Here is a 56,998-nt window from a genome sequence, read left to right on the forward strand (position 1 = left end):
ACTTGCAAGGTCAGCGCGCCGTTGGCGGCGATCACCGCACAGCGTTTGTCAGGATGGCGCTGGTGGAACGCGCGCAGCTGTTTTTCCAGCGCGTCGGGCTGATGCAGCGCCACTTCGGCATTCTCTGCCGCAATCTGTGGCGCGCTGTTCACCGTGTCGTAGAAGGCGCGCAGACGTTCACGGCGGGTGTTGACGCTGCCAAGTGGCTCGCTCAGGAAGAGCAGGGCTTGATAGCCGTTATCCAGCAAATGTTGAGTCGCAATTGTGGAGGCTTCAACGTTGTTGAGCCCCACCATATCGCAGGCGAAATCGGGAATTTTACGGTCGATCAACACCATTGGCAGCATCGACTGTTGCAGGCGATTAAGGACTTCTTCATGCATGCCCACGGCATTCACCACAATGCCTTCCACCTGATAACTGCTGAGCAGTTGCAGGTAATGCTGTTCGAGATCGACTTCGTTGTTGGTGTTACACATCAGCAGAGTAAAGCCCTGCGCACGGCACGCCGCTTCGATGCCGCTCAACACGTCAACCGAGTAAGGATTGGTGATGTCGGCAATGATCAGACCAATCAAACGCGTGCGGCCGCGTTTCAGTCCACGCGCCATCTGGCTGGGACGATAGTTGAGTTCGGCGATGGCCTGTTCGATACGGGCTTTGAGATCGGGCGAGAGCAGATTCACTTCGCCATTCAGATAGCGGGAAACGCTGGTTTTACCGGTTTTTGCCGTACGGGCAACGTCACTGATTGTGGCTCGTGGCGGCCTGGTTTTCATTGCTTACACCTGCTGAAAAGAAACAGGCGAAGACTAACACAGCTCAGGCCAGTCGCAATCATTGCGTGTCTGAAGTGAGTCGCAGCACCGGTTGCCAGAGCGTTTGCAGCTCGCTCAGCGGCGCATCATCCAGCAGTTGCAGCACCATTTCGGCGATGCGCTCGCCAATGTGCTGCTGGGATGATTGCAGAATGGCGTTTACCGGCTGATCGACAATCGAATCGGGCGGCAATCCATCATACACATACAGCGGAATCGCCTGCGCGCCCTTCAGGCGGGCCGCTTGCTGCAGCGCAATCGCGGCTCCTTCACCCAGCGTGCTGCAATCGGTAATGATCGCTTGCGGCGCATCGCCTTGGGCCAGCCAGGCATTGGTTTGTTGATAGCCGGAGCGGCGCGTGGCGGGCAATGTAGCCATCAGAGATTGATCGACCGGCGCCTGATGCTGAATCAACGCATCAATAAATCCCTGGCGGCGATCGAGGATATACGTCGCCGATTCGTTACTGCCGAGATAAGCCAGACGCGGCCATCCTTGTTGCAGGCAGTGTTGTGCCGCGAGAAAAGTACCGGCGTGATTATCGTAATCAATCCACGCGTAAGGCTGCGGCAGCTCGCTGCGACCCAGCGTCAGGAAGCGGAAACCTTTCTGTTGCAGGCGTTGCAAACGCGCATCCTGCGGCATGGTGTGGGTTAAAATCAGGGCATCGATGGCGCCGCTGCGCAGCATGCGAATCAGCTTGCGTTGCAGCTCCTGCGGCTTATCGGGTAGCAACAGCAGATCAATATCGTGCTGCGCGAGACGTTGATCCAGCGTCAGCAGCATTTGGCTGTAGTAGCTGTCATTGAGCGAGGCGTGGCTGATGGGAAAGAGCAGTCCAACCGCATTGGCGCGCCCGGTTTTCAGGCGACGGGCCGCATCGTTGGGACGATAACCGCGCGCTTGCGCTTCATCTTCAATGCGTTTGCGCGTGACGGCCGCTACATCGTCATAGCCATTTAGCGCCCTGCTCACGGTAGTAACAGAGAGGCCAAGGGTAGCGGCGATGGCTTTCAGTGACATGATAGCGTCCCATTGATCAATTTTTGATCACGCTAGCATAAAGGAAAAGGCGGCTCTATCAGTTACGAATTTTTTAGCTTTTTCTGACAAAGGTGGCGTCAAAAGTGGCGAAAAAGAGTGATAAAAGCCGACCTGCTGGCGCAGATCGGCTTTACTTTTAGCTCAGCGGGCTGAGGGTGATCTCAACGCGACGGTTCTGTGCTTTACCGTCTTCGGTGCTGTTGCTGGCGACCGGATTATCCGGGCCTAAACCCTGAGTACGCAGGCGGTTCTGCGCCACGCCCTGCAGAATCAGACCGCTGGCGACGCTGTCAGCACGCTGCTGTGACAGGCGCATATTCAGCGCGCGCGTGCCGGTGCTGTCGGTGTAGCCCACCACATTCACGGCGGTTTTTGGATACTCTTTTAGTACCATCGCGACGCCGGTCAGGGTGTTAGCGCCCGCCGGTTTCAGGTTGCTGCTGTTGGAATCAAAGGTGACGTTATTTGGCATGTTGAGCACGATGTTGTCGCCCTGACGCGTCACGCTGACGCCGGTGCCGCGCATTTTGTCGCGCAGTTTCGCTTCCTGCACATCCATGTAATAACCCGCGCCGCCGCCCAGTGCCGCACCGGATGCCGCGCCAATCAGCGCGCCTTTACCGCGATCTTTCTTCGACGACGACAGCACGCCCACGCCCGCGCCTAACACCGCGCCTAAGCCGGCACCGATGCCCGATTTGCCCGCCTGCGATTCGCCGGTATATGGATTGGTGGTACAACCCGACAGCGCCAGGCTGCCGCTCAATAACAAGGTCAGCGCCAAAATACGCTTATTCATGAAAAATCCCTCACAGATTTAAACGGGGAAAAGCCCCAAAACGGCACTATTATGCCGTTCAATTATGGGGAAATGCGTGAGGGTCAGTCTTAATTTGTAAACTTTTGCTTTAAAGATTATCAGGATGGCAGAAACAGCTGGTTTGATGATCGTTAATTAAGCCGCAAGCCTGTAGAAATGAGTGGCAGGTTGTGGGACCGACGAATTTAAAACCACGCTTCTTAAGTGCTTTAGAGAGCGCAATGGCGGGCTCGGAGGTGGTTGGCGCGTCTTTATAATTCGCGTAACGGTGCAAAATCGGCGTATGGTCGACAAAAGACCAGATAAAGCGCGAAAAGTCCTCTCCGGTGGCTTCCAGCGCCAGCAATGCGCGCGCATTGTTGATTATTGCCTCCAGCTTGCCGCGATGGCGAATCAGTCCCGCATTTTGCATCAGACGTTCCATGTCGCTTTCATCCATCAACGCCACGGCATCAGGATCGAATTCATGGAAGGCGCGGCGGTAATTTTCGCGTTTTTTCAGCACGGTAATCCATGAAAGCCCCGCCTGCTGACCTTCAAGACAGACCATTTCAAATAAGACTCGCTTATCGGTTTGCGGCACGCCCCACTCTTGATCGTGGTACGCCAGATACAGTGGATCCTCAGTTACCCAGCCACAACGCTGCATTGCATCACTCCCTTAGCATATGAAATAGCGATAGATCCCTTGACGTATAGCAAATTCGATTAATAGTTATACAACGGGCGCCGATATAGATCTTATAAAACCTAAACGCCCCTCTCTTCCCGGCTCGTCAGGAGTCCTTCATGTTGCAGAAAAGTCAGCGGACAGGCCAGCACAAAATTGCGCTGGTTTTTAGCGGTTGGTGGCTATTATTTCTGGCCGGGAATGCCTATGCCTTTGATCAGTCGAGCCAGAATAGCGCGCCCGATTACAACGCAATACTTGCTGAAAAAATTTCCAGTAATCATCTGATGTTGACAGAAAATCCCGATGCCAACCTGTTTGACGCTGCGCTCAATTCGCCGAACGACTTCGCGATGGTGATGCACAATGAAACCGCCAGCGTCGGTGCCGCGCCCTTTGTGAATCGCTATTCGGCCGGTTGGTCGATGCCGATGAGTGAAGCGGTGAGCACCGGGCCGGTGGCGCAGTTTGCGGTAGATGATTCGACGTTGAGCTGCCCGAAGTGTGAACGCGTGGACAGCAATAATGCCGAGCATATTGCCTCGCTCGGCTGGCGCGTGGATTCCAGCTTTGGCTGGATATCGCCGTGGGCACAGGTGAGCTACAGCCATCTGGTGAATGAAGAGCTGCCTTCACCCACCCGTGAACACGCTGACGACATGAACGGCCGGGAAAACAATTGGGTGGATGTCAGCGTCGGTGCCAATATGCCGTTGGGGCAAAATATGGCTGCCTTTGCTTCCTTCGCGCAAACCGGTGCGGTGAGCAGCGGTGAGCAGTTCATCTACAGCCTTGGCGTCAGCGCCAGCTTCTAAATCGCGCGCGATCCGCCGCGCTAAAACAGTTACACTGAGCGTATTACGTCGGGCTGAATTAACCGTCCGGCGCACCATGCTGGTTAACGTCAGGTTTCTTCATGTCAGTCAAAATCTTATCTTCAACGTTGGTGGGGCTGGATGGCTTCTGCCATGACCCGCTCGCCGTGCTGCAGCAGGCCGATAACGGCACGCTGGCGGTGCTGCATAACAATACGCCGGCATTTTATGCGCTTACGCCGCAGCGTCTGGCGCAGCTGCTGGCGCTGGAAGCCGCCACGCAGCAGCCCAATGATGTCACGCTGGATGAGAGTCTGTTTCAGACCGATAGCGCGCCTATCGCTACACCGGTTGGCAAGTTCGCGATGTATGAAGGCTGGCAGCCGGACAGCGATTTTCAACGTCAGGCCGCCATCTGGGGCGTGGCGTTGAGTGAAGCCGTTACTGCCGCCGAGCTGGCCACGTTTGTGGCGTACTGGCAGGCGGAAGGCCGTTTGTTTCACCATGTGCAGTGGCAGCAGAAGTTAGCGCGCAGCGTGCAGATGAATCGCGCCGCCAATGGCGGGCAGCCAAAGCGCGATCTCACGCAAATCAGCAATACTGATTACGATATTCCCGATGGATTCCGAGGTGAGTAATGAAAACGCCGAACGATCTTTTTAGCCGCCTGAAAAAGATGATGCCTTCCGAAGTGCAGCCGAAATTCAAAAACGGCGCGGAGCTGCTGGCCTGGAATCAGGAGCAGGGCCGTTTGCGCTCGGAAGCGATTGTGCGGGAAAACCGCGCGATGAAAATGCAGCGCATCATGGGGCGCTCGGGCATCCGCGAGCTGCACATGAACTGCTCGTTCGACAACTATCGCGTGGAAAATGATGGGCAGCGTAAAGCGCTGGCGATGGCGCGCGAATACGCCGCCGGATTTGAAAATAGCATCTCCAGTTTTGTTTTCTCTGGCCGTCCCGGCACCGGTAAAAACCACCTTGCTGCGGCGATTGGTAACGATCTGATTATCCGCGGTAAAAGCGTGCTGATTGTCACCGTCGCCGACTTAATGTCGAGCATGAAGGGCACTTTCAGCGGCGGCAGCGATTTAACCGAAGAGCGCCTGCTGCACGATCTCAGCCATGTGGACTTGTTGGTGATCGATGAGATCGGCATGCAGAGCGAATCGCGCTATGAAAAAGTGATCATCAATCAGATTGTCGATCGCCGCTCATCGTCGAAACGCCCAACCGGCATGTTATCGAACCTCGATCCGGCGGGCATGAATTCGCTGTTGGGTGAACGCGTGATGGATCGTATGCGCCTCGGCAACAGCTTGTGGGTGCGCTTTGACTGGGAAAGTTATCGCAGCCGTGTGCGCGGTGATGAGTATTGAGGAGTGCTATGAAAGCAGCCGGTAAAGGTCCAGCACTACTTCGTCTGAACAACCTGAAGCGGGTGATGACGCAACTGCGCACCACCCGCATCACCTCCCGCCAGGATCTGGCATTAGCGCTCGAGCTGAGCAAAAACACCGTTTCACTGATTGTCGATGATTTGCTGGAAGCCGGGCTGATCAATGAGCTCGGCCCGGTTAGCGTGGCTTCTGCGGGCCGCCCTAAAATCGAAATCTCGCTGCGCGCGGAAAAGCTGAAAAGCGCCGGCATCATGGTGGAGCGCCAGGCGATTCACTGGCGCGTGTGCGACTACTACTCGCAGGTGATTGCCGAGCAAACCTGGCGCACCGAAACCAGCGATCCTGAGCATCTGCTGCATGAGCTGGTGGAAGTGTGTCAGACCTTGCACGCGGCGCATCCCGAGCTGCTCGGCGTGGCGATTGGCTTCCCCGGCATCATCGATCCCCATCGCGGCTGGGTGCATTTTTCCGCCCATCTTGGCTGGCAGAATGTGGATGTGATGACCATCCTCAGCCACGAGATGCCGCTGCCGCTGCGCATCATGAATAACGTCAAAGCCGCCGCGCTGCTCTCGGTGCAGCAACTCGAACTGAATAAGTCGCAAAGCCATTTCTATCTGCGTATCTCAGAAGGCTTGGGCGGCGCGCTGGTCGAGCAGGGCGAAGTGTTTACCGGCAGCAGCTGGACGGCGGGTGAGATCGGCCATCTTACGGTGCAACCCAACGGCGAACGTTGTAGCTGCGGACGCTTAGGTTGTCTGGAAACGCTGGTGAGCAAACCGGCCATTCAGCAGCAGTTGGCAAAACGCAAGCCGGGCCTGCGTTGGCAGAATGGTGATAGCGAGCCGGAAATGCTGAAAGAGGTGATGACGCAGGCGGGCACCCATTTGGGCAACGCGTTGAGTCAGGTGATGCAGCTGGTGAATCCGGCCAGCATCATTATTGATGGGCCGTGGAATGCGCAGCCGGCGTTTGTGCAGGCGGTACAACAGGCGGCGCAGGCCGGTACACTGGCCTTTACCTTTGCCCACACCGCGCTGCATTTCCTGCCGCTGCGTATTGATCCGGCCAACGGTTTAGCGCTGGCGGTGATTGAGCAGTATGAGCGCCTGAATTAAACAGGCGCCATCAATGATCCCGTAGGGTCGCCATTGATGGCGACCAAATGCTTTAATGCCTCGGAATATCAAACGACTCACTCGCTTTCGTAGTGGACGTCGTCTTCGGCAGATCTGCTTCAACGTTAAATTTACGCAGTACCAGCGCATGAATCTTCTCAAGCGACACGCCGGCGGTTTCTGGCAGATAGCGGAAGGTGAAGAAGTACATCCCCAGCGAGAAAATCGCGAACAGCAACAGTGGGAAGCCACCGTGGAATATATCCAGCAGCATCGGGCTGCTGTTCATGATCGGGAAGGTGCTGCTGATAACAAAGTTGGCCATCGACATCGCGCAGATGGAAATCCCCACGCAAATCGAACGAATCTCAGTTGGGAACACTTCGCCCAGCACCGTCCAGACGATCTGGCCCCACGTCATACCGAAGAAAATCATGTACGCGAACAGGCCAATCACCGCCAGCATGCCCGGCAGGTGGTAATAGAAGGCGATGAAGGAGTAGGTCAGGCACACGCAGGAGGTGATGGCCCCCAGCAGCAGCAGCTTACGACGACCAACTTTATCGATTAGCATCATCCCCGCCAGCACGCCAATGAACTGACAAATCGACAGCCAGAAGGTTTGCAGCAGCGCTGAGTCCGTGCTGCCCGCGACGTTTTTCAGCAAGGTTGGCCCAAAGTACTGAATCACGTTGATGCCGCTGATCTGGTTACCCACCGCCAAACCGATACCGACGATCAGCAGTGGAATGGTGGTTTTATCCAGACGCAGACGCGATTTGTGCTGATGCGCGGTTTTATCAGAAAACGAATGTTTGATTTCATTGAACACGCTCTCGGCATGCTCGCGGTTTGAGATTTTGGTCAGCGTATCCAGCGCTTCATCGTACTTGCCTTTCAGCACGTTCCAGCGCGGCGATTCCGGGATAAAGGCGATGAACAGGATAAACAGCGCGCACGGCACCAGCGCCGTGGCGAGGATGTAGCGCCAGCCCATATTGATCATCACGTCAGGCAAGGTGGATTTGGTGATGAAGTAGTTAGTCAGTAACACCACCGATTGTCCGCCGACGCAGCACACCGCATACAGCGCGGTAGTACGGCCACGAAACCTGGAAGGCGACAGCTCCGCCAGATAGATAGGCGAAATCACCGACGCCAGACCAATCGCCAATCCACCAATCATGCGGAAAATGACGAATACGGTGAAGTTATGCGCCAGCGCCGTCCCGATCACCGAAACGGTAAACAGCAGGGCGGTGATGGCGAGGGATTTTTTGCGTCCCAGTTTGTCGCTGAGGCGCGGTGCCATAAAGCAGCCGATCAAACTGCCGAGCAGGATATTGGAAACGGCCCAGCCGGTTTCAGCGGGCGATAACTGGAAATATTCACTTAAGGGTTCGATTGCACCGGAGATAATTGAAGAGTCATATCCCATCAGCAGACCGCCGAATGCCGCGACAGTACAGCAGAGAATGACATACTTCATGTTGTAGCGTTTTTGCCTGGTATCCATTGTTATAGCCCCTTGTCTCTACGGCCTGAACGTTACTTGTTCAGAAAGAGGGTGGTGTAGGTTTAGATGTTCAACTTTTATTCACGCGAGGTCTTCGTGTTGGAATATATGTTCTAAATGATGGTTTTTGGATCATTTTTTCCGAAAAGTGTGAAGAGGGTTGCGAAAATTGCTGAATAAGTCGTCAGGGGCATGTTTATAGCCTAATGAAATGATAGGTTTTTCATCAATTCACTTTGTAAGGACATTGCAAAGTTTGCTTTTTATTGGAATTTTCATTCTGTTATGCACGGCGCTTTGCCGATTATATTTCATCCGGCTGAGCGCACGGGCGCGTTTCATTTTTTAACAGGCAACGGGCATAATACGTTGATTCTCAGCCCCTCTTTGCGGACGCCGTAATGAAAACGCAGCGCATCACTCTGGACGATATTGCTACCCTGGCGGGCGTCACCAAAATGACGGTAAGTCGCTATCTCCGCACGCCGGAAAAGGTCAAAACGGAAACGGCGGAGAAGATCGCCAGCGTGATTGCCGAAATTGGCTACGTGGCGGATACCGATAATTTCGCGGCGACCAAACAGAACCCACCGCGCATCGGCGTGTTGATTCCTTCCTTTAATAATCAAATCTTTGCCGACCTGCTGGCGGGCATTGAATCGGTGACCAGCGCGCACGGCTATCAAACGCTGGTGGTCAATTACGACTACAACGCGCAACGTGAAGAGGAGCAGATCGCCACGGTTTTAGCCTTTAACATCAAAGGGCTGATCCTGACCGAATCGGTACACACCGTACGCGCGGAAAAATACCTTAACGCCGCCAACATTCCGGTGGCGGAAGTGATGGGATTGACCGAAGCGCGTGGACGCATCAATGTTGGCTTCGACAACTATCGCGCCGGCTACGATATGACGGCGATGCTGCTGGCCAGCGGCAAACAGCGTGTTATCTACTTTGGTTCGATGTCCGATCGTCGTGATGAGCAACGATACGCCGGTTATCGCGATGCGGTTGAAGCGGCCGGTTTGCCCGCAGGGCGGATTGTGCCGAACAAGGTCTCATCGGTATCGATTGGCACCGGCATGATGACGCTGGCGCGCCAGCTCTATCCCGAGATGGATGCGATTCTTTGTACCAATGATGATCTGGCGGTCGGCGTGCTGCAGGAGTGTCAGGCGGCGCGCATTGCCGTGCCGCAAGCGATGGCGATTGCCGGTTTTCACGGACTGGAAATCGGCCAGGCAACCACGCCACGCTTAGCCAGCGTCATCACGCCGCGCTTTGAGATGGGAAAAGTGGCGACGGAGATCATCCTGAAAAAGATCAACCAGCAGCCCACCATCGAGCAGGTCGACCTGCATTATCGCCTCTCAATGGGTGCGACGATTTAATTCACTGCCCGTATCGCAGATGAAGCAGCGGAAAAGGATTTCCCTGACCATCCAGTGGCGAGCGGCCGGTGATAACAAATCCCTGATGCTGATAGAAACTTAGCGCCTGCGGATTCTGCTCGTTCACATCCAGTTCGCTGACATTCATTTGTTCGATGGCGAAGCGCAGTAGCTGTTTGCCTATGCCAAGACCAAACACTTGCGGCGCGACAAACAACATCTCCAGCCGATTTTCCGCCACGCCGAGAAAACCGACAATGCTCTGCTCTTCATCGCGATAAATACGCAGCTCAACCATCGGCAAATATTGCTCGCGCACCAGCGGGCGCAAAGCGCGGATATCCGCATCTTGCAGGAAATGATGCGTCGCCCGCACCGACGCTTCCCACACCGTGGTTATCGCCTCGAAATCGCTCTCCTGCGCGGGGTAAATTCCTTTCATGGTGTTCTCCCTTTCAACTTCGACCTACGGCTAATCTTGTAAATCATGACCTCATATAATACTAAATTTGCAAAAAAATGGTTTGAGTAAATTAGCAGCTTAAATTGAGCCAATAGCTAGCGTAAGAAGGTAAAATTTAACGAAAATTATTTTTATATGATAATCATATTTAGAATTAAGGGAGGGGGCGCTCAGCATTTATATCATCAGAGAACATAAAGATATCTAACTTTAATGCTTCAGAAGCATGAAATAATAGGTGGTATACATAAATAACCGCATGTTATAAAATATATCAATGATTGACTCAGCTATGCATTTTTTGTTGATGGTTTTTTCATAGAAGATCTATTAATACTAGAGAGTTAGATGAACTCTTATATATTAATTTGGTGACAAGATAAAAATACTAAGCTATCATGTACGTGTATGGTTTTAATCACTCGCAAGAATGTTAATTTGAAGCGAAGTATAATTAGATATGTGAGGATCGGTGTGATGCATCCTACGCAAATTGCAGTTTTATCAAAGATGTTTTCAACATCTATCGTTTCCGAAATGTCTAAAAAAGGACATTCTCGTCTTTTTGGTCGCTTACTAATTGACTCAAATTTGCTAAATTACACAGATAGCTCCAACACGACAGTTGGAGATGCTTTCGATATTGCATTTTCCTTATTGAAACAATCTGGTTTAAGGACCGAGTACATTTATCGTTCAGCTTTAATACAAAATATTCTTCTCGGGCGTCATTCCCTGCGCACAGCAAGTGCTCTCACTGAGTTTAGAATCGGTTCTTGTAAAGCTGATTTGATTATTTTAAATGGTTCTGCAACTGTTTATGAGATAAAATCGGATCGTGATTCTCTTTTACGTTTAAATAATCAAATCACTAATTATTTAAAAGTTTTTAGTAAGGTTTATATTATAGCTGGTGTGGCTCATATTGATTCGATACTTGAAATGACATCTGAGAATATCGGAATCATGAGTCTTTCTCGTTGGAATAGAATTACTACTATCAGGGAGGTGAAAGAAGATACTACGCATCTATCTGCAGAAGTTATGTTTGATTCGCTAAGATTAAGTGAAGCAACTCACATTTTAGATATGATGAATATTGATTATCCTAATTTACCAAATACGCTTATCAGGACAGAATTGAGACGGATTTATTCTTATCTTGATCCCAAGGATGTTCAAGAAAAAATGATTGGAACCCTCAAGAAGACTCGTAATCTTGCTCCTATGGGGAGTCTATTGTCAAGTATGCCTTTGGCCTTACAAACAATGGCTTTAATGGTGCAGTTACGAAATAAGGATCATTCTCGCCTAATCGAAACGTTGAATAAACCAATCGACGAGGCATTAAATTGGAATTAATAATATGTATCATCCCTATTTTAGAGGTAAGCAGTTTGAATTATTAGCTATCAGAGACTCAGCAGATATACTTGCTAAGTCGGGTTTCATACCAATAATAGAACCTGTAAAAGAAAACTTTAACGGTTTAGAAAAAACGTTAAATTCGATATGCGATGCCAATGGTAGTGCCATTGTAGTGATTAATCCATCATATGGAGATCACTCCATTACGGGAGAAAACATTTCAACCTTTTTAAAGAGTGGGTTTAAAGGTAATGATCGTATCAATGCTGGGATTCTAATCAGTGAAAAAACAAACGAGAGTGAAGTTTTAAAACTATTAGATGAGCATAGTGATCATCATCCATGCTTAATTCATTCTGGTTACGGTGAACCTGCTGTATTGTCAGAAAAAGTAAAAGGAAGAGTATCCAAGCATATATTTATCGAGAAGTTTTGTGGGAAATTATATCGTAGACATTTTAAAGGTGCGGAAAGAGTATTAATTTCAGATGGCTTTGTTAAAAGGAAGAATTCTGAATATCCTCCTTTGGAATATTTCTCAGATCTTCATATAACATATCCAGATGAAGGTATGGATGGTTTTGGTGATTTTCTAATTGTTGGTGATGATTATTCAGAAGGTGGGGGGCCAGCTTATGCTGTTGCTATTCACCTAACTTACATCGATAATAATAAAGATGAAGTAATGAATATCTATCACTTTATTTCAACAAGCAATAATACCCCTACTGATCCTGCAGGAAAATTTGGACAAGCACTAGATAAACTAATACATTTAATAAACTCATCTAATTGCATGATAATAAATACTAAAGCGATATCACAATTCAAAATATTGCATGCAAAAGGCCATTTTCCTGGGTTGGGAACAGTCAAAAAAATTTCCATGAATCATCATATTGAGGTTATGGCACATTTTTTGAGGGGCGCATATGATGAATAGATGTTGCCCTTTATGTTTTGGCGATACCGGACTAGAAAACAATATTATTCCCAGCCTGGAACCAATAATAGGAAATTGTTCCTTTTGTAATTCAAAGGGCGTCTTCATTATTGAACCGGGTAAATTATATGATTACTTTGAACTGCTTATAAATGTTTATGAGGAGGATCCTCATGGCAAAACGTTAATTGAATGGTTAAAAGACGATTGGGCATTATTTTCACATCCAGTAATGGATAATGCTCATGCAAAAGAGTTGTTGAGTGAAGTTCTTGATAATGGCGATGTAACACGAAAAAAATTCATTCCATCATCGCAGTATATTAGTAATGGATTAGCCCAATGGGATACATTACGAGATGAGTTATTAAATAGGAATAGATATTTTTTAAATGAAAAAATAGATAATGATAGACTCAGCGAGTTATTAAGCCATCTTAAAGCACATAATTTCCCTGAGTTATGGTTTAGGTCGAGAATAAACCAAACAGATATTCCTTATAAACCTGAGGAAATGGGAGCGCCCCCGGGAAGATTGGCCAGTTATGGGCGAGCTAATCCAATAGGGATACCCTATCTCTATTTGGGATCAACGGCTGAAACTGCAATATCAGAAACCAGACCTCATACAGGTGAAGTAGCAACAGTTGCAAGTTTTCAATTGGCTAATTCACTAAGCATTGTTGATTTGCGCCATCCCAAAAAGCATGTCTCGCCATTTTTGCTTACTGATTCTGAAGAAATAGGAAAAATGAGGGCCGATATCCCTTTTTTAGAAAAGCTTGGTGAGGAGTTAACCAGACCCGTACTTCCAAGAAGTGCGGCAATAGATTATATACCAAGCCAATATTTATGCGAATTTATTAAGCGGATTGGTTTTCATGGTGTCATCTATCGTAGTTCCGTTAGCGATGGGATGAATCTAGCTTTATTTGATCCAGGTCTTGCAGAAGTGATGTCGTGCTCGCAATACGTTGTTGATCAAGTCTCCGTTAATGTTCTTGAGTTAAAATGAATAATTTTTTTTGTAATTTGCCGGCAATGGATAATTGCTGGCATTCTTCCATTCTATTATTAGTATCTTTTTTTAAGAAATATTTTATCTGATTTGAATTTTTATGATTTTCAGTGAAAAAATTAATTAGTATCAAATCTTTAAATTATAAAATTGGCGAGTTATCGTTATTTATTGGCTTTTGACCATCACATAGCCAGCGAGCGGCTTTCTATAATGCTTGCCACTTGCCGGATTTACGTCCGGTTTTCATTTCGACATCAGGAGGAAAGATGGATATGCACGCCGCCTTCATGCAGCAACTGATGCTCTGGATTGAGGACAATATTGAGCAGAAACTCATTCTGGAAACCGTGGCGCGACGCGCCGGGTATTCGCAGTGGCATCTGCAGCGACTGTTTCGCAGTTACACCGGCGTTGCGCTTGGCACCTACATTCGCGAGCGCAAGTTAACGGCTTCGGTGATCGCGCTGTTGAACAGCAATACGCCGCTGATGGATATCGCCATTAAATATGGCTTCGACTCGCAGCAAACTTATTGCCGCACTTTCCGCCGCATGTTCGATCTGCCGCCCGGCGCATTCCGGCGTAAATATCAGCACACTTTGCCGGACATTGATGGACCTGCTAGCTTGCTGTTTTTGCATCCGCAGAGTCGGCTGGCGGCGTAAAGTATTTGCCTGGCGTTGAACCAAACGCGCTGCGAAAAGCGCTGATATAGCTGCTAACGCTGTCGAATCCGACCTGCCACGCTACTTGCTGCACACTTTTGCCCGCCGCCAAACCTTCCAGTGATTTAAGTAAACGTGAAACCTGGCGATAGCGCGTTAAACTCATGCCCACCGCGCTGGCCCAATGTCGGCTCAAACTGCGCGGGCTGAGTCCCGCCCAGCGCGCCAGTTCTGGCCCGGTGCGGGTATCGGAGGGATCGTCCATCAACAGGCGTGCAATCTGCAGCAAGCGCGGTTCCGTCGGCAGCGGTAACGTCAGCGGATGTTCGGTCGATTCATATAACTCATCCAGAAACACCTCGCTCAGGCGATTGTAGCGCGCGCTGCCCCAGTGATCGGGCGACAAGGTTGCCAGCCTTTCTGCCAGCGGCTCCAGCACCGACGGGCAGGAGAGCAGGACCGGATGATCTGGCAACGGCGCGGCCAGCGCGTCGTCAACCAATACCGTCCAGCCAAGCACCGGGCCCGGCCCGATGATCGCATGTTCAAAGTAGGGCGGAATCCAGCCCACCAGTCGCGGCGGATTGGCGAAAATACCGGACGGCGTTTTCACCGTCATTAATCCCTGTTTCAAACAGAAAAGCTGCCCAGCTGCATGGCGATGCGTGAAGGTTTCACGGTCCAGCTGTTTCGCTAACGCAGCGGCAATCACTTTCGGCGCATCCGGCTCCAGCAGGCGCTGACGCAGCTCAGCCTGACGCGGATTGCCCGAGAAAGTCAGAGTATCAGTTGGATGGATTAACATGCCAGGCTCCACAATGCGATGAAGGAGCAAAGTGGCGGAGATTGGTGGGGAAGTAAAGCGTGGGTGTGTATGAGTTAAGGTGCGAAAGCGGGAGGAGGCTCAGCGGCGATCATTTCGATTTCTTAGAGTCTGGTTGCCACTGCAGCAAACTGGCAATATTCTTTTCACCTTCTGCCTCTTTTAAACGACGCTGTTGCTCGGCGAATTCACCGTATTCAGCCTGCGCTTTTTCATCGGCCATTTTCTTACTGATTGAACCTGCACCTTGCAGCACATCGCGATCGTTAAATTGCAGAAATTGATCGAGTTTGCTCTGCCAATCGCGAAGAAAAACCTGCTGGCGACGGCGCGCCTGGTCTTCGGCAAAATCCAGCCACATTGTGACCACGCGATTGAGCTCGCTCACTTCGTCCTGAACCAGATAATTTTTAGCCACCGTGACATCGCTTCTGCGCACCTCTTCACCTTTGAAACTCGTCAGCCCCATATGAGGTTGGCTGGCGTCAGCGCGCAGATGAATCAACTCGGCAGCGGTATAACCGGTACAGGCAAAGTGCAATTTATTCTGGATGGTTTGAAAAAACTGCGTGGTCTCTTTGAGGGAAGGTTGATAGTCAGCCGCTAAGGCAAAAATCTCGCGAACGCGTAAATACATCCGACGCTCACTGGCGCGAATGTCGCGAATACGCTCCAGCATCTCATCGAAATAGTCAGGTACAGCGGATGAACCCACCGGCGGATTTTTCAGCCGCTCGTCATCCATCACGAAGCCCTTGATCAAATATTCTTGCAGAGTTTGCGTTGCCCATTGGCGGAACTGAGTACCGCGTGGAGAGCGGACGCGATAACCGATGGCGAGGATCATTGGCAAGCTAAAGTATTGAACCTGATAATTTTTTCCATCACTGGCAGTTGTTCGGTAAAACCGAACAACTGAATTTTCCAGCAGTTCACCCTCTTCGAAGATGTTTTTGATATGGCCACTGATGGTCGCTTTCGCTTTATCAAATAGCTCACATATCATTGCCTGAGAAAGCCACAACGTTTCGTTTTCGAAGCGACATTCAACCCGCACTTTCCCATCGCCGCTCGCAAACATGACAAATTCGCCTGCTGGTGATGGTGTGGATTGCTCCTCTGACATGTCGCCTCCGCTCTAATAGGATCTGCTGCACAGTATGCCAGAGAGACGCAATGAAGCTCATTAGTCGATTGGCGATTATTTTATCAACTGCAATGGAGCCGAACCGATAAATGGTTAAGGTGTTCCACAATTACAACCTCATTAACAGCGTCTACAGTTAACCTATCCACCTTCCTTCACTAAGCCTCTGACACCATGAGCCTTTCCATGATGCATTACCTTCGCGCACGCCTGCGTTTGCTGGTTTCGATTGTGGCTGGCGTGGCCTGTTATTTTTTCCTGCCTGCACATCTGGGCATGTTGCAGCGTCTGCTGATTGGCTGGAACGTGCTGGCATGGCTCTATCTCGCTTTTCTGTGGCTGCGCATGTTAGGTACGGAGGCCAAAGACATTCCGCATATTGCGAAAATCGAAGATGAAAGTGCGACGTTGGTGCTGAGCATGGTAACGCTCACCTGTATGGTCAGCATTCTGGCGATTCTGATGGAGCTCACCACGCTGAAGAGCCTGACGGGAACGCCACGCATTCTGCATTTGCTGCTGACAGCGGCAACCTTGGTGGTCTCATGGGCGCTGCTTCCCACTTCATTCGCCATGCATTACGCGCATCATCACTATCTGCGGCGCAGCAAGGATGTCACGCCGATGATCTTTCCTGAAAAGCCCGAGCAGCCGGGATACTGGGATTTTCTCTACTTCTCTTTCACCATCGCGGTGGCGTCGCAAACCGCCGATGTAGCAACTGGCACCACAGATATGCGGCAAATCGCTCTGTTGCAGTCGGTGATTTCGTTCGTGTTCAATCTGGCGATTTTGGGATTGTCGGTGAATGTGGGGGCGGGATTGTTGAGTTAGCGGGAGGGGAAAAGTAAGTGGCGGAAGATCACAGGAGTCGAACCTGCCCAGGACCGCTGGCGGCCCCAACCGGATTTGAAATCCGGCCGCCTCACCGGAGACGACGATCTTCCTTTGAAGATGCCGCAGGAGTATAGCGACAATCGCGGCGGAATTCTTGATCTTAGCCGTGCGTCACAGCACGTTTTCACCGTGAAGCTGCCGATACTCCTTCGGCGTGTTGGCATAACTCTTCTTAAACACTGAATAGAAATATTGCAGCGACGGGTAGCCACACATTTGTGAGATCTCATTGATGCTCAATGAAGAACACGCCAGCAGCTCGCGCGCTTTCTCCAGTTTTTCGCGGTGAATCATGGCGTGAATGGTGTCGCCGGTTTCATCGCGAAAGCGTTTTTCCAGATTCGATCGCGAGATGCCGATGGCATCCAGCACCTGTTCAACCTTAATGCCTTTGCAGGCGTTGAAGCGGATATAATGCATCGCCTGAATCACCGCCGGGTCGTGCAAGGAGCGGAAATCAGTGGAGCGGCGCGCAATCACTTTTACCGGCGGCACCAGAATGCGTTGCAGTTGCAGACGCTGATTATCCAGCAGGCGATGCAGCAGTTTTGCCGCCTGATAACCCATCTGGCGCGAACCCTGTGCCACGGACGAGAGCGCCACGCGCGACAGATAACGCGTCAGTTCCTCGTTATCGATACCGATCACCGTGAGCTTTTCCGGCACCGGGATTTTGAGGTATTCGCAGGCCTGCAGCAGATGGCGAGCACGGGCATCGGTAACGGCGATGATGCCAGTTTGCTGCGGCAGCGTTTGCAGCCAGTCAGCCAGGCGGTTTTGAGCGTGCTGCCAGTTTTCCGGCGCTGTTTCCATGCCCTGATAGACCACGCCTTGATAACGCTCGCGTGCCACCAGTTGGCGAAACGCATGCTCACGCTCTTGTGCCCAGCGTTTGCCGCTGGCTGCGGGCAAACCATAGAAAGCAAAGCGGTTCACGCCTTTCTCTTTCAAATGCAAAAAGGCGCTCTCGACCAGCGCGGCGTTGTCGGTGGCGATGTAATGCACGGGCGGATAATCCTGCGGCTGATGGTACGATCCACCAACACCGACAATCGGCACCGACACGTTGGCCAGCAGTTTTTCAATTGAGGGATCGTCGTAATCCGCGATAACTCCATCGCCCAGCCATTCCCGGATGTTGTCGATGCGACAGCGAAAATCCTCTTCAATGAAAATGTCCCAATCCGTTTGAGATGCCTGTAAATACTCACCGACGCCCTCAACCACCTGGCGGTCATAAACCTTATTGGCGTTGAACAGCAACGTAATGCGAAAGCGTTTCTCATGCATCGTGGCGCACTCTCCTAAATCGACAGCACCTTGCATAGCATGGCACGATGGACAGCAGAAAGAATTTGCGCCACATTGTGATCCCCCACGCGATTACACCCGACGGCGCGTCGCGGTATCCATCCACACTGCCAGCAGCAGGATGGCGCCCTTGACGATGTACTGCCAGAAAGTCGGGACATCCATCATGCTCATGCCGTTATCCAGCGAAGCCATGATAAATGCGCCGATCACTGCGCCCGCCACCGAGCCAACGCCGCCCGCCAGGCTGGTACCGCCAATCACACAGGCGGCGATGGCATCCAGTTCGGCGATGTTGCCTGCCGAAGGCGAACCTGCGCCAAGGCGTGAGCTAAGAATCAGGCCTGCAATCGCCACCATCACGCCATTGATGGCGAAGACCGCCAGCTTGGTGCGGGCCACATTTATGCCGGAAAGGCGTGCGGCATCCAGGTTGCCACCGATGGCATAGATCCGGCGACCAAAAGCCGTGCGGGTCGCCATAAACATGCCGCCGAGCAGCAGCAGCGCCAGCAGCAACACCGGCGTTGGCACGCCGCGATAATCGTTGAGCAGCCAGATCGCGCCTAACACCAGAACAGCGGTGATGACCTGTCGCACCAGCGCACCGCTGACGGAGGGTTGCGTCAGACCCAGCTGTTGGCGGCGCAAGCGCAAACGCCATTGCCAGAGGATAAACAGCGCCAGACCGGCAAAGCCGAAGCCAAAACCTATCCCGCCAGGCAGATAGCTTTGCCCAATCTGCGACATTGCTGGGCTGGTAGGCGCTACGGTTGTGCCGTCGGTGATGCCGACCAGAATGCCGCGAAACGCCAGCATCCCCGCCAACGTGACAATAAACGACGGAACTTTGCGATAGGCCACCCACCAGCCGTTCCAGGTGCCGAGCAGCAGGCCCATCACCAAAGTTACGACGATGGTGAGCGGCAGCGGCCAACCGAGCCAGACGTCAAAGATGGCCGCTGCACCGCCGAGCAATCCCATCATCGAACCGACTGAGAGATCGATCTCCGCTGAGATAATGACGAACACCATGCCGACCGCCAGAATGCCGGTGATCGCGGTCTGGCGCAGCAGGTTGGAAACGTTACGGGCGCTGAGCCACGCACCGTCGGTGGTCCAGGTGAAGAACAGGGCGATCAGCACAATCGCCCCCAGCATCACCAGCACCTGCAGATTTGGCAGCGAGACTTTACCTGGCGCACCTTTACCCGGCGTAGTGAGGCCGCGTTGCGTACTTTCGGTCTTAAACATAGTGTTCACTCCGCAGGGCGGCTTCCATCACCTGCTCCTGAGTCAGGTTATCGTTAATCAGATCGGCTTTGATTTTGCCTTCATGCATCACCAAAACCCGATCGCTCAGGCCCAGTACTTCGGGCAGCTCAGACGAAATGACAATCACGGCAATCCCTTGCTGCACTAACGAATTAATCAGCAGATAAATTTCCTGGCGCGCGCCCACATCAATGCCGCGCGTCGGCTCATCAAGAATGAGGATTTTTGGATTGAGCAGCAGGCATTTAGCGAGGATGGCTTTCTGTTGATTCCCGCCGCTCAGGCGACCAATCGGCAGGTCTGCCGACGAGTTTTTTACCCGCAGGCGTGCAATGGCCTGGTTAATTGCCTGCTGCTCCTGCGCTTCATCCAGCAGCGAAAGTCGGTGACTAAATTGGTCCAGCGCGGCCAGCGTGATGTTTTTGCCCACGCCCATCAGCGGTACGATGCCATCCTTTTTACGATCTTCCGGCACCATTGCGATGCCGTGAGCGATGGCGGCGCGGCAGTCATTGATACGGACTTTCTTACCGTTGATATGAATAGCGCCCTGCCAGCGTCCCGGCCAAACGCCAAACAGACACTGCACGGTTTCGGTTCGCCCGGCACCGACCAGCCCGGCAATGCCAAGGATTTCGCCGCGCTTCAGGCTGAAAGAGACGTTATCCACCCGGCGAATATGGCGGTTAACAGGATGCCACGCCGTGAGGTTCTCCACCTGCAGCAGGGTTTCGCCAATCTCGTGTGGGCTATGCGGATAGAGCGCCGTCAGTTCGCGCCCGACCATCATAGTGATGATGTCATCCTCACTCAGCCCGGCGGCCGCGCGGGTCGCGATGTGCTGGCCGTCGCGGATCACGCAGATGGTGTCCGAAATCGCCTTTACCTCATTGAGTTTGTGCGAGATGTAGATGCAGGCGATGCCGTGTTCGCGCAGGTTTTTGATGATGCTCAGCAGCACCTCGGTTTCCTGTTCGGTGAGCGAAGAGGTCGGCTCGTCGAGGATTAGCAGGCGCACCTGTTTATTCAGGGCGCGTGCAATCTCCACCAGCTGTTGCTGGCCTAATCCCAGCTCGCCGACGCGCGTATCCGGCGAGACATGCAGCTTGACCCGCTCCAGCAGCTGCTGGCAGCGCAGCGTCATGGTTTCGTCATCCACCATGCCGAAACGCCCCAGCTCAGCGCCGAGGAAAATGTTCTCCATCACCGTCAGCTGCCGCACCAGCGCCAGCTCTTGATGGATGATCACGATCCCTTTGCGTTCAGTATCGCGAATGGTCTGCGCCTGAATCTCGTCGCCCGCAAAATGGATAGTTCCTTCGAAGTCACCGTGCGGAAAAAGCCCGCACAGGATCTTCATCAGCGTCGATTTTCCCGAGCCGTTTTCGCCGCACAGCGACATCACTTCACCCGCTTCCAGCTGCAGGCTCACGTCATCCAGTGCTTTCACCGCGCCGAAACGTTTGGTGATATGGTTCATTTCCAGCAACATCGACATATCTCCTTCGCGGGCTCGCGCCTCAGAGTTCGCTCTGCTTGTGGAAGCCGTCTTTAACTACCGTGCTTTCAATGTTGTCTTTGTTGACCGGAATAGGATTCAGCAGGCGCGATGGCACATCTTTCAGGCCGTTGTTGAGCTTGCTGTTGCTGGCGGGTTGTTTGTCGTCACCGAGTTCCACCGCGATTTTGGCCGCTTCGGTCGCCAGTTCAGTGATAGGTTTGTAAACCGTCATGGTTTGCGTGCCGTTCATAATGCGTTTGATGGCGGCGAGATCGGCATCCTGACCGGAGATCGCGACTTTGCCGGAAAGTCCCTGCGCGCTTAATGCCTGAATGGCACCGCCTGCGGTGGCATCATTCGACGCTACAACCGCATCAATGTGGTTGCTGTTCGCGGTTAAGGCGTTTTCCATTATTTTCAGCGCATTTTCCGGCAGCCAGGCATCAACCCACTGATCGCCGACCACTTTAATGCTGCCATTATCAATATAAGGTTTTAACACTTTCATCTGACCGGCACGGAACAGGCGCGCATTATTATCCACCGGCGATCCGCCCATCAGGAAGTAATTACCTTTAGGCACTTGCTTTACAATACTTTCGGCCTGTAATTCGCCCACTTTTTCATTATCGAATGAGATATAAAAATCAATATCGGCGTTATTTATCATGCGGTCATACGCCAGCACTTTAATGCCTTCACGTTTCGCTTCCGCCACCACGTTACTTAAAACCTGGCCGTTATAAGGAATGATGACCAATACATCGACGCCGCGATTGATCATATTTTCAATTTGCGACATCTGCGTTTCTTCGTTGCCGTTGGCCGATTGCACAAACACTTTGGCGCCCAGTGATTCGGCTTGTTTAACAAAGATATCGCGATCTTTTTGCCAGCGTTCCAGACGTAAATCATCAATAGCCATACCGATTTTGACTTCTTTAGCGCTACCCGCGTGACTAAACAGGGCCAGAGCCGCGCAGGCGGCCAACAGTGATTGTTTCATGTTCATGGTATTAATCCTGTAGGTTGAGGCTGTTGTCGTTGTAAGGCTTATAACCAGGCCGATGAATTGTTGCCCTGAGTTTCAGATGACATCAATTACTGATTTTTATCCGGCTATTACGTTTTTTGGTTTATTTACGATTTTATGAGCGCGATCGATATTTCAACGCTTTCAGAAAAAACGAAGTCGAGAAGACTGAATGAAAATAATGACATTATTTTGCGAGCTGGCGCACAAATAATAATTATCTTACGTTGAGTGTTAAATATCGTAATTGAGCAGCAGTAAATTACATCATCACAATAACCGCTCAAAGCTGACCATTCGGGTCCTCATGCTAAGGAGCTAACTATGCACGCCTATTTCGACCAGCTTGATCGCGTTCGTTATGAAGGGAGTAATACCCGCAATCCTCTGGCGTTTCGTCATTACAACCCGGACGAAGTGATTCTCGGTAAAACCATGGCGGAGCATCTGCGCTTTGCGGCCTGTTACTGGCATACCTTCTGCTGGAACGGCGCGGATATGTTTGGCGTTGGGGCGTTTGATCGTCCGTGGCAGAAGCCGGGAGATGCGCTTGAGTTGGCGAAACAAAAGGCCGATGTTGCCTTTGAGTTCTTTCATAAACTGAATGTGCCTTATTACTGCTTCCACGATGTGGATGTCTCGCCGGAAGGCGATTCGCTGAAAAGCTATCGCGAAAACTTTGCCGTGATGACCGATAAATTGCAGGAAAAACAGCAGGAAACCGGCGTGAAACTGCTGTGGGGAACCGCCAACTGCTTTACACATCCGCGTTACGGTGCGGGTGCGGCAACCAATCCGGATCCAGAAATTTTTGCCTGGGCCGCCAGTCAGGTGTGCAGCGCCATGCAGGCCACACAAACCCTTGGCGGCGAGAACTATGTGCTGTGGGGCGGGCGCGAAGGGTATGAAACCTTACTGAATACCGACCTGCGCCAGGAGCGCGAGCAGATTGGCCGGTTTATGCAGATGGTGGTAGAGCACAAACATAAGATCGGCTTCCATGGCATGTTGCTGATTGAGCCCAAGCCGCAGGAGCCGACAAAACATCAGTATGACTATGATGTGGCAACGGTTTATGGCTTCCTGAAGCAGTTCGGGTTAGAGAAAGAGATCAAAGTGAATGTGGAGGCTAACCACGCAACGCTGGCGGGCCACTCATTCCATCATGAAATCGCAACGGCCATCGCGCTGGGCATTTTTGGCTCGGTGGATGCTAACCGTGGCGACATGCAGTGTGGCTGGGATACCGACCAGTTCCCGGTCAGCGTGGAAGAGAATGCGCTGGTGCTGTACGAAATTATCAAAGCGGGCGGATTCACCACCGGCGGCTTAAACTTTGATGCCAAAGTCCGCCGCCAGAGCACCGACAAATATGACCTGTTCTACGGCCATATCGGCGCAATGGATACCATGGCGCTGGCGTTAAAAGTCGCGGCCCGCATGGTGGCGGACGGCGAGCTGGATAAGCGTGTGGCACAGCGCTACAGCGGCTGGAACGGTGAGTTCGGACAGCAGATTCTGAAGGGTGAATTTTCCCTCGCCGCACTGGCGGAACAGGCGCAGCAACAGCAATTCAATCCACAGCATCGTAGTGGACGCCAGGAACAGCTGGAAAATCTGGTGAATCACTACTTGTTTGATTTTTAATTTTTCAGGAGCGCAGCATGGTTATCGGCATCGATTTAGGCACCTCCGGCGTGAAAGTGGCATTGCTGGATGCGCACGGCAAAGTGATGGCAGTGGAGAGTACGCCGCTGGAGGTATCGCGGCCGCAGCCATTATGGAGCGAGCAAGATGCCGAAAGCTGGTGGCAGGCAACCGATCGTGCCATGCAGGCACTGGCGCAGCAGCACGATCTCAGCGGCGTGAAAGCGATTGGCCTGAGCGGGCAGATGCACGGTGCTACCTTGCTGGATAGCGTGAATCGGGTGCTGCGTCCGGCGATTTTATGGAATGACGGGCGCAGCGGCGAGCAGTGTCAGGAACTGGAAAAGCGCGTGCCGGATTCGCGTCGCATTACCGGCAATCTGATGATGCCCGGCTTCACCGCGCCTAAGTTGCTGTGGGTGAAACAGCATGAGCCGCAGGTGTTTGCCCAGGTGGCGAAAGTGCTGCTGCCAAAAGATTATCTGCGCTTCCGCATGAGCGGCGACTTCGCCAGCGATATGTCGGACGCGGCGGGAACGATGTGGCTGGATGTGGCGCAGCGCGACTGGAGCGATGAGATGCTTAGCGCCTGCGAGTTGCAGCGCAGCCAGATGCCGCAACTGTTTGAAGGTAATCAGATCACCGGCACGTTATTGCCAGATGTCGCCGCGCGCTGGGGCATGCAAAGGGTGCCGCTGGTGGCGGGCGGCGGCGATAACGCGGCGGGCGCGGTGGGTGTCGGCATGGTCGAGCCGGGACAAGGCATGCTGTCGCTCGGCACGTCGGGCGTCTATTTCCTGGTAAGCGACGGTTATCTTAGTAATTCTCAGCGCGCGGTGCACAGCTTCTGCCACGCGCTGCCGCAGCGCTGGCATTTGATGTCGGTGATTTTGAGCGCGGCTTCCTGTCTCGATTGGGCGGCGGCGTTAACCGGTTGTGAGGACGTGCCGCAACTGCTGAGTGAGGCGGAGAAAGCGCGCAGCGATGTGCCGCCGGTATGGTTCCTGCCTTATCTCTCTGGCGAACGCACGCCGCACAATAATCCGCAGGCGCAGGGCGCGTTCTTTGGTTTAACGCATCAGCATGGCCGATCTGAACTGGCGCGCGCGGTGCTGGAAGGCGTGGGCTTCGCGCTGGCCGAAGGCATGGATGCGGTGCATGAGTGCGGCGTGCAGCCGAAAACCGTGATGCTAATTGGCGGCGGCGCGCGCAGTGCGTATTGGCGTCAGATGCTGGCGGATATCAGCGGGCAAACGCTGGATTATTGTCACGGCGGCGAAGTCGGCCCGGCGCTGGGTGCAGCGCGACTGGCGCAGCTGGCGATAGATCCGGCGAGCGAATGGCCGTCGCTGGACCTTGCGCAGCGGCATCAACCGGATGCGGCGCGGCATCAGGCGTATCAGCCGCAGCGCGCGGTGTTTGCGCGCTTGTATCAACAGCTGCAGCCGTTGATGTCTTAATGTGGGAGGGTGATGGCTGGATTTGGCAGGGTGTCGGGGTTTTTATCGGGTATTATTGGGGTTTCGTGTTAAATGTAGTGGCCTGATTTGCCCTCACCCCAACCCTCTCCCGTAAACGGGAGAGGGAGTCGTTAGCTCGATCGGTTCCCTCTCCCGCTTGCGGGAGAGGGCTAGGGTGAGGGAAAAAACACACCAAACCCAACCGGAGCCCACCATGCCGCAGTCCGTCTTCTTCCTCGTGCTTCCCGGCGTGATGGCGCTGGACCTCACCGGCCCCGCTGAAACCCTGCAGCTGGCCGACGGCCACTTTGCGCTGCATTACATTGGCCCGCAGCCGAGCGTGCTGTGCTCCACCGGCATGACCATCGCTGACATCGCGCCGTTGCCTGCGCAACTGCCGGAAAACAGCCTGCTGGTGGTGCCCGGCGTATACAATTCGCGCGTCTGTTTCGATACCGAACCGGCAGCCATAGCGCGTGACTGGCTACGCCAGCAGCAAGCAGCGATTACCGATCAGCGCATCACACTGGTGTGTATCTGTTCCGGCGCACTACTCTCGGCGCAGGCGGGATTGCTGGATGGCATTCAGTGCACCACGCATCACGATGTGTTACCGCGCCTGAAAGCTGCAGCGCCAGCGGCGTTAGTGAAAGATAACCGGGTTTTCGTCGAAGATGGCGGCATCTGGACCAGCGCGGGCATTACTGCGGGTATCGATCTGGCGCTGCATTTAATCAATAGATTGTGCGGTGCGCCGCAGGCATTGAAAGTGGCGCGCGAAATGGTGGTGTGGTTCCGCCGCTCCGGCGACGATCCACAGCTGTCGCCGTGGCTGCGCTATCGCAATCATATGCATCCGGCGATTCATCGCGCGCAGGATGTGATGATTGCCCATCCCGAACACGATTGGTCGCTTACTGCCCTGGCCGAGCGGGCGCACGTCAGCGAACGTCATCTTACGCGGCTGTTCCGCCAGCATCTTGGCATCAGCGTGCGCGAGTACCACGAACAGTTGCGCTTAGTGATTGCGCGGCAACGTCAGCAGCAGGGCGAAGCGGCGGAGAAAGCGGCGCTGGCCGCCGGATTCTCCTCGGCCCGCCAGCTGCGCCGTGCTCATCAGCGCTGGGACGATCAGCTCACCAGATGACGCTTATCCACGCGCTGTAAGCCCATCGCCAGCAGCAGGCTGCCGATCAGCGTCACGCCCATCACCCACGGCAAATCGAGCCACGGACGCGACATATCGTCGTAGTGATTGGTGCGCAGAAAGTGGATAAACAGCGCGTGAAAGCCGTAGATCGGCAGTGAATAGCGCGAGATAGTGGCTAGTACCGGCAGCGCGCGCTGATTCAGGGTATTTTTGAACAAAATCAACAAGCTGATGGCGGCAATAAATACCAGCGGCCCGCAGTAGAGATACCAGGTATCGTTGAACGCGCCGTTGATTTTCAGCATCTGTTTGGTGCCGAGCGCAATGCCAACCACGCAGGCAACAAAGCCCAATCCCGCCAGCCAGCTGATGCTGCGCTTGTCGGTCTCCATGCAGCCAATCGCGCGTCCGAGCAGCGCATACAGCAGGTAATAGATGCTGTCGCCGCTGACATACAGATTCACCGGCAGCCAGTGGAACGGCCCTAGCGATTGGCTCACGGTATTCGGATTCGCCAGCACCGCCAGCACGATCACCAGCATGGCGACATAGCGCGGCGCCACGCTTTTCACCTGAATCAGCGGGGATAACAGATAGATGCCGATAATGGCGAAGAAGAACCACAGGTGATAGAACACCGGTTTTTGCAGCAGCTTAAGCAGCGATCGCCCTTCATTGATCGGCGTTAGCCAGGTGATATAGACCAGTGCTACCGCGCTGTAGAACAGCAGGCACAGCACGATGCGCAGCAGATGCCGCCCTTGCGCGCTGCGTTCGCCGAAAAACAGATAGCCTGAGATCATAAAGAACAGCGGCACACAGACGCGTGACGCCGAATTAAGCAGGTTCGCCACATCCCAGCTCATGCCTGTCACCGCCATTGGACCGGTGATGTACCAGGTTGTAGTGTGAATGACGATTACCATCAGGCAGGCAACCGCGCGTAAGTTGTCGATCCAGTAAATTTTTTGCTGCATGGCGTCCTCTTGCATTAGCTGCGAAGAAGGGTAGCCAGTGAGCCGAGCGGCAACAACCTTTTGCGGTGTAATTCAGATCACTCTGTTACCAGGTCGCCATAAATGGCGTAATGCTCGTCAGTTAAGACTTAATCATGCCGGAACGCATAGCGTTTCGGCTTCTTTTTCACCGCTCGCGGATAATGTCTCGTCCGCCGGGTTGGCAGCACGAAGCTTCCCGCCATCGCCATTATTTCATCTATTATTCTCGGAATTTTTCCCGGCGCTACCGCAGGCAGGAGTCTCAGTTGACCTGTCAGGTACAGTGCCGCCTGCTTAAACCCCAGCTGATAAGGCTCCACGTTTTTCAGGCTATAGGCCATCTGCGCCATCATAAAACGCAGCAGGTTATACGCCAGCGCAACGCCCCATAACTCCTGCTTCACCAGTTCCGGTGTTTTGCTTCTCAGCGTGAGCTCGTTGTTCAACAGATGCTGCTTCATCTCCCGGAAGCCATGTTCTATTTCCCAGCGATGTCCATAAAGATCAACGATATCCCCTCCCGGATATCGCAATGGATCGCACATTGACGTCAGGATTTTCACCACTCTCCCGTTAACCTTTTTGCTTATCAGTCGCGCCGTCAGCGTTTCCGGCACATCTTTCCATTTTTTACGCGCCTGCCACGACAGGTCCAGTTCTATCAGCTCGCTGCCTGAGCCCTGTTTTTGCAGAACACGGTATTTTGCATCGTTGCGCAGAGGTAGCATCCAGTGTCTTTCCACCCCCGAGGTCTGCCAGTAATGCAGGAAGCCGGGCGCATAGAAGCCTTTATCCAGGATCGTTAGCGAGTGATCCGGCGTCTGTCCCACCAGTTGTGCCGCAAGATCAACCTCGCTGGTTTCGGTCACGCTGCCAAAGCTCACGCCCGATAAGAGATGGCTTGTCAGCTCCATCTGGCAGACCATGCGCAGCTGAGGCCAGTCAGACTGACTGTGTGCATTTGCCGTCCGCCCAAAGGCCTTATCGTTTTCCGGCGTATCGGGGGCCCGCCACAGCGTGCCGTCGACCGCCAGCAGTGTCAGGCCGTTCCAGTGTGACAGCGGTGTTTTATCAAACCAGAGCTGGCGTGACTTTTCAAAGACCCGGCGGACCACGTCTTCTCCGAGCCGCTGACGCGCCTGCACAACCGCGCTGGTCGCGACGAATGGGCGCTTGCCCGGCAAAACGATATCCAGATGAGAAACAATCTGGTTCATGGAAAGCGAGCGGAACAGGGCCATGCCGGTAACGGCCCAGACCATCATCTCCATTGGAAGACGGCGTTTTCGCACGGTCACGATACCAGTATCAGCCAGGCATTCGTCGATGAGTTCAGGCGAGAGCAGATCGGAGAGCGCGGAGAACTCTTTGGGCGTAAAGTTAAGAACGGCATCGAGAGCCTGACTGAGTAACATAAAAAAATCCGTAATTCCTGTGAGATTACGGATTTTTGCAGAACTGGAGGATCGTTCAACCGATCATTTCGGGCTTAACTGATCGGCATTACGCCATAAATGGCGACCCTACAAAAACAATGCCGATCCGTCGTAGGGTCGCCATTCATGGCGGCCTTGCTAATCACGCACCAAAAACTTCTCGATCACCGCTTCGTCGGGTTCAACGCCGAGGCCCGGCTCGCTCGGCAGCCACGCGTAACCGTCGGCGATGCGCACCGGATTCTTCGCCAGCGAGCGGCTGATCTCGCCCGGCTCGACGCAATACTCCATCACCAGCGCATTCTCAATCGCGCAGAGGAAATGCAATGATGCGGCGGTATTAATGTCGGTAGTGAAGTTGTGGTTGCACACTTTGCGTCCGCGGCTGTGCGCGTAGCTGGCGATCTCCATCGCCTGGGTGAAGCCGGTGCGCGTCAGGTCGATCTGCACGATATCGATGCCGCCTTCATCTATCAGGCGCTGGAAACCCGTTACCGAACACTCTTGCTCACCGGCGGCGATATGTTGCTGGCACGCCGCCGAAACCTGGCCGTAACCGGCGTAGTTATCCGGATGCAGCGGCTCTTCAATCCAGAACAGATTGAGATGTTCATAGCGCTGGCTGCGGCGGATGGTGGTTTTGGCATCCCACACGTGGCCGACATCCAGCATCAGATCCACGTTATCGCCCATCGCTTTGCGCAGCGCCTCGAGATAGCGCAGATCCTGCGCTTCGTCAGTGCCAAACGGCTCCCAGCCAAACTTCACACCGCTATGGCCGGTATCAATCGCGTGTTGGGCGCGCGCGACCGTCTCTTCGACGCTGAACTGGAACATGTTGGAGGAATAAACGCGCATCTTGTCGCGCATCGCGCCGCCCAGCAGTTCAACAATCGGCTTGCCGAGCGCTTTGCCTTTGATATCCCATAACGCGATATCGATGCCCGCCATCGCCTGCAACACCGCGCCGCTGCGGCCGTAGTAGATGGTGGCTTTGTGCATCTTCTTCCACAAACGACCGGTTTCCAGCGGGTTTTCGCCAATCAACAGCGATTTCAGGCCGGTGACCATGGTGTGCGAATAGGGTGCTTCGATGATGGCTTTGGTGACATACGGACTGCCATCCACTTCGCCCCAGCCGGTGATGCCGGCATCGGTGGTGATTTTGATCAGCAGCGCATCCTGAGAGCTGTCGGTGCGCCGCTCAATCACTGGCAGGCGCAGGTAAAACGCCTCAACGTTAATGATTTTCATGGTGTTTTCCCTGGTGTAAAGGCAATGCGAAATTAGCCGAGAGCGGAACGGTGCTGGCGGCGTTGGGTAATCAGGGTTTCGTAATCCACGTCCAGCGCCTGAATGCGGATGTGGTTCTCAACCTCGTCGGTCATTTTGGCGATGTCGCCATCGGCAAAGACATTAATTAGCCGCTGGTGCTCCTCGATGATGTCGCTCATCGATTTGCCCATGGTGGAGAGGCCGAAAATCACCGTCAGCTGACGGGCAATCGACTCCCACAAATTGCTCAGCACCGGGTTGTGCGCGAAGCTGCACAGCGTGCGGTGGAAATCGGTATCGGCGGAGGCAAAGCCGTAAACGTCATCGTTTTGCATCATCGCCTGCATCTGCGCCACACCTTGATAGAGCTGATTAAGCTGCTCGGCGCTGTTGCGTCCGGCCTCAATCGCGCGGCGACAGGCCAGCGTCTCCAGCGGAATGCGCACATCGATAATCTGCTCCAGCCGCTGATGCGAAATCTCCATCAGGCGAATGCCTTTGTACGGCTCGCTGGTGACGATGCCCTGGCTCTCCAGAATGCGCAGCGCCTCACGAATCGGTACGCGGCTCATGCCGAGTTTGGCCACCAACTCCGGTTCCGCGATGCGATCGCCGGGCAAGATCAGGCCGCGCGAGGCGGCGCTGAGAATGGCATCCACAGCGTGATCGACCAGCGTGCGCGGACGCGCGGTATTCCAGTTGTTATCGGTGGCCGCGTCCTGCGCCAGCGGGGCGCTGTTTTTACGACGAGCGGTAGAGGATTTTCCTGCCATGTTATTTGTCCTGTTTAAACCTGTCGGGTCACGAACTGACCGAAGCCAGGCTCAACCTGCATCTGGTCATCCTGGAATACCGTGACGCCACGAATCAATGTGCGCACCACTTTACCCTGACAGCGCATCCCTTCAAATGCGCTCCACTTGCCGAGTCCCTGAAAATTCACGCCGCTTACTGTCCAGCTTTGGCTGGCGTCGTAGAACACCAAATCGGCGTCGAAGCCGGGCGCAATCGCCCCTTTTTTGCCCCACAGCTGGAAGGCTTTGGCCGGGCCGCTGGCGGTCATGCGCGCAAACTCGCTGAGCGCTAAGCCACGTTCACTATGGGCCGCACTGAAGAACATCGGGCTGAGGGTTTCCACGCCGGTTAATCCCATGCCTGCATCCCAGATACTGGCTTCACCTGCCTGCTTTTGTGCGGGCGTGTACGGACAATGGTCGGAGGCGATCATGTCGATATCGCCGCGCAGCAGCACCTGCCACAGCGCATCCACCACCGGACGCGGGCGGATCGGCGGGCCGCAGCGCGCGTTAGGGCCGATGCGCACCAGATCGTCTTCATCGAGCAGTAAATAGTGCGGACAGGTTTCGAAGCTGGCACGGACGCGGCCTTTGGCGGCGACAATGGTTTCCGCCGCGCGCGCCGAGCTGACGTGCACGATATGGCAGCGCGCGCCGGTCTCTTCGGCAATCGCTAACACGCGTCCCACCGCTTCGATCTCGGCGATTTCCGGCCCCGCCAGCGCATGCGCGCGTGCATCATTGCGTCCGGCACGACGCTGTTCGCTGCCAGCACCGATCAGAATTTCGTGGTTTTCCGCGTGCACACCAATCAGCCCGTCGAACGTGGCCAGCTCGCGCATGGCACGCAGCAAAACGTCATCGTCGAGACGCGGCAAACCTTTCTCGTCGGTGGCTTCACCGTTGGGCGCGCCGCTGCACAGGAAAGCTTTGAAGGCCAGCGCACCGGCCTGATCCAGCGCCGCCAGTTCATGTACGTTGCGGCCATCCAGTCCGGCCCATAGGGCGTAATCCACCGAGCAGTTGTCTGCCAGCCAGCGTTTCTTGGCGCTGAAGTTAGCCAGCGATGTCGCCGGTGGCAGCGAATGCGGCATTTCGACGATGGTGGTGACGCCGTGCGCCGCCGCACCGCGCGTACCTTCGCGCAGTTCCTGCTCGGGGAAATCGTGCGAGCCGGTGAAATGGGTATGCACATCAATCGCGCCAGGCACGATGATCAAGCCTTGCGCATCGATCACCTCGTCAACGCCGTGTGTAATGGCGCCAGGCGATAACACGCCGCTAATCTTGCCGTTTTCGATCAGCAGATCCGCCAGTTCAGCGCGGGTTTCTGTCACCACCAAACCATTAATAATCAGCTGTTTCATCACTCTGCTCCTGCCTGCGTCACCAGCGCCGCATACGGCACCGGCTGTGAAGAGTCGAGCCAGCCGATAGCCGTTAACAGCTGGCTGAAATGCACAAATTCGGCGCGTGGAATCACGCAATCAGGCGCAAACACGCCGGCCTGTTGATAGGCGGCAAGGCCGCGCACCAGCGCATCGCGCGGATAATCGGGGTAAAAAGCCTGCACCTGTTGCGCCAGTTCAGTGGCGTCATGGTTGGAGATCCACGCCAGCGCCTGCGCAATGGCGCGGGAGAAGGCGGCAAAGGCGGCGGCTTTCTCCTGCAGCACATCAGCGCGGGCGATGTAGGCGCTCCAGGGTACGTGGCCGCACAAACTGGCGAGGCTGCTAATGCTGTGGAGTTGTCCGGCGGCGATGGCGGGCGCCAGCATATGCATGGCGTGCAGCGCATAATCGGCTGCGCCATGGGCGACGGCTGCGAAATCTCGCGCCTGGTCGCCGCTGCCGGCGATCAGCTCGACATCATCCTGCAAACCGTGACGCGCCAGTAACCAGCGGAACGTGAGCGTGGCGGTACCGACATTGCCGACATCCAGCACGCGTTTACCGCGTAAATCGCTGAGCTGAAAATCCGGCTGCGCCTGCACCGCCGCAAAAAACCACGGATTGGCTGCCACCGAGGCGCAGAAACACTGCAGCTCCGCGCCGTGCTGCTGAAAATGCTTCATCACCACCATCGGGCCGCCGAGCGTGAGATCGGCGTCGCGATTCAGCACTGCGGGAACCTGGCCGCCTTGTACCGTGTGTCCGCCCGATTCGCTAGTGGTGAAGATCACATCAACTTGTTCGGCGGCAAACAGGCCAAGGCTCTGCGCCAGATAGTGCGCGCAGTAATAGATGCGCGATTCGCTGGCATCGCCTTGATTGAAAATCAGTGTCTGCATTAGCCGCGCACCTCCGTGATGAAACTGCCGTTAAGGCTGGCCATATCGCTGACGCCGCACCAATGGCTGATCGCGGTGATTTCATTGATCCAGCCGGACAGCAGATCGAACACCGCGCTTTCGCCACCCGCCACTAACGCACTGATGATCGGTCGCACGCTGAGCGACAGCGACGCGCCAAGACAGCGCGCCACCACCGCATCGCTGCCGCAACGTACGCCGCCATCCAGCAGCAGCGGCAGCCGCGTCACCGCCTGCAAATCGGGCAGCTGATCGACCGGCGTGGCCCAGCGCGCGCTCTGACGCAGGCCAATGTTCGAGGCGATCAGTCCACTGACGCCGTGCTGCGCGGCCTGCGCCGCATCGTCATGATGCAAAATACCTTTCAGCCACAGCGGAATGTGATGATCGGCGCAGTGCGCCGCCACCTCGTCAATGTTCTGCCAGCGCCACACCGGAAAAGCCGGCAGCGGTGTAACGCCCGGCTGTGTGCCGCCGATGGTGTGCCAGCCGCGCTGTTTTAACGCATCGCCAATCGAGAAGCCGCCGGGCTGTAATCCCGCCACCGGATGTACCGGTGCCAGCACCGTTAGCACGATATTTTTAAATCCGGCCTGTGCAGCCTGATCGATTAACCCTTTAATGCGGCCGACATCGCCCGCCGCACGCAGTTGCAGCCAGCAGCGATCGTACTCCGCACCAATCTGCTCCAGTGGCGTGACGGTTTCTTCCGAGATCACCAGCGGCAGTTGCAGACGTTTACAGGCGCGCGCAATCGGCAACACACCTTCTTCGTGGAAAATACGGTCACCGGCAAAGGCGCCGACGCCAAGCGGTGCGGACCAGTTTTGCTGCTGCAGTGAAATCTGCGTGTCGATGCTTTCATTGCCCTGCAGTACGCGCGGTAACAGACGAAAGCGGCGCAGCGCCTGCTGATTGGCATCGGGTTCGTTACCCAGCGCATCGGCCGGTTGGCCCTGCATATAGCGGAACAACGCATCGCCGAGGCGCTCGCGTGCCGTGAGTTCAAAGCGCATGGGCATGTTGCGCCTCCACAGCATTTTCATGTTCAAGGAAGGTGGCAAACGCTGGCGTTTGCGGATTTTGCAGAATCGTCGGCGGACCTTCTTCAATCAACGCGCCGTTCTGCAGGAACACCACGCGATCGGCAACGCCCGCCGCAAACGCGATGTCGTGGGTGCTGATGATCATGGTGATGCCGGTTTGCGCCAGGCTGCGCATGGTTTGGTTCACTTCGCGCACCAGTTCGGGATCGAGCGCGGAAGTCGGCTCATCAAACAGCAGGATTTGCGGTTCAGCCGCCAGCGCACGCGCAATGCCGACGCGCTGCTTCTGTCCGCCGGAAAGTTCATGCGGCAGCGAGGCGGCGAAATCACCGAGTCCTACCATTTTCAACGCGCGCATCGCTTTGCCACGCGCGATTTCCGGCTGTGCGCCCTGCACGTGCAGCAGAATGCTCATCACGTTTTCCAGCGCGGTGAGGTGATCAAACAGCGCGAAGTGCTGGAACACGATGCTAATGCCTGATTTGGCGCGGTTCAGCGGCAGATGACGCTGCGCCAGCGCGCGACCGTTTTCGTCGCTGCCCATAAAGTGGCCTTCAGTTTGAATGGTGCCGCTGCTGCGCGGCGTCAGCGCCAGAATCGATTTCAGCAGCGTACTTTTGCCCGAACCAGAGCGACCGAGCAGCACCACCACTTCGCCGCGACGTACGGTTAACGACAGCGATTTCAGCACCGCTTTCCCGGCGTATTCGACGCACAGCTGATGCACTTCCAGCACCGGCGCGGCGGTTTGCGTATCCCAGCGTCGTTTCGGTAGCTGCATCGGCATCACTTCCGCTTCTGGCGGCAGTTTCGCCAGCCGCGCGCGTGCCCGACGTGCGCGTTCATCAAGGTTGTAGAACTTCTCCAGCCACCACTGACCGCCCGCCAGCAGCGTGGAAAGAATCAGGTAGATGCCGCCCGACGCGACCAGCACCGGAATAAACAGGAAATTTTGCGACACAATCGCCTGGCCGCGCATCGTCAACTCATTGACGCCCACCACCGAAGCCAGCGAAGTGGATTTCAGCAAGCCCACGGTTTCGTTGCCCATGGTGGGCAGAATGGCGCGCAGCGCCTGCGGGATCACCACGTGAATCATCTCTTTGCTGCGCGAGTAACCGAACGCCTGCGCTGCCATGCTTTGGTCGCGATCGGTCGCCATAATGCCGCCGCGAATGATTTCGGCGCAGAAGGCGGTTTCGTTGATCATCAGCGCGACAAGGGCGCTGGTGAACGGGCTCAAACGCAGACCAAATTCCGGCAGCACGTTGTACAGCAGAATCAGCTGCAGCAGCACCGGCGTGCCGCGCAGCGTATAGATGTAGATTTTCACCGGCACGCGAATAAACCCGTGCTTTGAGCTGCTGGCTAACGCCAGGAAAAAGCCAATCAAAATGCCGCCCGCCAGCGCGCCAACCAACAGCTGCACGGCGATGACAGCGCCTTCCCACAAGTAGGGGAAAGTCAGGTACTTAAGAAAATCATCCAAGGCGTTATCCTCCTCAACGCCTCGGTTTCGTCACCGAGGCGGCTGAGTTTATGCATTAACCACGCGCAACCACCGGACGTTCGGCAGCACTGCCCTGGCCCCAGTAATCCAGCAGTTTTTTCTGTGCGCCGCTCGCCTGAATCACTTTCATCGCGTCCAGCACCGCTGCGCGCAGCGTGGCGTTGTCTTTGGCGATCGGGAAGCCAACCATGATCGGCAGATCCACGGTGAAGCCGCTTTGCAGCGATTTGTCCGCTTTGGCGATGGCAATGGCTGAACCGGCTTCGGTCAGATAAACGTCCGCGCGACCGCTTTTCACCGCCTGAATGCTGTTGTCGGTGTTCTGCACCATCAGCATGCTCACTTCTGGCTTACCGGCAGCGCTGCATTTGGCGCTTTGCTCCGGCACCAGTTTGTTAGCTTCGTAAGAACCCGCTGCGGCGGCGACGGTTTTGCCGCACAGATCATCGACGCTGTTGATTTTCTTCGGGTTGCCTTGCGCCAGCACTGAGCCATCCTGCACCTGCATTGAGGCGACAAAGGCGATCTGCTTCATGCGCTCTTCGGTGACGTACAGCATCGGGCCGATATCGGCGCGTCCGCTGGAGATGGAGGTGAGCAGCACGTTGAATGAGCCGCTTTGGTAGCTGTGTTTCGCGCCGAGGCAGCTGCTGATGCGCTCGAACAGTGAAGGATCAAGCCCTTCAATGATGCTGGGATCTTTTTCCGATGGCGCTTCAAAGCCTTTGGTGTAGCCGCCAAGGCCAACCACCAGATCTTTGCCTTTCAGCGACGGATATTTGGTTTGCAGCGCTTTGCACTGCGCCATCGCCGCGAAGTCGCTGGCGGTAGGCGTGATGGGATCGGTGCTGGCTGCGTGGGCGCTGGAGATGCCCGCCAGTAAGCTGCCGCTGAGACCAGAGATTAACAAAGCAGTGCGTGCAAATTTCATAATAAGGTTCCCCTGATGCTGGTGAATGAGAAAGCGATGACCTTGTGATTTATGAACGTCTTTGGTATTTGGGTGCTGCTTGTCCCTCACCCCAGCCCTCTCCCGCAAGCGGGAGAGGGCGCCGATAGTGCGGGCTGGAAATCTATTCATCCCCTCTCCCATTTATGGGAGAGGGTTAGGGTGAGGGGAAAAGCGCACCCTTAATAACCTCGTGCCGGATCAACCTGATTACGCAGCGGTTGCCCGTGGCGGAAACGTGCCAGGTTATCGATAAACACCTCAAGGCATCCGGCGAGATAGGCGCTGTGATCGTCGAGGCTGCAGTGCGGCGTCATTACTACGCCGGGCGTGTGCCACAGCGGGTCGTCGGCGGGTAACGGCTCTTGCGGATAGACATCCAGCACCGCGCCAGCCAGTTCGCCCGCATTGAGTTTTTCGCGCATCGCGCTGTAATCGAACACATCGGCGCGGCCAACAATCACGATGCCCGCGCGTGCGGGCAGCAGATCGAAGCGGCGGCGATCGAACAGGTTGTGGGTTTGTGGCGTCAGCGGCAGCGTCGACACCACCACATCCACCTGCGGCAGCACATCGTCGAGCGCGTCAATGCGGATGCAGCGCGCCACGTTGGCATCACACTGGCCGCTGCGCGTCACGCCAATCACGCGATAGCCTTGCGCCGTTAGCAGTTTTGCCGCTGCGGCGCCAATGCCGCCCACGCCCAGCAGCAGCACGGTTTTGCCGCGTGCGCAGCCGCCAAAGGTTGGACGCCAGACACGCTGCGCCTGATCCTGCAGAAAACCGGGAATGCCGAAGTTGAACATCAGCGCCGCCATCAAAATGAATTCGGCACCTTTATCGCCGTGCACGCCAGAGGCATTGGTGAGCGTCACGCCCTGCGGCCAGTGCGCCAGCCACTGTTCAACACCTGCCGACATCACCTGCACCCAGCTCAAGCGCGGCGTGCTGAATTGATCGAGCGCCAGCTTGCGGCCGCTCCAAAGAATGTCGCAGCGGGCGAGGAAGTCGTCGGTCTGCGCCGCATGGCTGTTTTCGCTCAGCGTGAAGTGGCTGCGCAACGGCGGATGCGCGTCGAGCTGCAGTTGCAATTGCTCAGCAGAGAGATGGAGTGCGCGCGGCGCGCTGGCGTCGTTCTCGATATGAATATGCATCAGCGCATCGCCGTCACTTCCATCTCGACCAGCAGGTCAGGATGGTTGAGTTGAATGCCCACGGTGGCGCGCGCCGGGAAAGGGAACTGGAAGAATTCACTGTAAGCGGCATTCATCGCGCTGAAGGTGCTGAGATCGGTGAGATAAATGGTGACGCGGACTACGTTGCCGAAGGTCATGTTCGCTTCGCTCAGCAGCTCGCCGACGTTTTTCAGCACCTGACGCGTCTGGCTGGCGATGTCGTTGCCCATCATCTCGCCGCTGTAGGGATCAATCGCCACCTGGCCTGAAATAAACAACATCGGTTCGTGCAGCACGGCGGCAGAGAGCGGCGCAGGCCCCATTGGGCGATCGCTGGCGTTCATTCCGGGATAACTCAACGCAATCTTCATGGTGAAATCTCAAGCAAAACTGTTTCACCGCAATTTCGTATACGATTATACGAGTGTCAATGCGCGATTTTTAACCATCGGGTCAAAAAGGTGATGCGTATCACGTAATAGGATTTGCTGATGTATCAATCAATATAATGAAATTTAAGGGTTTAATGAGGTTTTTTCTGTGAGTGATGGCGGCGAGTGCGAATCGTATACGATTTTCTTATTGTTCTGTTTTTGCCCGCAAAACCCTGCTGCAATCGCCTGGCCGCTGGCCTGGATTTCCGGCTGCACAATCCGCGGTCAAAGGGTATACTGGCGCACTCTTTTTTTAACCGATCCGTATCGCGTGCGAATTCAACATGCAAAAGTTTGATACCAAGACCTTTCAGGGCCTGATCCTGACCTTGCAGGATTACTGGGCGCGCCAAGGCTGCACCATTGTCCAACCGTTGGACATGGAAGTGGGCGCCGGCACCTCACACCCGATGACCTGTCTGCGTGCCTTAGGCCCAGAGCCGATGGCGACCGCTTACGTGCAGCCATCTCGTCGTCCAACCGATGGACGTTACGGTGAAAACCCGAACCGTTTACAGCACTATTACCAGTTCCAGGTGGTGATTAAGCCCAACCCGGACAACCTTCAGGAGCTGTACCTTGGGTCGCTGAAAGAGCTGGGTATGGATCCCACCATCCACGACATTCGCTTTGTCGAAGACAACTGGGAAAACCCAACGCTCGGCGCGTGGGGACTCGGTTGGGAAGTGTGGCTAAACGGCATGGAAGTGACGCAGTTCACTTACTTCCAGCAGGTTGGCGGCCTGGAGTGCAAGCCGGTCACCGGCGAGATCACCTACGGCTTAGAGCGCCTGGCGATGTACATTCAGGGCGTAGACAGCGTTTACGATCTGGTGTGGAGCGACGGTCCGTTCGGTAAAACCACCTACGGCGAAGTGTTCCATCAGAACGAAGTGGAGCAGTCGACCTACAACTTCGAATACGCTGACGTTGACTTCCTTTTCACCTGCTTCGAGCAGTATGAGAAAGAAGCGCAGCAGCTGCTGGCGCTGGAAAAACCGCTGCCGCTGCCGGCTTACGAGCGCATTCTGAAAGCGGCGCACAGCTTTAACCTGCTGGACGCCCGCAAAGCGATTTCGGTTACCGAACGCCAGCGCTATATCCTGCGTATCCGCACCCTGACGAAAGCCGTGGCGGAAGCCTATTATGCGTCCCGTGAGGCGCTTGGCTTCCCGATGTGCAATAAAAACAAGTAAGAGGCAGCCATGACCGATAAAACTTTCCTGGTGGAAATTGGCACCGAAGAGTTGCCTCCGAAAGCGCTGCGCAGCCTGGCAGAAGCCTTTGCTGCGCACTTCACCGCTGAACTCGATAGCGCCGGTCTGGCGCACGGCGAAGTGAGCTGGTTTGCTGCGCCGCGTCGTCTGGCGCTGAAAGTGGCCCAGCTGGCTGCCGCGCAGCCCGATCGCGAAGTGGAGAAACGTGGCCCGGCTATTGCCGCCGCGTTTGATGCCGATGGCAACGCCACCAAAGCGGCCGAAGGTTGGGCGCGTGGTAACGGCATCACCGTGGCGCAGGCGGAACGTCTGAGCACGGACAAAGGTGAATGGCTGGTGCATCGCGCCGCCATCACCGGCGAAAGCGCGCAGGCGCTGCTGCCAGCGATGGTTGCTACCGCGCTGAGCAAGCTGCCGATTCCTAAGCTGATGCGCTGGGGCGCGAGCGACGTGCAGTTTGTGCGTCCGGTGCACACCGTTACACTGCTGCTGGGTGACGAGCTGATCCCCGCGAAGATTCTGGGCATTCAGTCCGATCGCGTGATTCGCGGCCATCGCTTTATGGGCGAGCCAGAATTCACCATCGACAACGCCGATCAATATCCGCAGCTGCTGCTGGAACGCGGCAAAGTCGTTGCGGATTACGCAGCGCGTAAAGCCAAAATCAAAGCGGACGCGGAAGCAGCGGCCCAAAAGATTGGCGGCATCGCCGATCTGAGCGAAAACCTGCTGGAAGAAGTGACCTCGCTGGTGGAATGGCCGGTGGTATTGACGGCGAAATTCGAAGAGAAGTTCCTCGCGGTGCCGGCTGAAGCACTGGTTTACACCATGAAAGGTGACCAGAAGTACTTCCCGGTGTACGACGCGGCGGGCAAGCTGCTGCCGAATTTCATCTTCGTCACCAACATTGAATCCAAAGATCCTCAGCAGATTATTTCCGGTAATGAGAAGGTAGTGCGCCCGCGTCTGGCGGATGCCGAATTCTTCTTCAACACTGACCGCAAAAAGCGTCTGGAAGATAATCTGCCGCGTCTGGAAACCGTCCTGTTCCAGAAAGAGCTGGGTACGCTGCGTGATAAAACCGATCGCATTCAGGCGCTGGCTGGCTGGATTGCCGCGCAGATTGGTGCTGATGTGAATCACGCAACGCGTGCTGGTTTGCTGTCGAAATGTGACCTGATGACCAACATGGTGTTCGAGTTCACCGACACGCAGGGCGTGATGGGCATGCACTACGCGCGCCACGATGGCGAAGCGGAAGATGTGGCGGTTGCGCTGAACGAGCAGTATCAGCCGCGCTTTGCCGGTGACGATCTGCCGTCAAATCCTGTGGCCTGTGCCGTCGCGATTGCCGACAAGATGGACACCCTTGCGGGTATCTTTGGCATCGGTCAGCATCCGAAAGGCGACAAAGATCCGTTCGCCCTGCGCCGTGCCGCGCTGGGCGTGCTGCGCATCATCGTTGAGAAAAACCTGCCGCTCGATCTGCAAACGCTGACCGAAGAAGCGGTGCGCCTCTACGGCAGCAAGCTGAGCAACGGCAAAGTGGTCGATGAAGTGATCGACTTTATGCTGGGCCGTTTCCGCACCTGGTATCAGGAAGAGGGCCACAGCGTTGACACCATTCAGGCGGTGCTGGCGCGTCGTCCAACCCGTCCGGCTGATTTCGATGCGCGCATGAAGGCGGTTTCGCACTTCCGTACGCTGGAAGCGGCCGCGACATTGGCCGCCGCCAACAAACGTGTGTCCAACATCCTGGCGAAATCGACCGAAACCCTGAATGACAGCGTGCAGGCTTCTCTGCTGAAAGAGAACGAAGAGATCCAACTGGCGACCTTCGTGACCGCGCTGGGCGATAAGCTGCAGCCGTACTTTGCAGAAGGTCGCTATCAGGATGCGCTGGTTGAGCTGGCGCAGCTGCGTGAAGCGGTGGATAACTTCTTCGATAAAGTGATGGTGAACGCTGATGATCAGGCGGTGCGTATTAACCGTCTGACGCTGTTGGCACAGCTGCGCCAGCTGTTCCTGCAGGTGGCGGATATTTCGCTGCTGCAGTAGTTTACCTGGTCGCAATAAATGGCGGCCCTGCGAAAAAAGGGGACGAGAAATCGTCCCCTTTTTGTTTTCAAAACTCGGCGCTAACGTCCTGCGAGTGGTGCAAGATACGCCCGATGAAGATTTCATCCACTTCAGCGCGATAGATTACAATATGCTTACCTAAAGGCAGCGAATAAATCTGCTTACCTAAATCCGGTCGTTTGCGACCTAAATCAAACATGGCAAGCTTTTCGAAGAGCACAGCAAATCTGGCGCTGTAGTTATCAGCTAACTCCTCTCCATAATTCCAGTAGCCATAAATCCAGATCTTCATCAGATCTGCATCAGCTTCCGGTTTTATCGTGATGGTCCTTTTCATAAATGCCTACCCTGGCTTTTGCTCGTCTTAGAAAATCTTCATGATCCCACTCTTTTCCCGGGCCGCTTTCAAAGCCCTCTCTGACCAACTCTCTGAGTTTTTCCAGCTTTGATTCCGCCTGCTTCTCACGCAGCAAGCGCAGCGAGTCGCGCACCACTTCGCTTTGCGTACGGTAGTCGCCGGACTCAACCAGAGATTCAACAAACTCGCGCAGTTCATCGCCTAAATCGATCGTCATGGTACGTGCCATCATTGCCATCCAATGTAAGAGTATTTCTTACATTCTGGCACTTATTTGCACAACTGGGAATGTGCGTTGCAGCGCAGTTACAAGCTGAACTGCGAGGCAACGCGAGAGATTTTATTCAGATGAGGTGGGAAACAGGCGTGCGTCACGCAGCAGATGATCGTTGCCACGGCGGCGGGTGAAGCCGCTGCGGTCGAAGAATTCCAGAATCTGTATCGCCACTTTGCGCCCGGTGCCCAGCTGGTTGCGGAAGTCGGCGGCGCTGGTGCTGCCCTCTTGCGCGGCGCGGCTCCGAATCAGATCGGCGAAGATCTGGATTTGGTCGCTGCGATAGTAGCGATCGCGCACGATCGCGGTGATGTGTCCGAGCCGTGCGGCAGTGAGCAGCAGCGATCGAATCGCCTGTTCATCCTGCTGCAGCGCCAGCGCGATATCGCGCACCCACAGCGGCTGGTCGCCAAACAGCGGGCCGACCTGCTGCCAAAGTGCTTCTTCCTGCGGGTTGAAGCGCGGTTCGAAATCGGGCAGATGCAGCCAGCCTTGCCGCTGTTGCAGCTGGCCTTGCGCCAGCAGCTGATCAATCAGCGCTAGCACCCATTCGGCAGGCTGATGCGGCATTGCCACGCGACGCAGACGATCGTGGCCGATGCCCGGCACTTCGGGATGCTGCTGATGAAAATGTGCCAGCGATTCCAGCAGCTTTTGCTGCCAAAGTGCCGCCTGCGCAGCACTCATTAGCGCGTTACCGAGCTGCACCGGCGCTGTGTTCTCAATCAGTGCATCCAGCGCGGGTTCGGTAAGCTGACGCGCCCATGCCAGATCGCGTAATTCTGTCGGTTGATACGCCAGATGCGCCTGCAGGCTGGCGTCATCATCTTGTGCGGCGGCCAGCTGCTGCAGCCAGACGAGATACTCCGCCTGACGTTTGCCACGCTTTTTACTGTTAAGCAGCAGCACGCGCGCGCCGCCCAGCGTGTGCTGTGCATTGCTGTCGCGGATAATCAGCCGATCGTTCTCCGCCAGCCACAGCGGCTCGTTCAGGACTATTTCCGCCACATCATCCGCCAGCAGCGTGATGCGTCCGGTGACGTGGCTGGCGGCGTGGTGGATATGAATCGGCTGCGATGCACTTTTCAGCGGCTGCAGCAAGCGCTGCGCCACGGTTAAGCGCGTGGTGCCTTCCGCTTTGGCCTGTGACAGCAGCCACTCGCCGCGCGCGATCTGCGCTTTTTCCACATCGCCAACGATATTTAATGCGATACGCTCACCGGCCTGCGCGCGCGTCACCGATTGGTTCTGCGCATGCAGGGCACGCACGCGCAGCGGCTGATTCAGGCTGCTGAGCCAAAGGGTATCACCGACGTTCACTTCACCCGTCAGCGCGGTGCCGGTGACCACCAATCCAGTACCTTTCAGCGTGAAGGCGCGATCGATGGCGAGACGAAAACGGTAACGCGGGTCGAACGCCGGTTCCGCCAGCGTGCTGAGATGCTGGCGCAGCGCGTCGATGCCTTGCTGCGTGTGGCTGCTGGTGACAAATTGCGGCACTGCCGGCCAGCCGAGTTGCTGCGTGAGCTGCGCCACCTGTAGCTGGACTGACGCGATGCGCGCCTCATCCACGCGATCGGCTTTGGTCAGCGCCACGCTAAGCGGTGGCTGTCCGGCCAGGCTCAGCAGCTGCAGATGTTCGCGGGTTTGCGGCATCACGCCATCGTCGCAGGCCACCACCAGCAGCGCGTGATGAATGCCGCCAATGCCCGCCAGCATATTGGCGAGAAATTTCTCGTGGCCCGGCACATCAATAAAGCCGAGTACGCGTCCGTCCGGCTGCGGCCAATAGGCGTAGCCGAGATCGATGGTCATACCGCGCCGTTTCTCTTCGGGCAGGCGATCGGCATCCACGCCGGTTAATGCCTGTAGCAGCGCGGTTTTACCGTGATCGACGTGTCCAGCGGTGGCAATAATCATGGCGCTATGGCCTGAATCAGCGCGCTTTCATCATCAAGGCAGCGTAAATCCAACCACAGTTTGCCTTCCTGAATGCGGCCAATTACCGGGCGCGCTAAGCTGCGCCAGCGCTGTGACAAACTGGCAAGCTGGCTGCCGCGACCATCGCGTGGCGTGAAGGTGATGGCGAAACTGGCAATACGCTCAACCGGTAGCGATCCGCTGCCGATTTGCGAAGAACAGGGCGCGATCGCCAACGAAAAATCATTGCTAAAAGTCTTTTCTAATGCGGGCATCAATCGTTCGGCCTGCTGCAGAATATCGTGCGAGGAACGCGTCAGCAGCCGCAGCGTCGGCAGGGCTTCGCGCAGCGTGTCTGGCTGGCGATAAAGTTGCAAGGTGGCTTCCAGCGCTGCGAGCGTCATTTTATCGACGCGCAGCGCGCGTTTCAGCGGATGCGACTGCAGTTGATCAATCAGCGCCTGCTTGCCGACGATAATGCCGGCCTGCGGACCGCCGAGCAGTTTGTCGCCGGAGAAGCTCACCAGACTGACGCCCGCGGCGATCAGCTGCTGCGGCATCGGTTCGGCGGGCAGACCAAATTCGGTCATATCGACCAGCGAACCGCTGCCAAGATCGGTGATCACCGGCAGTTGATAAGCGTCACCCAGCTCAACCAATTCCGCTTCTGTTACCGCATGGGTAAAGCCCTGAATCTGATAATTGCTGGTGTGCACCTTCATCAGCAAGCCGCTGTTTTCCGCGATCGCGGCACGATAATCTTTCAGATGCGTGCGGTTGGTGGTGCCGACTTCAACCAGCTTGCAGCCCGCCTGGCGCATCACGTCGGGGATGCGAAAGGCACCGCCAATTTCCACCAGCTCGCCGCGCGAGACAATCACTTCGCGTCCCGGTGCTAAAGCCGCCAGCATCAGTAACACGGCGGCAGCGTTGTTGTTGACGATACAGGCCGCTTCTGCGCCGGTTAATTCGCACAGCAGCGCGCTGACGGTGCGATCGCGATGGCCGCGCGCCGCATCATCCAGCGCATATTCCAGCGTGACCGGCTGACGCAGGCTGTTAACCACCGCATCGATGGCGCGATCGCTCAGCTGCGCGCGGCCGAGATTGGTGTGCAGCACGGTACCGGTGAGATTGAACACCGGACGCAGCGCACTTTGCTGCTGCTGCTGGCTGCGGCGCAGCGCTTCATCGGGCCAGTTCACGTGCCATTCCGGCAAGGTTTGATGCTGCTGAATGTGCTCGCGCGCTTCCTGCTGCATGCTGCGCAGCTGGCGCGTGGCAAAGGCGGTACCGTGATGCGCCAGCAGCGGCTGCAGCGCTGGATCGCGCAGCAGGCTGTCGATAGCAGGTAATTGGCTGTACAGGTTTTTCATCAGGTGACTTAGAGAGTGGGCGGAACAGTGCGGGCAAAGCTTTCGCGCGCAAACAGGTTTTCGGCCAGCTTCACCAGCGCCGGGCGATTCACGCACCAGTTAGGCAGCACGCGGCGGAAATTCAGGTAACCAATCATGCAGCCGGTGGCGATATCGGCCAGATTCAGCGTGCCGCTATTGAGCCATTCGCCCTGTGCGGCGGCGGTTTCCAGCGCATCAAGGCCGCGCTGAATTTTGTCGCGATTGCGCAGCAGAACCTCTTCGGATTGCTGATCGCCGGGTCGCATTTGCTCGCGCACGATCATCACCGCGGCGTCGTTGATGCCGTCGGCGAGTTTTTCCAGCTGACGAATTTGCAGCGCGTGCAGCGCATCATCAGGCAACAGCACAGGCGCATCGCCGCGCAGTTCAATCACCTGCGCGATGATTGAGGAGTCGAACCAGGTGAGCTGATTGTCATCAATCAGCGCCGGCACTTTGCCCAGCGGATTGTACTGCGGGACATCGCTGTCATCGGTCCACGGAGAGTGATTAACGAATTCGAAAACCAGGCCTTTTTCCAACAGAATGACGGATATTTTGCGTACAAAAGGGCTGGTGTAGCTGCCAATCAGTTTCATCGTTCGCCTCCGTGTTGAGCTGCGTGGATTTGTGCGTTCATTGAGAAGGTCGCCATGAATGGCGACCTACAGTTAGTCGCCGGGGAACATAAACGGATTCAGGCTGCTGCGTGCGAATCCTTCCTGCTCCATGCGGGCATCCAGCACCAGCGAAGCGAGGTCATCGGCCACCGGTTCCACCGCCGGATCTTTTTCCTGATACAACATCTTCAGGTAGGTTCCGCAGTCGCCGCAGCTCTCTGCTTTCACCGCCGCTTTTTCGCTGTCCAGCGACCAGTAATGCAGATCGCCGGTTTGCTCGCAGTTGGAGCACTTGCTGCGCACCACATACCATTCGCTTTCACACAGATTGCAGTGCAGATAGCGCAGTCCTTGCTGGCCCACGCTCATGTGCACCACGCTGGTGACTGGCACGCTGGCGCACACCGGACAGAACTGGCGATGCTCACCGTATTCTGCGCGTGCTTTACCGGGAATCAGCGCCGCCATTTGCGCCCAGTAAATCGACAACGCCGCCCAGATGAACGGCGATTTATCGCTGCTCACCTGCGCGAAATCGCCTTCCAGCAGCGCATGCGCCAGATTTTCCAGCTCGGTAGTGGAGGCTTTTTCCAGATTCTCCAGCACCGCCAGCGCCTGGCCGCTCATCTCCGGCTTCAGCTCGGCGATCAGCGAATGCAGCAGACGTTGCCAGTGCGCATCGCGCGGGTAGGTGTGGATATCGAGCGGCGGCTTGCCCTGTTCGGCGCTCTGCTCCAGCCGCTGTTGCAAATCGATTTGCAGCGGATGGTCGTACAGCACGATCTCCTGCGCCTCGGCGATCACCGCAGCAAAGCGCAGGTAATCACCCAGCGGATTCTTCGCGGCCAGGTCGCGCAAACGTGCCGCACGGCGGCTATACAGATTTTTCAGCCGGGGGAAAAGTAACGGCGGAACTTGCTCCGCCGTCAGTTTTGCACCTTTCTCCAGCTGGTCCTGCGGGATGATGCGAATACTCATCAGGGACGTTTTTCCTGTTGTGTTTGGCGTTGGCGCTGCTCGCGATACCAGCGTGGGTGATGTTTCTTCGCCCACGCGGCCGGAACCCAGCCCTCAACCATGGCGGTAATGGTGCCTTTTACCCACAACGCGGCGTAAATGTGCACCATAATCACCATGATCAGCGCCACAGCTGAGACCGAATGCACCACTAGCGCGATGCGAATCAGCGGAATGGTAAAGGCGCCGGCAAAGTACGGGCGCCAGATAACAATTCCGCTCACCAGCAGCAAGACTAAGCTGATGATAGCAGCCCAGAACACACACTTCTGCCCGAAGTTGTATTTGCCGGTATCGCCGACCTCTTCGTTTTGCACGATTTTGTGGATGTTTTTCGCCCACACCAGGTCTTCGCGATTGATCAGATTATGTTTCCAATAGCGTAAGAACATGATGATAAAGGCGGCAAACATCACCGTGCCAATAAAGGGATGCAGGATACGCGCCAACTGCGGCGTGCCGAGCACGTGCATCAGCCAGTTAAATGACGGGAAAAAGAAACCCAGTCCGCTCAGGGCGGCGAGCACAAAACAGAACGCCACAATCCAGTGATTGATGCGTTCCGGTGCGCTGTAGCGCACCAGACGATCGCGTTTTTTCATTATTCGCGCTCCTCTTTTTCGTGCAGGTTCTCGTCCTCATCCTCTTCCACGCGGTTCGGCCCTACGCCAACGTAGTGGAACACTGAGGCGGCAAAGGTGGCGGCAAAACCGATCGCTGCCAGCGGTTTCCAGATCCCTTTCCAGAAAGTCACCGCCGGGCTGATGCTCGGGTTGGCCGGCAAACCGTGATAGAGTTGCGGTTTGTCGGCGTGGTGCAGCACGTACATCACGTGCGTGCCGCCGACGCCTTCTGGATCGTACAAGCCCGCGTTGGCATAGCCGCGCGTATTCAGCTCGGCCACGCGTTCACCCGCCAGCGCCTGCATATCGCTTTTGCTGCCGAAGTGAATCGCGCCGGTTGGGCAGGTTTTCACGCACGCCGGTTCCTGACCAACATTGACACGATCGACGCACAGCGTGCATTTATACACGCGATTGTCCTCTTTATTCATACGCGGCACATCGAACGGACAGCCAGCGATGCAGTAGCCGCAGCCAATGCACTGTTCTGACTGAAAATCGACAATGCCGTTGGCGTACTGAATAATCGCGCCTTCAGACGGACACGCCTTCAGGCAGCCGGGATCGGCGCAGTGCATGCAGCCATCCTTGCGGATCAGCCACTCTAACTTGCCGTTCTCCTCCACTTCTGAGAAGCGCATCACCGTCCAGGATTTGGCGGTCAAATCGGCGGGATTGTCATACACCCCTACGTTATGTCCCACTTCATCGCGGATATCGTTCCACTCCGAACACGCCACCTGGCAGGCTTTGCAGCCGATGCAGGTGGTCACGTCGATCAGTTTCGCCACTTCCTGCTGATGGTTACGCGCCTGCGGGGCAGGCGTGAGTCCATTGGTGGCGGAGCGGCGGATAATGTCTTGAGATTGATAAGCCATATTCGTTCTCCTTACACCTTCTCGACGTTGACCAGGAACGCCTTAAATTCTGGCGTCTGCGTGTTGGCATCACCGACAAACGGCGTCAGGGTGTTGGCGATAAAGCCTTTTTTCGCCACGCCCTGATAACCCCAGTGAATCGGAATGCCGATGGTATCGACGATTTTGCCGTCGACGTTGAGTGGACGGATGCGCTTGGTGACCACCGCTTTGGCTTTGATGTAGCCGCGATTGGAGCTCACTTTCACCGTATCGCCCTGCGCGATGCCGAGCTTGTTGGCCAGCTTCTCGCCGATTTCGATAAACTGTTCCGGCTGCGCGATGGCATTGAGCCGCGCGTGTTTGGTCCAGTAATGGAAATGCTCGGTGAGGCGATAAGTGGTGCCGACATACGGGAACTGCTCCGCCTGGCCCATCGATGCCAAATCGTCCTTGAACACGCGCGCCGCCGGGTTGGATACCACGTTCGGATGCAGCGGGTTGGTACCAATCGGCGTTTCAAACGGCTCGTAGTGTTCCGGGAACGGACCTTCAGCCATTTTGTCGAGCGCAAACAGGCGGCCCATGCCTTCCGGCTGCATGATGAACGGCCCAACATCGCTGCCTGGTGCGGCGGCGCTGTAATCCGGCACATCCATGCCGCCCCATTTCGCGCCATCCCATTTCAGGATTTGGCGTTTCGGATCCCACGGATTGCCTTGCGGGTCAGCCGAGGCGCGGTTGTAGAGAATGCGGCGGTTAAGCGGCCACGCCCAACTCCAGTTCAGCGTGTTGCCCAAACCGGTGGGATCGGTGTTGTCGCGGCGCGCCATTTGGTTACCGTCCGGCGTCCAGCTGCCGGCGAAAATCCAGCAACCGCTGCTGGTGCTGCCGTCATCTTTCAGATGGGCAAAGGTGCTGAGCTGTTGGCCTTTTTTCACCAACAACGTGCCTTTGTCATCGTACACATCGGCCAGCGCTTTACCGTTGTTCTCCATCGCCACTTCTTCCGGCGCTGGATTTTCTGGCGTCAGGTAGTTCCAGCTCATGTTCAGCACTTGCTCAGGCAGCGCGCCGCCTTCACTGGCGTACATTTTGCGCAGGCGTGAATAGATGCCGGAAAGGATTTCGCCATCATTCAGTGCTTCACCCGGTGCATCCTGACCTTTCCAGTGCCACTGCAGCCAGCGGCCCGAGTTGACGATCGAACCGTTCTCTTCAGCGAAGCAGGTGGAGGGCAAACGGAACACTTCGGTCTGAATTTTTGACGTATCAACATCGTTAAACTCGTCGTGATTCTCCCAGAAGGTAGCGGTTTCGGTGTTGAGCGGGTCGATGGTGACCAGGAACTTCAGCTTCGACAGTGAATCAATCACTTTGCGCTTGTTCGGGAACGACGCCACCGGATTAAAGCCCTGGCACAGATAGCCGTTGACCTTGCCTTGCGACATCATCTCGAAGTACTGCAGCACGTCGTAGCCTTTATCCCACTTCGGCAACCAGTCGAAGCCCCAGTTGTTCTCTTTCTGGGCTTTGTCGCCGAAGAAGGCTTTCATCTGGCTGACGAAGAATTTCGGGTAGTTGCTCCAGTAGTTCACCTGGCCCGGCAGCAGCGCTTTTGGCGTGTTGGCGGCGAGATAACTCTGCAGATCGGTTTGTTTCTCCGACGGCAAGGTCATGTAACCCGGCAAACTTTGCGACAGCAGACCGAGATCGGTCAGACCCTGAATATTCGAGTGGCCGCGTAGCGCATTGATGCCGCCGCCAATCATGCCCATGTTGCCGAGCAGCAGCTGAATCATCGCCATGGTGCGGATGTTCTGCGCACCTACCGAGTGCTGCGTCCAGCCGAGCGCATACAGGAACGAGGTGGTGCGATCGCGCGCGCTGGTTTCGCCCAGCAGTTCGCAGACATGCAGGAAGTCAGCTTTTGGCGTGCCGCAGATGCGTTCAACAATTTCCGGCGTGTAGCGGCTAACGTGTTGCTTCAGCAGGTTCCACACGCAGCGCGGGTGCGTCAGCGTGGTGTCGCGTTTAGCAAAGCCGTCATCGCCCAACTCGTAGTTCCAGCTGGTTTTGTCGTACTTGCGATTCGCTTCGTCGTAGCCGCTGAACAGGCCATCTTCAAAATGATAATCCTCACGCACAATCAGGCTGGCGTTGGTGTACGCCTCGACATATTCGCGCTGGATTTTTTCGTTTTGCAGCAGCCACAGCAGTACGCCCGACAGGAAAGTGATGTCGGTGCCCGAGCGGATCGGCGTATAGAAATCGGCTACCGATGCGGTTCGTGTGAAACGCGGATCGATAACAATAATTTTGGCTTTGTTGTGAATTTTGGCTTCCATCGCCCAGCGGAATCCCACGGGATGCGCTTCAACGGCGTTACCGCCCATCACAACGATCAGATTGGCATTACGGATGTCGACCCAGTGATTGGTCATCGCACCGCGACCAAATGTTGGAGCAAGACTTGCTACCGTTGGTCCGTGTCAAACGCGTGCCTGGTTGTCGACCGCTAACATGCCGAGCGATCGGGTAAATTTCTGGGTTAAGTAACCGGTTTCGTTGCTGGATGCCGAAGCACACAACATGCCGGTGGAGAGCCAACGGTTTACCGTCACGCCAGCGGCGTTCTGCGCCACGAAGTTAGCGTCGCGGTCGGCTTTCATCAGCTTCGCGATGCGATCAAAGGCATCGTCCCAGCTAATGCGCTGCCATTTATCGGAGCCAGGCGCGCGGTATTCCGGATATTGCAGGCGACTTTCACTGTGGATGAAGTCGAGCAGACCTGCGCCTTTCGGGCACAATGCGCCACGGCTCACCGGATGATCCGGATCCCCTTCGATGTGGAAAATGGTCTCTTTGGCGTTTTTCGCGCCGTCACCGAGGCTGTACATTAACAAGCCACAGCCGACTGAGCAGTAAGTGCAGGTGTTACGGGTTTCGCGCGCGCGCAGCAGTTTGTACTGCCGCGTTTCCGCCAGCGCTACCTCTGGCGCAAAGCCGAGCAGCGCTGCCGTTGTCCCTGCCATACCGCCAGCACACACCTTGAAGAATTTTCTTCGGCTGACGTTCATGGATTATCCTTTCAACATGATTGATTGTACTTTTGCAGTGCAGTGGATCGGGCGTCACAATAACCCGACGAATATTGCGGCAATAGCGACCTAATAATACCACTACTTTAGTAAGGTTGTTGTATGAGGCGAAAAAAGTGACAGAGAATGAGCAGGAAAGTCATATTAATGTGAATAAGATCTCAGGCGCGGTGCAGGCGCAGGTGCATCAGCGGCGTGATATCAGCCTCGCGGAAACTGACTGGCTGGCCGAGGAAGTGCCGGTGGCGCTGGTCTACAACGGCATTTCACACGTTGTGATGATGGCGACACCCAATGATTTGGAAGCTTTTGCGTTAGGTTTCTCGCTCTCGGAAGGCATTATTGCGCGCCCGGATGAAATCTTCGGCATCGATGTGGTGCCGGGCTGTAACGGTGTTGAAGTGCAGATTGAGCTCTCCAGCCGCCGCTTTATGGCGCTGAAAGAGCAGCGTCGTGCGATGGCTGGCCGCACCGGCTGCGGCGTATGTGGCGTCGAGCAACTTGATCAAATTGGTAAGCCGCTACAGCCGCTGCCATTCAGCCAAACCTTTGATTTAGCAAACCTTGATACAGGCCTGGCGCAGCTGCGCGATTACCAGCCGATCGGCAATCTCACCGGCTGCACGCATGCGGCGGCGTGGATGTCACCGCAAGGCGAATTGCAGGGCGGCTATGAAGATGTCGGTCGCCACGTTGCGCTGGATAAATTGCTGGGGAATCGCAGCCAGCAGCCGTGGCAGCAGGGCGCGGTGCTGGTTTCCAGCCGCGCCAGCTATGAGATGGTGCAGAAATCCGCCATGTGCGGTGTGGAGATACTGTTTGCGGTTTCGGCGGCGACGCAGCTCGCCGTTGAGGTGGCTGAACGCTGTAATCTCACGCTGGTTGGCTTCAGTAAGCCGGGCCGCGCCACGGTTTACAGCCACCCGCAGCGTCTGCGTTAAACCACCTGTACCTGCGGCAACGCCTGTTGCAGCGCTGCCAGCGCGCCAGGTTTTGCCGCGCCGCTGTCGCAAATCAGCAGATCAACTTCCGCAATCGGCGCGTAAACGGTGCGGCTGATCACGCCGAGTTTGCTGTTATCCGCCAGTAAAATGGTGCGATTCGCCTGCTGCACCATGGCGCGGGCAATCGCCGCTTCGTGGGGATGAAAGCTGCTGGCACCGTTTTTAGCATCGATACCGACCGGCGAAAGCAGCGCCACATCGGCGCGATAACGATAAATTTCGCCGATGGTCATCTCCCCGCGCGTTTGCTGCGCGCCCGCCATCATCATGCCGCCAAGCAAAATCACCTGATTATTCAGCGTCTCATGCTCTTCCGCTGCGCTCAGCGCCAGCGCGGCCTGCAAACTGTTGGTGATGATGGTTAAACCCGACATGGTGCGCAGCTGTTCGGCCAGCATGGTGGTGGTGGTGCCGGCATCAAGGAACAGCGTTTGGCCGGGCTGAAGATGCTGCGCGGCAGCAACCGCAATCGCGCGTTTCTCTTTCGCCTGCGCGTTGCGGCGCACCTGTAGTGGCGGTTCCGGCTGGCTATCGACGGCAACCAAACCACCATGTACACGCCGCGCCAATCCCTGCGCTTCCAGTTCAATGATGTCGCGCCGCGCGGTTTCGCGCGAGATGCCAAGCTCATTGATGATGCGTTCGGTGCTGAGCTGATGTTGCGTGGTCAGCAGCGCGCGAATGCGGTGTAAGCGGGTTTCCTGCAGCATGACTTTTCCCTGTGGCGTGTTCAACCTGGGCCTAAGCTTACCTGAGTGTCATGACGCCGTCATGTGTATTTGGTTGTATTTGTGTATTTTGTTGCATTTATCGCCAAAGCAGGCATGATATGGGCAAACGGCGATTTCGCATGCACCCCTTTCACCTTCGCAACGGGAGTTACCATGGCTACACGTTCTACCATCATGGATACCAACAGTTTTCGTGCTGAGCATGCCGACGGGCTGGATGCGGCAACCCGCAAGCTCACCGACAAGCGCAGCAAAGTGTTGGGCGAGTCGTATCGCCTGTTTTACCGCAAGCCGGTGCACTTGGTGCGCGGCGAAGGGCAGTATGTGTGGGATGCCGCCGGTGATAAATATCTTGATGTGTACAACAACGTGGCGAGCATTGGTCACTGCCATCCGGCGGTGATTGAGGCGGTGAATCAGCAGATGAAGATGCTGAATACCCACACGCGCTATCTGCACGAACGTATTCTCGATTACACCGAAGAGCTGCTGGCGACCACGCCGGATGCCATCGATCGCGCCATGTATATGTGTACCGGTTCGGAAGCCAACGATTTGGCGATCCGCGTGGCGCGTGCTTTCAGCGGCGGCACCGGCATTATTGTGTCGCAGGAGGCGTATCACGGCACCAGCGATCTTACGTCAGGCGTGTCACCCGCGCTCGGCAGCGGACAGCCGCTGGCGGCAACCACGCGTCTGGTTTCACCGCCAGATGCTTATCGCGTGAATGCGCCGGATCTCGGCGAGTGGTTTGCCAATGAAATCCAGCAGCAGATTGACGATATGAAAGCGCACGGCATTAAGTTTGCCGGTTTCCTCGCTGACTCGATCTTCTCATCCGATGGCGTATTGCCGAACCCGCGCGGCTTCCTGCAAAAAGCGGTCGATGTGGTGCATGCCAACGGCGGGATTTTCATTGCCGATGAAGTGCAGCCGGGCTTTGGTCGTACCGGCGATGCGTTCTGGGGCTTTGCGCGTCACGGCGTGGTGCCCGATGTGATCACCACCGGCAAACCGATGGGCAACGGCATTCCGGTTTCGGGCCTGCTGGCGAAAAGCGATGTGCTTGCCGCGTTCAGCGATGAAATTCCTTACTTCAACACCTTTGGCGGTAATCCGGTGGCGATGGCCGCCGCGCAAGCGGTGTTGACGGTGATTAAGGAAGAGGGCTTGCAGGAGCACAGCCGCGTGGTGGGCGCAAAACTACTAGGTGAATTGCAGAAACTGATGGATCGCCATGATTCGATTGGCGATGTGCGCGGTGCAGGTCTGTTTATTGGTTTCGAACTGGTGCAGGACCGCGCCAGCAAAGCGCCGGACAAAACGCTGGCGCTGGATTTGATCGAAAAACTGCGCGAACACCGCGTGCTGACGTCAGTGGCGGGGCCGTACGGCAACGTGCTGAAACTGCGTCCGCCGTTGGCGTTCCAGGAAGCGGATATCGACTGGCTGGTGGGCGCGCTGGATAAGTCGTTGAGTGAGTTGGGGCGGTAAAACCGTCGCTGTGGATAGGGTGCGGTAATGAATGAGGTCGCCATGAATGGCGACCCTACAGGGTATTACGCTGCGGTTTCCTCGGCGAAAATGCTCTCCATCTTCTGCCACGCCTGCGCCACATCGTCATCCAGATTAAACAATCCTGAGGTGCCAACGATAAACACATCGACGCCGGAAGCGGCGATTTGTTTAAAGGTGCGCGCATTGCACGAACCATCAATTTCGGTAAGATAGTGATAACCGTGCTCTTCGCGCATGGCGATCAGCTGGCGAATCTTATTCAACGTTTCCGGAATAAACGTCTGGCCGGCGAAGCCCGGATCCACCGACATCACCGTCACTTTATCCAGCAGATGCGCATATTCACGAATACTTTCTGCCGGTGTAGCCGGATTTAACACCACGCCGCAGCGACGGCCCGCGTCTTTAATCTGCGTCAGCAAGCGGAAGATTTTATTGTTGGCGGTTTCCGGGTGGAAGCTAATAATATCGGCGCCCGCCTCAATGCACATCGGAATAATGTCTTCCGGATGATTCACCATTAAATGCACGTCAATCGGCACATCGGTAATTTTACGCAGGTTCTCAATAAAGAATGGCGACAGCGTAATATTCTTCACGTAGCTGCCATCCATAATATCGACATGATAAAAGGCGGCGGTGCTATTCATCGCTTCGACCTGCTCGCGGAAGCGCGTGAGATCCATGCACATTAAGGAGGGGGAAAATTTGGCTTGCATAACTTATTTCCTCATTACAAAAACAGCGCCCGCAGGCGCTGTTGATGACATCAATGGAAGAACGAAATAATGTGGCCGAGCACGATACCGACAATGCCGAAGTCAGCATCGCCGAAGGTGGTGGAAGCAAAGCCGAGGTCGCCCATCAGCGGCAGCAGAATCGCTGGCAGGAAGGAGATCAGCAGGCCTTGCACAAAGGCGCCAATCACTGCGCCACGACGTCCGCCGGTGATATTGCCGTAGACGCCCGCAGTTGCACCGCAGAAGAAGTGCGGCACCAAACCCGGAACGATGACGCTCAAACCAAACAGCGGGCACAGGAACATGCTGATCAAACCGGCGGAGAAGCTCGACAGGAAGCCGATGATCACCGCGTTTGGTGCGAACGGGAATACGGTTGGGCAATCCAGCGCCGGTTTGGCGTTGGGTACCAGCTTATCGGCGATACCTTTAAAGGCCGGCACGATCTCCGCAATCACCATACGCACACCGGCGAGGATGATGTAGACGCCAGCAGCAAAGGTAATCGACTGAATGATGGCGAACACAATGTAGTTCTGGCCGCCACTGATGCTTTCGGTGAACGCTTTGCCCGCAACCAGAACCAACGCGATAAACAGAATCATCATGGTCAGCGAAATCGCTACCGATGAGTCGCGCAGGAAGTTGAGGGTTTTCGGCACTTTGAGCTCTTCAATCGACGGGCTGCCTTTACCGACCACTTTGCCGACCAACGCGGAGAGCAGATAACCGGTTGAGCCAAAGTGGCCGAGCGCCAGATCGTCCGAGTTGGTGATTTTGCGGGTGAACGGCTGCAGAATCGCCGGGCAAACCACCATCATGGTGCCGAGAATCAGCGAACCAATCAGCACCAGCCAGAAGCCGTGTATGCCGCCTACCGATAGAATCACCGCCAGCATCGCCGACATATATAGCGTGTGGTGACCGGTCAGGAAGATGTATTTCAGCGGTGTAATGCGTGCCAGCAAGATGTTCACCAGCATACCGAACACCATGATCATGGCGGTTTCGGTGCCGTAGCTCTTCTGCGCCAGCGCCGCCATTGCATCGGTGTTGGGTACCACGCCCTGAATATTAAACGAGTGCTCAAACAGCTGGCTGAAGATGGTTAATGTGGCCGCAATTAAATTGGCCCCGGCGATGAGAATAACAAAACCCATGATGGTTTTAAGCGTACCGGAAATAACATCAGAAACCGGTTTCTTTTGCAGTAATAAACCAAACAGGGAAAAAAGGCCGACAAGTATTGCGGGTGTTCCAAGAACATCCTTTATAATAAATTGCAGCATAACCTACTCCGTATTAAGTAGCG

The 56,998-nt window shown here is 55.5% G+C and carries 52 protein-coding genes and 1 tRNA gene (1 of these 53 only partly in view); 17 read left to right on the forward strand and 36 right to left on the reverse strand.

Going from position 1 to position 56,998, the window contains the following annotated elements:
• From AC6I8A_RS00275 to AC6I8A_RS00290, 4 genes are all read right to left on the reverse strand, one after another.
• Positions 1–779, reverse strand: the 5' portion of a protein-coding gene (locus AC6I8A_RS00275) for a LacI family DNA-binding transcriptional regulator (protein ID WP_265301444.1). It extends 247 nt beyond the left edge of the window; 779 of the gene's 1,026 nt are visible here — the first part of the coding sequence; it begins with the start codon at positions 777–779; its stop codon lies beyond the left edge, outside the window.
• A 58-nt stretch (positions 780–837) separates the two neighbouring features.
• Positions 838–1,842, reverse strand: a complete 1,005-nt coding sequence (locus AC6I8A_RS00280) for a LacI family DNA-binding transcriptional regulator (protein ID WP_265301446.1) — start codon at positions 1,840–1,842, stop codon at positions 838–840.
• Positions 1,843–1,999: 157 nt separating this feature from the next.
• On the reverse strand, positions 2,000–2,662 hold the full coding sequence (locus AC6I8A_RS00285; RefSeq protein ID WP_008105270.1) for an OmpA family lipoprotein: 663 nt from the start codon (positions 2,660–2,662) through the stop codon (positions 2,000–2,002).
• A 109-nt stretch (positions 2,663–2,771) separates the two neighbouring features.
• Positions 2,772–3,332 (reverse strand): DNA-3-methyladenine glycosylase I, encoded by a 561-nt coding sequence (locus AC6I8A_RS00290; RefSeq protein ID WP_256697926.1) that lies wholly within the window; start codon positions 3,330–3,332, stop codon positions 2,772–2,774.
• A gap of 140 nt (positions 3,333–3,472) precedes the next feature.
• Between AC6I8A_RS00290 and AC6I8A_RS00295 the strand changes: the two genes are divergently transcribed.
• The 4 genes from AC6I8A_RS00295 to AC6I8A_RS00310 all read left to right on the forward strand — a co-directional run bounded on the left by AC6I8A_RS00295 (position 3,473) and on the right by AC6I8A_RS00310 (position 6,685).
• Positions 3,473–4,168, forward strand: coding sequence for an autotransporter (locus tag AC6I8A_RS00295; protein WP_256697927.1), 696 nt, complete (start codon positions 3,473–3,475; stop codon positions 4,166–4,168).
• Positions 4,169–4,269: 101 nt separating this feature from the next.
• Positions 4,270–4,806 carry a primosomal protein DnaT gene (gene dnaT / locus AC6I8A_RS00300; RefSeq protein WP_265301452.1) on the forward strand — a complete coding sequence of 179 codons (537 nt, stop codon included), beginning with the start codon at positions 4,270–4,272 and terminating at the stop codon, positions 4,804–4,806.
• On the forward strand, positions 4,806–5,546 hold the full coding sequence (dnaC, locus tag AC6I8A_RS00305) for a replicative helicase loader DnaC (RefSeq protein WP_007893471.1): 741 nt from the start codon (positions 4,806–4,808) through the stop codon (positions 5,544–5,546). The genes dnaT and dnaC overlap by 1 nt, the downstream gene beginning before the upstream one ends.
• Positions 5,547–5,554: 8 nt before the next feature.
• Positions 5,555–6,685, forward strand: coding sequence for an ROK family protein (locus tag AC6I8A_RS00310; RefSeq protein ID WP_497817849.1), 1,131 nt, complete (start codon positions 5,555–5,557; stop codon positions 6,683–6,685).
• Positions 6,686–6,737: 52 nt separating this feature from the next.
• Here AC6I8A_RS00310 and AC6I8A_RS00315 read toward each other — a convergent pair whose 3' ends face one another.
• Positions 6,738–8,201 (reverse strand): sugar porter family MFS transporter, encoded by a 1,464-nt coding sequence (locus tag AC6I8A_RS00315; RefSeq protein ID WP_256697929.1) that lies wholly within the window; start codon positions 8,199–8,201, stop codon positions 6,738–6,740.
• A gap of 401 nt (positions 8,202–8,602) precedes the next feature.
• Here AC6I8A_RS00315 and AC6I8A_RS00320 point away from each other — a divergent pair, with 401 nt between their 5' ends.
• Complete coding sequence (locus AC6I8A_RS00320) at positions 8,603–9,595, forward strand: LacI family DNA-binding transcriptional regulator (RefSeq protein ID WP_497817850.1); 993 nt, start codon at positions 8,603–8,605, stop codon at positions 9,593–9,595.
• Between the two features lies 1 nt (position 9,596).
• Here AC6I8A_RS00320 and AC6I8A_RS00325 read toward each other — a convergent pair whose 3' ends face one another.
• Complete coding sequence (locus AC6I8A_RS00325) at positions 9,597–10,037, reverse strand: GNAT family N-acetyltransferase (RefSeq protein ID WP_497817851.1); 441 nt, start codon at positions 10,035–10,037, stop codon at positions 9,597–9,599.
• A 498-nt stretch (positions 10,038–10,535) separates the two neighbouring features.
• Here AC6I8A_RS00325 and AC6I8A_RS00330 point away from each other — a divergent pair, with 498 nt between their 5' ends.
• From AC6I8A_RS00330 to AC6I8A_RS00345, 4 genes are all read left to right on the forward strand, one after another.
• Positions 10,536–11,420, forward strand: coding sequence for a sce7726 family protein (locus AC6I8A_RS00330; protein ID WP_479486410.1), 885 nt, complete (start codon positions 10,536–10,538; stop codon positions 11,418–11,420).
• Positions 11,421–11,424: 4 nt separating this feature from the next.
• The gene (locus AC6I8A_RS00335; protein ID WP_479486411.1) at positions 11,425–12,369 is read left to right on the forward strand and encodes a sce7725 family protein; all 945 of its coding nucleotides are present in this window, start codon (positions 11,425–11,427) and stop codon (positions 12,367–12,369) included.
• Entirely contained in the window at positions 12,359–13,384 is a 1,026-nt protein-coding gene (locus AC6I8A_RS00340; RefSeq protein WP_479486412.1) for an RES family NAD+ phosphorylase, read from the forward strand. Before AC6I8A_RS00335 ends, AC6I8A_RS00340 begins: the two co-directional genes overlap by 11 nt.
• A 272-nt stretch (positions 13,385–13,656) precedes the next feature.
• A complete protein-coding gene (locus tag AC6I8A_RS00345; protein WP_008105263.1) occupies positions 13,657–14,055 on the forward strand; it encodes a helix-turn-helix domain-containing protein in 399 nt (132 codons plus the stop codon).
• Here the strand turns inward: AC6I8A_RS00345 and AC6I8A_RS00350 are convergent.
• Both AC6I8A_RS00350 and AC6I8A_RS00355 read right to left on the reverse strand, forming a co-directional pair.
• Positions 14,012–14,860 carry an AraC family transcriptional regulator gene (locus AC6I8A_RS00350; protein WP_256697931.1) on the reverse strand — a complete coding sequence of 283 codons (849 nt, stop codon included), beginning with the start codon at positions 14,858–14,860 and terminating at the stop codon, positions 14,012–14,014. The two genes, AC6I8A_RS00345 and AC6I8A_RS00350, sit on opposite strands and share 44 nt — an antisense overlap.
• Positions 14,861–14,969: 109 nt before the next feature.
• On the reverse strand, positions 14,970–16,004 hold the full coding sequence (locus AC6I8A_RS00355; protein WP_436333095.1) for a virulence RhuM family protein: 1,035 nt from the start codon (positions 16,002–16,004) through the stop codon (positions 14,970–14,972).
• A 195-nt stretch (positions 16,005–16,199) separates the two neighbouring features.
• Here AC6I8A_RS00355 and AC6I8A_RS00360 point away from each other — a divergent pair, with 195 nt between their 5' ends.
• Positions 16,200–16,859 carry a DUF1345 domain-containing protein gene (locus AC6I8A_RS00360; protein ID WP_497817852.1) on the forward strand — a complete coding sequence of 220 codons (660 nt, stop codon included), beginning with the start codon at positions 16,200–16,202 and terminating at the stop codon, positions 16,857–16,859.
• Between the two features lie 18 nt (positions 16,860–16,877).
• Here AC6I8A_RS00360 and AC6I8A_RS00365 read toward each other — a convergent pair.
• The 5 genes from AC6I8A_RS00365 to xylF form a co-directional block, all read right to left on the reverse strand.
• Positions 16,878–16,972, reverse strand: a tRNA-Sec gene (locus AC6I8A_RS00365).
• A 61-nt stretch (positions 16,973–17,033) separates the two neighbouring features.
• The gene (gene xylR, locus AC6I8A_RS00370; protein ID WP_497817853.1) at positions 17,034–18,212 is read right to left on the reverse strand and encodes a D-xylose utilization transcriptional activator XylR; all 1,179 of its coding nucleotides are present in this window, start codon (positions 18,210–18,212) and stop codon (positions 17,034–17,036) included.
• A gap of 93 nt (positions 18,213–18,305) precedes the next feature.
• Positions 18,306–19,487: a xylose ABC transporter permease XylH gene (xylH, locus tag AC6I8A_RS00375; protein ID WP_479490332.1), complete on the reverse strand. Its 1,182-nt coding sequence runs from the start codon at positions 19,485–19,487 to the stop codon at positions 18,306–18,308.
• Positions 19,480–21,006: a xylose ABC transporter ATP-binding protein gene (locus AC6I8A_RS00380; protein ID WP_497817854.1), complete on the reverse strand. Its 1,527-nt coding sequence runs from the start codon at positions 21,004–21,006 to the stop codon at positions 19,480–19,482. The genes xylH and AC6I8A_RS00380 overlap by 8 nt, the downstream gene beginning before the upstream one ends.
• A 22-nt stretch (positions 21,007–21,028) precedes the next feature.
• On the reverse strand, positions 21,029–22,021 hold the full coding sequence (xylF, locus tag AC6I8A_RS00385) for a D-xylose ABC transporter substrate-binding protein (RefSeq protein WP_008105256.1): 993 nt from the start codon (positions 22,019–22,021) through the stop codon (positions 21,029–21,031).
• A 345-nt stretch (positions 22,022–22,366) separates the two neighbouring features.
• Between xylF and xylA the strand changes: the two genes are divergently transcribed.
• The 3 genes from xylA to AC6I8A_RS00400 all read left to right on the forward strand — a co-directional run bounded on the left by xylA (position 22,367) and on the right by AC6I8A_RS00400 (position 26,296).
• Positions 22,367–23,689: a xylose isomerase gene (xylA, locus tag AC6I8A_RS00390; RefSeq protein ID WP_497817855.1), complete on the forward strand. Its 1,323-nt coding sequence runs from the start codon at positions 22,367–22,369 to the stop codon at positions 23,687–23,689.
• 17 nt (positions 23,690–23,706) lie between these two features.
• Positions 23,707–25,149: a xylulokinase gene (xylB, locus tag AC6I8A_RS00395; RefSeq protein ID WP_497817856.1), complete on the forward strand. Its 1,443-nt coding sequence runs from the start codon at positions 23,707–23,709 to the stop codon at positions 25,147–25,149.
• Between the two features lie 214 nt (positions 25,150–25,363).
• On the forward strand, positions 25,364–26,296 hold the full coding sequence (locus AC6I8A_RS00400) for a GlxA family transcriptional regulator (protein WP_154194656.1): 933 nt from the start codon (positions 25,364–25,366) through the stop codon (positions 26,294–26,296).
• Here AC6I8A_RS00400 and AC6I8A_RS00405 read toward each other — a convergent pair.
• From AC6I8A_RS00405 to AC6I8A_RS00455, 11 genes are all read right to left on the reverse strand, one after another.
• Positions 26,281–27,276, reverse strand: coding sequence for an acyltransferase (locus AC6I8A_RS00405; protein WP_265301510.1), 996 nt, complete (start codon positions 27,274–27,276; stop codon positions 26,281–26,283). The two genes, AC6I8A_RS00400 and AC6I8A_RS00405, sit on opposite strands and share 16 nt — an antisense overlap.
• 128 nt (positions 27,277–27,404) lie before the next feature.
• Positions 27,405–28,712 carry an IS4 family transposase gene (locus AC6I8A_RS00410; protein ID WP_265303508.1) on the reverse strand — a complete coding sequence of 436 codons (1,308 nt, stop codon included), beginning with the start codon at positions 28,710–28,712 and terminating at the stop codon, positions 27,405–27,407.
• 159 nt (positions 28,713–28,871) lie between these two features.
• Positions 28,872–29,987 carry a mandelate racemase/muconate lactonizing enzyme family protein gene (locus tag AC6I8A_RS00415; protein WP_293795582.1) on the reverse strand — a complete coding sequence of 372 codons (1,116 nt, stop codon included), beginning with the start codon at positions 29,985–29,987 and terminating at the stop codon, positions 28,872–28,874.
• 32 nt (positions 29,988–30,019) lie between these two features.
• A complete protein-coding gene (locus AC6I8A_RS00420; RefSeq protein ID WP_293795584.1) occupies positions 30,020–30,781 on the reverse strand; it encodes a GntR family transcriptional regulator in 762 nt (253 codons plus the stop codon).
• Between the two features lie 14 nt (positions 30,782–30,795).
• Positions 30,796–32,172, reverse strand: coding sequence for a dihydroorotase (locus AC6I8A_RS00425; protein WP_497817857.1), 1,377 nt, complete (start codon positions 32,170–32,172; stop codon positions 30,796–30,798).
• Positions 32,172–33,095, reverse strand: a complete 924-nt coding sequence (locus tag AC6I8A_RS00430; RefSeq protein ID WP_265301518.1) for an ABC transporter substrate-binding protein — start codon at positions 33,093–33,095, stop codon at positions 32,172–32,174. The genes AC6I8A_RS00425 and AC6I8A_RS00430 overlap by 1 nt, the downstream gene beginning before the upstream one ends.
• A complete protein-coding gene (locus tag AC6I8A_RS00435) occupies positions 33,095–34,138 on the reverse strand; it encodes an alpha-hydroxy acid oxidase (RefSeq protein ID WP_497817858.1) in 1,044 nt (347 codons plus the stop codon). The genes AC6I8A_RS00430 and AC6I8A_RS00435 overlap by 1 nt, the downstream gene beginning before the upstream one ends.
• Positions 34,122–35,651, reverse strand: coding sequence for an amino acid ABC transporter permease/ATP-binding protein (locus tag AC6I8A_RS00440; protein WP_497817859.1), 1,530 nt, complete (start codon positions 35,649–35,651; stop codon positions 34,122–34,124). The genes AC6I8A_RS00435 and AC6I8A_RS00440 overlap by 17 nt, the downstream gene beginning before the upstream one ends.
• Positions 35,652–35,706: 55 nt before the next feature.
• Positions 35,707–36,603: a transporter substrate-binding domain-containing protein gene (locus AC6I8A_RS00445; RefSeq protein WP_497817860.1), complete on the reverse strand. Its 897-nt coding sequence runs from the start codon at positions 36,601–36,603 to the stop codon at positions 35,707–35,709.
• Between the two features lie 200 nt (positions 36,604–36,803).
• The gene (locus tag AC6I8A_RS00450) at positions 36,804–37,775 is read right to left on the reverse strand and encodes a D-2-hydroxyacid dehydrogenase (RefSeq protein WP_497817861.1); all 972 of its coding nucleotides are present in this window, start codon (positions 37,773–37,775) and stop codon (positions 36,804–36,806) included.
• Complete coding sequence (locus AC6I8A_RS00455; RefSeq protein WP_293795598.1) at positions 37,775–38,167, reverse strand: RidA family protein; 393 nt, start codon at positions 38,165–38,167, stop codon at positions 37,775–37,777. Before AC6I8A_RS00455 ends, AC6I8A_RS00450 begins: the two co-directional genes overlap by 1 nt.
• Before the next feature lie 347 nt (positions 38,168–38,514).
• On the opposite strand from AC6I8A_RS00455, the gene glyQ reads away from it, so the two are divergent.
• The gene (gene glyQ, locus AC6I8A_RS00460; RefSeq protein WP_008105242.1) at positions 38,515–39,426 is read left to right on the forward strand and encodes a glycine--tRNA ligase subunit alpha; all 912 of its coding nucleotides are present in this window, start codon (positions 38,515–38,517) and stop codon (positions 39,424–39,426) included.
• A gap of 9 nt (positions 39,427–39,435) precedes the next feature.
• Positions 39,436–41,505 (forward strand): glycine--tRNA ligase subunit beta, encoded by a 2,070-nt coding sequence (gene glyS, locus AC6I8A_RS00465; RefSeq protein ID WP_497817862.1) that lies wholly within the window; start codon positions 39,436–39,438, stop codon positions 41,503–41,505.
• 67 nt (positions 41,506–41,572) lie between these two features.
• Here glyS and AC6I8A_RS00470 read toward each other — a convergent pair whose 3' ends face one another.
• The 9 genes from AC6I8A_RS00470 to fdnG all read right to left on the reverse strand — a co-directional run bounded on the left by AC6I8A_RS00470 (position 41,573) and on the right by fdnG (position 51,672).
• Positions 41,573–41,863 carry a type II toxin-antitoxin system RelE/ParE family toxin gene (locus tag AC6I8A_RS00470; protein WP_479490322.1) on the reverse strand — a complete coding sequence of 97 codons (291 nt, stop codon included), beginning with the start codon at positions 41,861–41,863 and terminating at the stop codon, positions 41,573–41,575.
• Positions 41,829–42,113: a type II toxin-antitoxin system ParD family antitoxin gene (locus tag AC6I8A_RS00475; protein ID WP_061719305.1), complete on the reverse strand. Its 285-nt coding sequence runs from the start codon at positions 42,111–42,113 to the stop codon at positions 41,829–41,831. The genes AC6I8A_RS00470 and AC6I8A_RS00475 overlap by 35 nt, the downstream gene beginning before the upstream one ends.
• A gap of 111 nt (positions 42,114–42,224) precedes the next feature.
• The gene (gene selB, locus AC6I8A_RS00480; RefSeq protein ID WP_497817863.1) at positions 42,225–44,078 is read right to left on the reverse strand and encodes a selenocysteine-specific translation elongation factor; all 1,854 of its coding nucleotides are present in this window, start codon (positions 44,076–44,078) and stop codon (positions 42,225–42,227) included.
• Positions 44,075–45,454: an L-seryl-tRNA(Sec) selenium transferase gene (gene selA / locus AC6I8A_RS00485; RefSeq protein ID WP_293795605.1), complete on the reverse strand. Its 1,380-nt coding sequence runs from the start codon at positions 45,452–45,454 to the stop codon at positions 44,075–44,077. Before selA ends, selB begins: the two co-directional genes overlap by 4 nt.
• A gap of 8 nt (positions 45,455–45,462) precedes the next feature.
• Positions 45,463–46,074 carry a glutathione S-transferase gene (locus tag AC6I8A_RS00490; RefSeq protein WP_293795607.1) on the reverse strand — a complete coding sequence of 204 codons (612 nt, stop codon included), beginning with the start codon at positions 46,072–46,074 and terminating at the stop codon, positions 45,463–45,465.
• A gap of 72 nt (positions 46,075–46,146) precedes the next feature.
• Positions 46,147–47,073 carry a formate dehydrogenase accessory protein FdhE gene (gene fdhE, locus AC6I8A_RS00495; RefSeq protein WP_497817864.1) on the reverse strand — a complete coding sequence of 309 codons (927 nt, stop codon included), beginning with the start codon at positions 47,071–47,073 and terminating at the stop codon, positions 46,147–46,149.
• Entirely contained in the window at positions 47,073–47,714 is a 642-nt protein-coding gene (gene fdoI / locus AC6I8A_RS00500; RefSeq protein ID WP_008104688.1) for a formate dehydrogenase cytochrome b556 subunit, read from the reverse strand. Before fdoI ends, fdhE begins: the two co-directional genes overlap by 1 nt.
• A complete protein-coding gene (gene fdxH, locus AC6I8A_RS00505; RefSeq protein ID WP_154156908.1) occupies positions 47,714–48,613 on the reverse strand; it encodes a formate dehydrogenase subunit beta in 900 nt (299 codons plus the stop codon). Before fdxH ends, fdoI begins: the two co-directional genes overlap by 1 nt.
• Positions 48,614–48,624: 11 nt before the next feature.
• Positions 48,625–51,672, reverse strand: coding sequence for a formate dehydrogenase-N subunit alpha (gene fdnG, locus AC6I8A_RS00510; protein WP_497817865.1), 3,048 nt, complete (start codon positions 51,670–51,672; stop codon positions 48,625–48,627).
• Between the two features lie 179 nt (positions 51,673–51,851).
• Between fdnG and fdhD the strand changes: the two genes are divergently transcribed.
• Positions 51,852–52,634 (forward strand): formate dehydrogenase accessory sulfurtransferase FdhD, encoded by a 783-nt coding sequence (gene fdhD, locus AC6I8A_RS00515; protein WP_436332539.1) that lies wholly within the window; start codon positions 51,852–51,854, stop codon positions 52,632–52,634.
• Here fdhD and AC6I8A_RS00520 read toward each other — a convergent pair.
• Complete coding sequence (locus AC6I8A_RS00520; protein ID WP_497817866.1) at positions 52,631–53,407, reverse strand: DeoR/GlpR family DNA-binding transcription regulator; 777 nt, start codon at positions 53,405–53,407, stop codon at positions 52,631–52,633. The two genes, fdhD and AC6I8A_RS00520, sit on opposite strands and share 4 nt — an antisense overlap.
• A 174-nt stretch (positions 53,408–53,581) precedes the next feature.
• On the opposite strand from AC6I8A_RS00520, the gene AC6I8A_RS00525 reads away from it, so the two are divergent.
• Positions 53,582–54,922 (forward strand): aspartate aminotransferase family protein, encoded by a 1,341-nt coding sequence (locus AC6I8A_RS00525; RefSeq protein WP_436332495.1) that lies wholly within the window; start codon positions 53,582–53,584, stop codon positions 54,920–54,922.
• A gap of 65 nt (positions 54,923–54,987) precedes the next feature.
• Here AC6I8A_RS00525 and alsE read toward each other — a convergent pair whose 3' ends face one another.
• Together alsE and ulaA are read right to left on the reverse strand one after the other, a co-directional pair.
• The gene (alsE, locus tag AC6I8A_RS00530; RefSeq protein ID WP_256697965.1) at positions 54,988–55,665 is read right to left on the reverse strand and encodes a D-allulose 6-phosphate 3-epimerase; all 678 of its coding nucleotides are present in this window, start codon (positions 55,663–55,665) and stop codon (positions 54,988–54,990) included.
• Positions 55,666–55,715: 50 nt separating this feature from the next.
• Positions 55,716–56,975 carry a PTS ascorbate transporter subunit IIC gene (gene ulaA, locus AC6I8A_RS00535; protein ID WP_061719314.1) on the reverse strand — a complete coding sequence of 420 codons (1,260 nt, stop codon included), beginning with the start codon at positions 56,973–56,975 and terminating at the stop codon, positions 55,716–55,718.
• Positions 56,976–56,998 lie beyond the last annotated feature (23 nt).

The sequence above is a fragment of the Pantoea sp. X-Soil-ISGK-275 genome (assembly GCF_059730795.1).

Excerpts from the sequence above, each read along its gene's own strand:
- AC6I8A_RS00280 (WP_265301446.1), bottom strand. The coding sequence starts at position 1,842 with ATGTCACTGAAAGCCATCGCCGCTACCCTTGGCCTCTCTGTTACTACC.
- AC6I8A_RS00285 (WP_008105270.1), bottom strand. The coding sequence starts at position 2,662 with ATGAATAAGCGTATTTTGGCGCTGACCTTGTTATTGAGCGGCAGCCTG.
- AC6I8A_RS00290 (WP_256697926.1), bottom strand. The coding sequence starts at position 3,332 with ATGCAGCGTTGTGGCTGGGTAACTGAGGATCCACTGTATCTGGCGTAC.
- AC6I8A_RS00295 (WP_256697927.1), top strand. The coding sequence starts at position 3,473 with ATGTTGCAGAAAAGTCAGCGGACAGGCCAGCACAAAATTGCGCTGGTT.
- dnaT (WP_265301452.1), top strand. The coding sequence starts at position 4,270 with ATGTCAGTCAAAATCTTATCTTCAACGTTGGTGGGGCTGGATGGCTTC.
- dnaC (WP_007893471.1), top strand. The coding sequence starts at position 4,806 with ATGAAAACGCCGAACGATCTTTTTAGCCGCCTGAAAAAGATGATGCCT.
- AC6I8A_RS00310 (WP_497817849.1), top strand. The coding sequence starts at position 5,555 with ATGAAAGCAGCCGGTAAAGGTCCAGCACTACTTCGTCTGAACAACCTG.
- AC6I8A_RS00315 (WP_256697929.1), bottom strand. The coding sequence starts at position 8,201 with ATGGATACCAGGCAAAAACGCTACAACATGAAGTATGTCATTCTCTGC.
- AC6I8A_RS00320 (WP_497817850.1), top strand. The coding sequence starts at position 8,603 with ATGAAAACGCAGCGCATCACTCTGGACGATATTGCTACCCTGGCGGGC.
- AC6I8A_RS00325 (WP_497817851.1), bottom strand. The coding sequence starts at position 10,037 with ATGAAAGGAATTTACCCCGCGCAGGAGAGCGATTTCGAGGCGATAACC.
- AC6I8A_RS00330 (WP_479486410.1), top strand. The coding sequence starts at position 10,536 with ATGCATCCTACGCAAATTGCAGTTTTATCAAAGATGTTTTCAACATCT.
- AC6I8A_RS00335 (WP_479486411.1), top strand. The coding sequence starts at position 11,425 with ATGTATCATCCCTATTTTAGAGGTAAGCAGTTTGAATTATTAGCTATC.
- AC6I8A_RS00340 (WP_479486412.1), top strand. The coding sequence starts at position 12,359 with ATGATGAATAGATGTTGCCCTTTATGTTTTGGCGATACCGGACTAGAA.
- AC6I8A_RS00345 (WP_008105263.1), top strand. The coding sequence starts at position 13,657 with ATGGATATGCACGCCGCCTTCATGCAGCAACTGATGCTCTGGATTGAG.
- AC6I8A_RS00350 (WP_256697931.1), bottom strand. The coding sequence starts at position 14,860 with ATGTTAATCCATCCAACTGATACTCTGACTTTCTCGGGCAATCCGCGT.
- AC6I8A_RS00355 (WP_436333095.1), bottom strand. The coding sequence starts at position 16,004 with ATGTCAGAGGAGCAATCCACACCATCACCAGCAGGCGAATTTGTCATG.
- AC6I8A_RS00360 (WP_497817852.1), top strand. The coding sequence starts at position 16,200 with ATGAGCCTTTCCATGATGCATTACCTTCGCGCACGCCTGCGTTTGCTG.
- xylR (WP_497817853.1), bottom strand. The coding sequence starts at position 18,212 with ATGCATGAGAAACGCTTTCGCATTACGTTGCTGTTCAACGCCAATAAG.
- xylH (WP_479490332.1), bottom strand. The coding sequence starts at position 19,487 with ATGTTTAAGACCGAAAGTACGCAACGCGGCCTCACTACGCCGGGTAAA.
- AC6I8A_RS00380 (WP_497817854.1), bottom strand. The coding sequence starts at position 21,006 with ATGTCGATGTTGCTGGAAATGAACCATATCACCAAACGTTTCGGCGCG.
- xylF (WP_008105256.1), bottom strand. The coding sequence starts at position 22,021 with ATGAACATGAAACAATCACTGTTGGCCGCCTGCGCGGCTCTGGCCCTG.
- xylA (WP_497817855.1), top strand. The coding sequence starts at position 22,367 with ATGCACGCCTATTTCGACCAGCTTGATCGCGTTCGTTATGAAGGGAGT.
- xylB (WP_497817856.1), top strand. The coding sequence starts at position 23,707 with ATGGTTATCGGCATCGATTTAGGCACCTCCGGCGTGAAAGTGGCATTG.
- AC6I8A_RS00400 (WP_154194656.1), top strand. The coding sequence starts at position 25,364 with ATGCCGCAGTCCGTCTTCTTCCTCGTGCTTCCCGGCGTGATGGCGCTG.
- AC6I8A_RS00405 (WP_265301510.1), bottom strand. The coding sequence starts at position 27,276 with ATGCAGCAAAAAATTTACTGGATCGACAACTTACGCGCGGTTGCCTGC.
- AC6I8A_RS00410 (WP_265303508.1), bottom strand. The coding sequence starts at position 28,712 with ATGTTACTCAGTCAGGCTCTCGATGCCGTTCTTAACTTTACGCCCAAA.
- AC6I8A_RS00415 (WP_293795582.1), bottom strand. The coding sequence starts at position 29,987 with ATGAAAATCATTAACGTTGAGGCGTTTTACCTGCGCCTGCCAGTGATT.
- AC6I8A_RS00420 (WP_293795584.1), bottom strand. The coding sequence starts at position 30,781 with ATGGCAGGAAAATCCTCTACCGCTCGTCGTAAAAACAGCGCCCCGCTG.
- AC6I8A_RS00425 (WP_497817857.1), bottom strand. The coding sequence starts at position 32,172 with ATGAAACAGCTGATTATTAATGGTTTGGTGGTGACAGAAACCCGCGCT.
- AC6I8A_RS00430 (WP_265301518.1), bottom strand. The coding sequence starts at position 33,095 with ATGCAGACACTGATTTTCAATCAAGGCGATGCCAGCGAATCGCGCATC.
- AC6I8A_RS00435 (WP_497817858.1), bottom strand. The coding sequence starts at position 34,138 with ATGCCCATGCGCTTTGAACTCACGGCACGCGAGCGCCTCGGCGATGCG.
- AC6I8A_RS00445 (WP_497817860.1), bottom strand. The coding sequence starts at position 36,603 with ATGAAATTTGCACGCACTGCTTTGTTAATCTCTGGTCTCAGCGGCAGC.
- AC6I8A_RS00450 (WP_497817861.1), bottom strand. The coding sequence starts at position 37,775 with ATGCATATTCATATCGAGAACGACGCCAGCGCGCCGCGCGCACTCCAT.
- AC6I8A_RS00455 (WP_293795598.1), bottom strand. The coding sequence starts at position 38,167 with ATGAAGATTGCGTTGAGTTATCCCGGAATGAACGCCAGCGATCGCCCA.
- glyQ (WP_008105242.1), top strand. The coding sequence starts at position 38,515 with ATGCAAAAGTTTGATACCAAGACCTTTCAGGGCCTGATCCTGACCTTG.
- glyS (WP_497817862.1), top strand. The coding sequence starts at position 39,436 with ATGACCGATAAAACTTTCCTGGTGGAAATTGGCACCGAAGAGTTGCCT.
- AC6I8A_RS00470 (WP_479490322.1), bottom strand. The coding sequence starts at position 41,863 with ATGAAAAGGACCATCACGATAAAACCGGAAGCTGATGCAGATCTGATG.
- AC6I8A_RS00475 (WP_061719305.1), bottom strand. The coding sequence starts at position 42,113 with ATGGCACGTACCATGACGATCGATTTAGGCGATGAACTGCGCGAGTTT.
- selB (WP_497817863.1), bottom strand. The coding sequence starts at position 44,078 with ATGATTATTGCCACCGCTGGACACGTCGATCACGGTAAAACCGCGCTG.
- selA (WP_293795605.1), bottom strand. The coding sequence starts at position 45,454 with ATGAAAAACCTGTACAGCCAATTACCTGCTATCGACAGCCTGCTGCGC.
- AC6I8A_RS00490 (WP_293795607.1), bottom strand. The coding sequence starts at position 46,074 with ATGAAACTGATTGGCAGCTACACCAGCCCTTTTGTACGCAAAATATCC.
- fdhE (WP_497817864.1), bottom strand. The coding sequence starts at position 47,073 with ATGAGTATTCGCATCATCCCGCAGGACCAGCTGGAGAAAGGTGCAAAA.
- fdoI (WP_008104688.1), bottom strand. The coding sequence starts at position 47,714 with ATGAAAAAACGCGATCGTCTGGTGCGCTACAGCGCACCGGAACGCATC.
- fdxH (WP_154156908.1), bottom strand. The coding sequence starts at position 48,613 with ATGGCTTATCAATCTCAAGACATTATCCGCCGCTCCGCCACCAATGGA.
- AC6I8A_RS00520 (WP_497817866.1), bottom strand. The coding sequence starts at position 53,407 with ATGCTGCAGGAAACCCGCTTACACCGCATTCGCGCGCTGCTGACCACG.
- AC6I8A_RS00525 (WP_436332495.1), top strand. The coding sequence starts at position 53,582 with ATGGCTACACGTTCTACCATCATGGATACCAACAGTTTTCGTGCTGAG.
- alsE (WP_256697965.1), bottom strand. The coding sequence starts at position 55,665 with ATGCAAGCCAAATTTTCCCCCTCCTTAATGTGCATGGATCTCACGCGC.
- ulaA (WP_061719314.1), bottom strand. The coding sequence starts at position 56,975 with ATGCTGCAATTTATTATAAAGGATGTTCTTGGAACACCCGCAATACTT.